Origin of the sequence: Salinicola peritrichatus (assembly GCF_003206715.1) — a bacterium.
In the GTDB taxonomy this organism is placed as follows: domain Bacteria; phylum Pseudomonadota; class Gammaproteobacteria; order Pseudomonadales; family Halomonadaceae; genus Salinicola; species Salinicola peritrichatus.
Map to the genome: position 1 here is coordinate 285601 of NZ_PZJU01000008.1, position 51532 is coordinate 337132.

General features: G+C 61.5%; 56 protein-coding genes (1 of these 56 cut by a window edge). 49 read left to right on the plus strand and 7 right to left on the minus strand.

What is annotated here, in order from left to right; genetic code table 11:
• A protein-coding gene (locus DOM57_RS04995; protein ID WP_110648116.1) for a KAP family P-loop NTPase fold protein crosses the window boundary here: on the plus strand, positions 1 to 344 show its final stretch. Its footprint begins 1801 nt before the window's first position; 344 of the gene's 2145 nt are visible here — the last part of the coding sequence; the start codon falls outside the window, past its left edge; it ends in the stop codon at positions 342 to 344.
• Positions 345 to 409: 65 nt separating this feature from the next.
• Here DOM57_RS04995 and DOM57_RS05000 read toward each other — a convergent pair whose 3' ends face one another.
• Positions 410 to 700 carry a helix-turn-helix domain-containing protein gene (locus tag DOM57_RS05000; RefSeq protein WP_110648117.1) on the minus strand — a complete coding sequence of 97 codons (291 nt, stop codon included), beginning with the start codon at positions 698 to 700 and terminating at the stop codon, positions 410 to 412.
• Between the two features lie 274 nt (positions 701 to 974).
• Between DOM57_RS05000 and DOM57_RS05005 the strand changes: the two genes are divergently transcribed.
• From DOM57_RS05005 to DOM57_RS05055, 9 genes are all read left to right on the plus strand, one after another.
• Positions 975 to 1325, plus strand: coding sequence for a DUF2958 domain-containing protein (locus DOM57_RS05005; protein ID WP_110648118.1), 351 nt, complete (start codon positions 975 to 977; stop codon positions 1323 to 1325).
• Positions 1326 to 1640: 315 nt separating this feature from the next.
• Positions 1641 to 2423 (plus strand): DUF2285 domain-containing protein, encoded by a 783-nt coding sequence (locus tag DOM57_RS05010; protein ID WP_110648119.1) that lies wholly within the window; start codon positions 1641 to 1643, stop codon positions 2421 to 2423.
• Positions 2424 to 2506: 83 nt separating this feature from the next.
• Positions 2507 to 2803: a helix-turn-helix transcriptional regulator gene (locus DOM57_RS05015; protein ID WP_110648120.1), complete on the plus strand. Its 297-nt coding sequence runs from the start codon at positions 2507 to 2509 to the stop codon at positions 2801 to 2803.
• Positions 2804 to 2829: 26 nt separating this feature from the next.
• Entirely contained in the window at positions 2830 to 3654 is an 825-nt protein-coding gene (locus DOM57_RS05020; RefSeq protein ID WP_239496118.1) for a replication initiator protein A, read from the plus strand.
• 253 nt (positions 3655 to 3907) lie between these two features.
• Positions 3908 to 4537: a ParA family partition ATPase gene (gene parA, locus DOM57_RS05030; RefSeq protein WP_110648123.1), complete on the plus strand. Its 630-nt coding sequence runs from the start codon at positions 3908 to 3910 to the stop codon at positions 4535 to 4537.
• On the plus strand, positions 4534 to 4797 hold the full coding sequence (locus tag DOM57_RS05035; protein WP_110648189.1) for a chromosome partitioning protein ParB: 264 nt from the start codon (positions 4534 to 4536) through the stop codon (positions 4795 to 4797). The genes parA and DOM57_RS05035 overlap by 4 nt, the downstream gene beginning before the upstream one ends.
• Positions 4794 to 5339, plus strand: coding sequence for a DUF2840 domain-containing protein (locus DOM57_RS05040; protein ID WP_110648124.1), 546 nt, complete (start codon positions 4794 to 4796; stop codon positions 5337 to 5339). The genes DOM57_RS05035 and DOM57_RS05040 overlap by 4 nt, the downstream gene beginning before the upstream one ends.
• 62 nt (positions 5340 to 5401) lie before the next feature.
• Complete coding sequence (locus DOM57_RS05045) at positions 5402 to 5911, plus strand: S26 family signal peptidase (RefSeq protein WP_476707492.1); 510 nt, start codon at positions 5402 to 5404, stop codon at positions 5909 to 5911.
• Positions 5912 to 6347: 436 nt separating this feature from the next.
• Positions 6348 to 8309 (plus strand): relaxase/mobilization nuclease and DUF3363 domain-containing protein, encoded by a 1962-nt coding sequence (locus DOM57_RS05055; RefSeq protein ID WP_110648127.1) that lies wholly within the window; start codon positions 6348 to 6350, stop codon positions 8307 to 8309.
• Positions 8310 to 8342: 33 nt separating this feature from the next.
• On the opposite strand, the gene DOM57_RS21990 is transcribed toward DOM57_RS05055, so the two are convergent.
• Positions 8343 to 8720 carry a hypothetical protein gene (locus DOM57_RS21990; RefSeq protein ID WP_204352858.1) on the minus strand — a complete coding sequence of 126 codons (378 nt, stop codon included), beginning with the start codon at positions 8718 to 8720 and terminating at the stop codon, positions 8343 to 8345.
• Here DOM57_RS21990 and DOM57_RS05060 point away from each other — a divergent pair.
• The 6 genes from DOM57_RS05060 (at position 8707) to DOM57_RS05075 (ending at position 12480) form a co-directional block, all read left to right on the plus strand.
• A complete protein-coding gene (locus DOM57_RS05060) occupies positions 8707 to 9531 on the plus strand; it encodes an alpha/beta hydrolase (protein WP_204352859.1) in 825 nt (274 codons plus the stop codon). The genes DOM57_RS21990 and DOM57_RS05060 overlap by 14 nt on opposite strands.
• Positions 9532 to 9595: 64 nt before the next feature.
• Complete coding sequence (locus tag DOM57_RS21995) at positions 9596 to 9805, plus strand: hypothetical protein (RefSeq protein ID WP_204352860.1); 210 nt, start codon at positions 9596 to 9598, stop codon at positions 9803 to 9805.
• 78 nt (positions 9806 to 9883) lie between these two features.
• A complete protein-coding gene (locus DOM57_RS22000) occupies positions 9884 to 10165 on the plus strand; it encodes an alpha/beta hydrolase (RefSeq protein ID WP_204352861.1) in 282 nt (93 codons plus the stop codon).
• Positions 10143 to 10697, plus strand: a complete 555-nt coding sequence (locus tag DOM57_RS22005; RefSeq protein WP_204352862.1) for an alpha/beta hydrolase — start codon at positions 10143 to 10145, stop codon at positions 10695 to 10697. The genes DOM57_RS22000 and DOM57_RS22005 overlap by 23 nt, the downstream gene beginning before the upstream one ends.
• Before the next feature lie 67 nt (positions 10698 to 10764).
• Entirely contained in the window at positions 10765 to 11553 is a 789-nt protein-coding gene (locus DOM57_RS05070; RefSeq protein WP_204352863.1) for an SDR family oxidoreductase, read from the plus strand.
• A 27-nt stretch (positions 11554 to 11580) separates the two neighbouring features.
• A complete protein-coding gene (locus tag DOM57_RS05075) occupies positions 11581 to 12480 on the plus strand; it encodes a (R)-mandelonitrile lyase (protein ID WP_110648129.1) in 900 nt (299 codons plus the stop codon).
• On the opposite strand, the gene DOM57_RS05080 is transcribed toward DOM57_RS05075, so the two are convergent.
• Positions 12468 to 13361: a LysR family transcriptional regulator gene (locus DOM57_RS05080; RefSeq protein ID WP_110648130.1), complete on the minus strand. Its 894-nt coding sequence runs from the start codon at positions 13359 to 13361 to the stop codon at positions 12468 to 12470. The genes DOM57_RS05075 and DOM57_RS05080 overlap by 13 nt on opposite strands.
• Before the next feature lie 93 nt (positions 13362 to 13454).
• Between DOM57_RS05080 and DOM57_RS05085 the strand changes: the two genes are divergently transcribed.
• The 30 genes from DOM57_RS05085 to DOM57_RS05230 all read left to right on the plus strand — a co-directional run bounded on the left by DOM57_RS05085 (position 13455) and on the right by DOM57_RS05230 (position 44858).
• Positions 13455 to 14444 carry an aldo/keto reductase gene (locus DOM57_RS05085; protein ID WP_110648131.1) on the plus strand — a complete coding sequence of 330 codons (990 nt, stop codon included), beginning with the start codon at positions 13455 to 13457 and terminating at the stop codon, positions 14442 to 14444.
• Positions 14445 to 14501: 57 nt separating this feature from the next.
• The gene (locus DOM57_RS05090) at positions 14502 to 15263 is read left to right on the plus strand and encodes an SDR family NAD(P)-dependent oxidoreductase (protein ID WP_110648132.1); all 762 of its coding nucleotides are present in this window, start codon (positions 14502 to 14504) and stop codon (positions 15261 to 15263) included.
• 46 nt (positions 15264 to 15309) lie between these two features.
• Entirely contained in the window at positions 15310 to 15867 is a 558-nt protein-coding gene (locus tag DOM57_RS05095; RefSeq protein ID WP_204352864.1) for a flavodoxin, read from the plus strand.
• A gap of 46 nt (positions 15868 to 15913) precedes the next feature.
• The gene (locus tag DOM57_RS05100) at positions 15914 to 16651 is read left to right on the plus strand and encodes an SDR family oxidoreductase (protein ID WP_110648134.1); all 738 of its coding nucleotides are present in this window, start codon (positions 15914 to 15916) and stop codon (positions 16649 to 16651) included.
• 45 nt (positions 16652 to 16696) lie between these two features.
• On the plus strand, positions 16697 to 17533 hold the full coding sequence (locus tag DOM57_RS05105; protein ID WP_110648135.1) for an oxidoreductase: 837 nt from the start codon (positions 16697 to 16699) through the stop codon (positions 17531 to 17533).
• Between the two features lie 34 nt (positions 17534 to 17567).
• Positions 17568 to 18302 carry an SDR family oxidoreductase gene (locus DOM57_RS05110; protein ID WP_110648136.1) on the plus strand — a complete coding sequence of 245 codons (735 nt, stop codon included), beginning with the start codon at positions 17568 to 17570 and terminating at the stop codon, positions 18300 to 18302.
• Positions 18303 to 18365: 63 nt separating this feature from the next.
• Entirely contained in the window at positions 18366 to 19358 is a 993-nt protein-coding gene (locus DOM57_RS05115; RefSeq protein WP_110648137.1) for an aldo/keto reductase, read from the plus strand.
• Positions 19358 to 20059 (plus strand): nitroreductase, encoded by a 702-nt coding sequence (locus DOM57_RS05120; protein ID WP_204352865.1) that lies wholly within the window; start codon positions 19358 to 19360, stop codon positions 20057 to 20059. Before DOM57_RS05115 ends, DOM57_RS05120 begins: the two co-directional genes overlap by 1 nt.
• A gap of 57 nt (positions 20060 to 20116) precedes the next feature.
• Positions 20117 to 21331, plus strand: a complete 1215-nt coding sequence (locus tag DOM57_RS05125; protein ID WP_110648138.1) for an aldo/keto reductase — start codon at positions 20117 to 20119, stop codon at positions 21329 to 21331.
• Positions 21332 to 21434: 103 nt separating this feature from the next.
• Positions 21435 to 22328, plus strand: coding sequence for a LysR family transcriptional regulator (locus DOM57_RS05130; protein WP_110648139.1), 894 nt, complete (start codon positions 21435 to 21437; stop codon positions 22326 to 22328).
• Position 22329: 1 nt separating this feature from the next.
• Positions 22330 to 22581 carry an EexN family lipoprotein gene (locus DOM57_RS05135; protein ID WP_110648140.1) on the plus strand — a complete coding sequence of 84 codons (252 nt, stop codon included), beginning with the start codon at positions 22330 to 22332 and terminating at the stop codon, positions 22579 to 22581.
• Between the two features lie 219 nt (positions 22582 to 22800).
• Positions 22801 to 24792, plus strand: a complete 1992-nt coding sequence (locus DOM57_RS05140; protein ID WP_110648141.1) for a conjugal transfer protein TraG — start codon at positions 22801 to 22803, stop codon at positions 24790 to 24792.
• The gene (locus DOM57_RS05145; protein WP_110648142.1) at positions 24789 to 25259 is read left to right on the plus strand and encodes a ribbon-helix-helix protein, CopG family; all 471 of its coding nucleotides are present in this window, start codon (positions 24789 to 24791) and stop codon (positions 25257 to 25259) included. Before DOM57_RS05140 ends, DOM57_RS05145 begins: the two co-directional genes overlap by 4 nt.
• Positions 25256 to 26275, plus strand: a complete 1020-nt coding sequence (gene trbB / locus DOM57_RS05150) for a P-type conjugative transfer ATPase TrbB (protein ID WP_110648143.1) — start codon at positions 25256 to 25258, stop codon at positions 26273 to 26275. Before DOM57_RS05145 ends, trbB begins: the two co-directional genes overlap by 4 nt.
• On the plus strand, positions 26272 to 26619 hold the full coding sequence (locus DOM57_RS05155; protein ID WP_110648144.1) for a TrbC/VirB2 family protein: 348 nt from the start codon (positions 26272 to 26274) through the stop codon (positions 26617 to 26619). The genes trbB and DOM57_RS05155 overlap by 4 nt, the downstream gene beginning before the upstream one ends.
• A complete protein-coding gene (locus tag DOM57_RS05160) occupies positions 26616 to 26888 on the plus strand; it encodes a VirB3 family type IV secretion system protein (protein ID WP_110648145.1) in 273 nt (90 codons plus the stop codon). The genes DOM57_RS05155 and DOM57_RS05160 overlap by 4 nt, the downstream gene beginning before the upstream one ends.
• A gap of 10 nt (positions 26889 to 26898) precedes the next feature.
• A complete protein-coding gene (gene trbE / locus DOM57_RS05165; protein WP_110648146.1) occupies positions 26899 to 29334 on the plus strand; it encodes a conjugal transfer protein TrbE in 2436 nt (811 codons plus the stop codon).
• Positions 29331 to 30071: a P-type conjugative transfer protein TrbJ gene (trbJ, locus tag DOM57_RS05170; RefSeq protein ID WP_110648147.1), complete on the plus strand. Its 741-nt coding sequence runs from the start codon at positions 29331 to 29333 to the stop codon at positions 30069 to 30071. Before trbE ends, trbJ begins: the two co-directional genes overlap by 4 nt.
• A gap of 115 nt (positions 30072 to 30186) precedes the next feature.
• Positions 30187 to 31422 (plus strand): P-type conjugative transfer protein TrbL, encoded by a 1236-nt coding sequence (trbL, locus tag DOM57_RS05175; protein WP_110648148.1) that lies wholly within the window; start codon positions 30187 to 30189, stop codon positions 31420 to 31422.
• A gap of 12 nt (positions 31423 to 31434) precedes the next feature.
• Positions 31435 to 32139: a conjugal transfer protein TrbF gene (gene trbF, locus DOM57_RS05180; RefSeq protein ID WP_110648149.1), complete on the plus strand. Its 705-nt coding sequence runs from the start codon at positions 31435 to 31437 to the stop codon at positions 32137 to 32139.
• Positions 32136 to 33131 (plus strand): P-type conjugative transfer protein TrbG, encoded by a 996-nt coding sequence (gene trbG / locus DOM57_RS05185; protein ID WP_110648150.1) that lies wholly within the window; start codon positions 32136 to 32138, stop codon positions 33129 to 33131. Before trbF ends, trbG begins: the two co-directional genes overlap by 4 nt.
• Positions 33128 to 34411, plus strand: a complete 1284-nt coding sequence (locus DOM57_RS05190) for a TraB/TrbI/VirB10 family type IV secretion system protein (RefSeq protein WP_110648151.1) — start codon at positions 33128 to 33130, stop codon at positions 34409 to 34411. The genes trbG and DOM57_RS05190 overlap by 4 nt, the downstream gene beginning before the upstream one ends.
• On the plus strand, positions 34408 to 34641 hold the full coding sequence (locus tag DOM57_RS05195; protein ID WP_110648152.1) for a DUF2274 domain-containing protein: 234 nt from the start codon (positions 34408 to 34410) through the stop codon (positions 34639 to 34641). The genes DOM57_RS05190 and DOM57_RS05195 overlap by 4 nt, the downstream gene beginning before the upstream one ends.
• A gap of 468 nt (positions 34642 to 35109) precedes the next feature.
• Complete coding sequence (locus tag DOM57_RS05200) at positions 35110 to 36624, plus strand: DNA cytosine methyltransferase (RefSeq protein ID WP_204352866.1); 1515 nt, start codon at positions 35110 to 35112, stop codon at positions 36622 to 36624.
• 24 nt (positions 36625 to 36648) lie between these two features.
• On the plus strand, positions 36649 to 38172 hold the full coding sequence (locus DOM57_RS05205) for an ATP-binding protein (protein ID WP_162619445.1): 1524 nt from the start codon (positions 36649 to 36651) through the stop codon (positions 38170 to 38172).
• A 17-nt stretch (positions 38173 to 38189) separates the two neighbouring features.
• Complete coding sequence (locus tag DOM57_RS05210; RefSeq protein ID WP_110648154.1) at positions 38190 to 40400, plus strand: Z1 domain-containing protein; 2211 nt, start codon at positions 38190 to 38192, stop codon at positions 40398 to 40400.
• Entirely contained in the window at positions 40397 to 41407 is a 1011-nt protein-coding gene (locus tag DOM57_RS05215) for a PD-(D/E)XK motif protein (RefSeq protein ID WP_110648155.1), read from the plus strand. The genes DOM57_RS05210 and DOM57_RS05215 overlap by 4 nt, the downstream gene beginning before the upstream one ends.
• A gap of 327 nt (positions 41408 to 41734) precedes the next feature.
• Complete coding sequence (locus DOM57_RS05220) at positions 41735 to 42553, plus strand: type IV toxin-antitoxin system AbiEi family antitoxin domain-containing protein (RefSeq protein ID WP_110648156.1); 819 nt, start codon at positions 41735 to 41737, stop codon at positions 42551 to 42553.
• A complete protein-coding gene (locus DOM57_RS05225; RefSeq protein ID WP_110648157.1) occupies positions 42550 to 43425 on the plus strand; it encodes a nucleotidyl transferase AbiEii/AbiGii toxin family protein in 876 nt (291 codons plus the stop codon). Before DOM57_RS05220 ends, DOM57_RS05225 begins: the two co-directional genes overlap by 4 nt.
• Positions 43426 to 44174: 749 nt before the next feature.
• On the plus strand, positions 44175 to 44858 hold the full coding sequence (locus tag DOM57_RS05230; protein WP_110648158.1) for a biosynthetic peptidoglycan transglycosylase: 684 nt from the start codon (positions 44175 to 44177) through the stop codon (positions 44856 to 44858).
• Here the strand turns inward: DOM57_RS05230 and DOM57_RS21720 are convergent.
• The 4 genes from DOM57_RS21720 to DOM57_RS22205 form a co-directional block, all read right to left on the minus strand.
• Positions 44838 to 45503, minus strand: a complete 666-nt coding sequence (locus DOM57_RS21720) for a hypothetical protein (protein WP_162619446.1) — start codon at positions 45501 to 45503, stop codon at positions 44838 to 44840. The two genes, DOM57_RS05230 and DOM57_RS21720, sit on opposite strands and share 21 nt — an antisense overlap.
• A 601-nt stretch (positions 45504 to 46104) precedes the next feature.
• The gene (locus tag DOM57_RS05235; protein WP_110648159.1) at positions 46105 to 47346 is read right to left on the minus strand and encodes an NAD(P)/FAD-dependent oxidoreductase; all 1242 of its coding nucleotides are present in this window, start codon (positions 47344 to 47346) and stop codon (positions 46105 to 46107) included.
• Positions 47347 to 47723: 377 nt separating this feature from the next.
• Positions 47724 to 48218 (minus strand): helix-turn-helix domain-containing protein, encoded by a 495-nt coding sequence (locus DOM57_RS22200; RefSeq protein WP_239496119.1) that lies wholly within the window; start codon positions 48216 to 48218, stop codon positions 47724 to 47726.
• Entirely contained in the window at positions 48160 to 48567 is a 408-nt protein-coding gene (locus DOM57_RS22205) for an AraC family ligand binding domain-containing protein (protein WP_239496120.1), read from the minus strand. Before DOM57_RS22205 ends, DOM57_RS22200 begins: the two co-directional genes overlap by 59 nt.
• Positions 48568 to 48617: 50 nt before the next feature.
• On the opposite strand from DOM57_RS22205, the gene DOM57_RS05245 reads away from it, so the two are divergent.
• The 3 genes from DOM57_RS05245 to DOM57_RS05255 all read left to right on the plus strand — a co-directional run bounded on the left by DOM57_RS05245 (position 48618) and on the right by DOM57_RS05255 (position 51366).
• Entirely contained in the window at positions 48618 to 49427 is an 810-nt protein-coding gene (locus DOM57_RS05245) for a sulfite exporter TauE/SafE family protein (protein WP_110648160.1), read from the plus strand.
• 329 nt (positions 49428 to 49756) lie between these two features.
• Positions 49757 to 50131, plus strand: coding sequence for a helix-turn-helix domain-containing protein (locus DOM57_RS22520; RefSeq protein WP_087721062.1), 375 nt, complete (start codon positions 49757 to 49759; stop codon positions 50129 to 50131).
• Entirely contained in the window at positions 50131 to 51366 is a 1236-nt protein-coding gene (locus DOM57_RS05255) for a type II toxin-antitoxin system HipA family toxin (protein ID WP_110648161.1), read from the plus strand. Before DOM57_RS22520 ends, DOM57_RS05255 begins: the two co-directional genes overlap by 1 nt.
• Positions 51367 to 51532: the final 166 nt, after the last annotated feature.

The window sequence follows — 51532 nt, forward strand, 5'->3', positions numbered from 1 at the left end:
ACCTTTATCGGTGGCGTGAGTTTGCCGACGACGGTGGTGTCGAGATGAAGACTTGGGTAGATGAGCAGCTACAAAACGACGAGGTACTGATCCGTTTCGCCCAAGTGCTGACTGGCGAGTCGTGGGCTACCGGTCTGGGAGGATTCGGTAGTCTTGGTGACCGAGTTTCGAGGCGCCAAATTCGAGCCCAGATCAGCGACAACTTCGATTTGTTCGATCAAACTTGGTTTCGCGGCGAACTGGAGCGGATCGTTCGGGAAAAGCGATATCCGCCTGATGACATAGAGGCTGTAAGAGTATTCCTGAGTGCTTGGACACGTCGGCGCGAAGGGCATGACGATTGACGTCCCCTCAAGTACATCACTTTCGGTAAATCTGCCCTGGGAGGTATGCCTCGTAGCGTCTTACCTTATGACTTGGCTTCCGCGAGTCGCTTTTCCGTCTCGCTCATCAGCACGGCCGTGCTGCATTCGAGTGCTCCGGCGATCTTGAAAATGATGGCCAGCGTGGGCATGTGCTCGCCACGCTCTATTTTTCCCATGTGGGAGCGCTCGATGCCGGCGCGGTGAGCCAGCGATTCTTGGGCCATGCCTTGCTCCGATCGCACGGCACGCACCGCCGCGCCGAAGGCTTGGGCCAGTTCGGCGTCGAAGGTGGTGGCACCGGCGGGACGGCCGGGTCGAACGAATCGCTTCTGCATGGACAGAAGCGTCCCGTTGGAAGACAATAAAAACCACGTTATCTTTAACTCATTTCTCGGATTCCGTGTGGGTGAGGGCCGCTTTCACGGATTTCATCAAAACAGGGGAATCGGATTTGTGTCTTTCCCACCTTTCGTCAAGCCACTTGTACGTTTTTTCAGGTCTGTGGATCGACGGGGACGTGGATCTGCGCTTTCGCACGAAGGTACTCAGCCGACTCTGTGGTTTTGCGGACGGGTGTCTAAAAATGTGCAGCGTTAAGGCTTTCCGACCATGACCTCGCCGCTCATCACGGATAGCGAACGCGCGCAAATGCTCTCGTATGGCCGTGAACGTGCCGCGGGCAAGCCATGCGATCCTCTGCCTGTCGTACGGCTGTTCACGCCGGATGCTCGCGCCACCTGGCTACTGACGGAACTCGACCCGGCGGATGGCGATACGGCGTATGGGCTGTGTGATCTCGGCTTGGGAATGCCGGCCTTGGGGCAGGTGAAGTTGTCCGAATTGGCCACCATCGTTGGCCCCCGAAAGCAGCCGGTCATGCGAGATCGCTACTTCCAGGCGATACGCTGCCTGTCCGAGTATGTCCGTCTGGCCGAGCAAAATGGCTCGATCATCGATTGAGCAATCTCAGGCGCACCATGGCTATTTTCGTCATGTTTCCGGCCGCAACGGCCTGAATCCGCATTCTTGTCTTTTCGTAGCGGCGCTATGACCGGATTGGCCGGGCTCGTCCCTACTTGCCGTGGCAGGGTGAGAAAGCCGCATGCCGTGTGGTGGCGTCGCGGCCGTCGCTGCTGGACAGGGTCGACGGCGTATTGGCACTCGAAGCGCTTGATACGTAGTCAGTGTGGTCGACCGATGTGACGATTCGACGATGGGGCGGACGCCTCACGCCATGCCCGTGGCGACGCAGCCTGTGCGACAGGAGCGTATGCCATGGCCGACCCGCCTGTGGTGGCCCGCTTTCCGGCTGCCGCCTATCTCTATGTATTGCACTTGGACAGCCCCGCGTTGGCGTGGGAATACCTGCGCCGCCACCCCGGCTATCGGGCCGACTGGCAGCGGCGTCTCCGCCGATCCACGACGGCCCAGTCCTGGGGCTTGCGTGTGTTCGAAGACCCGGCACAGGATGCGCGCGATGCCCATCCACTGTGGTTCCCCGCTGATCCGACGCTCATACAACTTCATCCTGATGTCGATCCCATGCCCGGCGGGCCGGTCTTCGACCTCTGGCGCATGCCCGGCCGTAAGCGGCTGACCTACGACGGGGTCAGGCTGCGAATGACACTGCAGTGGCCCGGTATCTGTCTGCGGATGGTTCTCGCATCGGGGCTGACGGCGGGCCAGGCCTATGTTTGCGCCGTACGGGCCGTGTCCTATCGCGCCTGTCAGACCTGGAACGAGGCGGTGGCGCAATGGAACCCCGATTCCCCCCTCGCGCAGACAAGCTCACGCCCCACGGCGGCCCAGTTGCTGGAACTGCATACCCTGCAGGCCCTCGACGTCAGCCTGGCAGGCGCTTCGTTGCGCGAGGTGGCCGGCGTAGTGTTCGGCGCCGATACGGTGGCCACGCAATGGCATGCAGACAGCGCCTTGCGCGCACGGGTCCGGCGGTTGGTACGCCGAGGGCGGGAACTGATGGATGGCGGCTACCGCCGGCTGGCACGGCTTCCACCTCTTGAACAGGGACGTTCCGCTATCCCGGCACAACGTCCCTGAGCAGCGCGCTCGCTCTTCCCGAGACTGCCTCCATCCGGCCATGCAGTGATGGCCGTTGATCCCGAACGATGGAGGACTATCCGATGCGTCCCGCACCCGTCAGATCCGCGTCCGTACACGCTGTCACGCCACAGTTGCCCGAAACCGCGCACCCACCGCGTTACCTCACCAACAACGAAGCTGCAGACTACCTGCGGTTGTCGCCACGCACGCTGGAAAAACAGCGCGTGATCGGTGGTGGGCCGCGGTTTCGCAAGTTCGGCCGGCGGGTCATGTACGCCCGGGCCGACCTCGATACCTGGGCTGACAACCGCAGTTTCGAGGCCACCTCCGATCCCGAATACGCCGAACGTCACTCGGCCGACAGCCGTGCGCGCTGACCCGTGGCGTTGTGGAGCCCCGTCCGGTGTCTCCGCACAGGGAACAGTTGGAACTGTTCCGTGCGCTGCCGGGGGATATGGCGCCACGCGACAGCCAGGACCTGATGGCGTTTCCGTTCTTCTCGCTGGCGAAGTCGCGGCGTACCCGACCGATCGACTACTGTGCCGGCGGCGTGACCGTGCGGGTCGAAGGCACGGTCGAGCATGGCATCGCCACCATCTGGGATGCGGACATCCTGATCTGGGCAGCCTCGCAGATCGTCGAAGCCCGCGATGCGGGTATCCCGCCCTCGCGCAGGATGCAGGCGACACCCTACGAGATCCTGCGCTTCATCGGACGCGGCACAGGCCTACGCGACTACCAGCGCCTCAAGGCTGCACTCGACCGGCTGCAAGCGACCACCATCGCCACCTCCATCCGCGAAACGACCGGGCGGCGCCTACACCGTTTCTCGTGGATCAACGAGTGGAAGGAGTTGGCCGACATCCGCGGCGCGCCATTGGGCATCGAACTGATCCTTCCCGACTGGTTCTATGCCGGCGTACTCGACGCAGCCTTGGTACTGACCATCGACCCAGCGTATTTCCGGCTCACCGGTGGCATCGAGCGGTGGCTGTACCGCCTGGTGCGCAAGCACGGCGGCCGGCAGCCGGACGGCTGGCGATTCGACTTCCGGCACCTTTACCGCAAGTCAGGCAGCGCGGCGCGTTTCTCCGATTTCGCCTACGACCTGCGCGCCCTGGTGACACAGCAGTCGCTGCCCGGTTATGTGCTCGGTATCGAACGGATGCCGGGCGACAGAACGGAATGGCTGATCTTCCGGCCCGTGCCGGCCACGGCACGGGGATAACGGCGGGAAAAGCTGTGAACGGCCTCGTGCTATCAGGCGTACCGGGTATCGTGCCATCAGGAGTACGACTCTCGTGCTATCAGGCGTACGAAAACGCTGCAAAGCCAGTCATAGCAAGGGTTTCCGCCACCCCTAACTTACTAACGATAAAAACACTAACCAGTAGTAAGCGCGCGCCGTTTCGGTGGATAACCGTGAAACGGCACCACACGCAACAGCAAAAGACCGGCTTTCCAGCGCGGAGGGCGACCTCATGATCGTCGCCTTGCTCAACCAGAAAGGCGGCGTGGGTAAGACCACGCTGGCCACCCATATCGCGGGGGAACTGGCGATGCGTGGGCAGTCGGTGATCCTGTTGGATGCCGACCCACAGGGTTCTTCGCTGGATTGGACCCAGCGCCGAAGTCAGCAAGGCCTGCCGAGACTGTTCAGCGCCGTGGGCCTGGCCCGGGAGACGCTGCACCAGGAAGCGCCGGAGGTGGCCCGACGCGCCGATCACGTCGTCATCGATGGGCCGCCCAGGATCGCCGCCTTGGCACGCTCCGCACTGCTGGCGGCCGAACGTGTGTTGATCCCGGTGCAACCCAGCCCCTATGACCTGTGGGCCAGCGCCGAGATGGTGGCGTTGATCCGCGAAGCACAAGTCTTTCGGCCTGCGCTGCGCGCGGCCTTCGTCATCAACCGGCGCGTCAGCACCACCGTGATCGGGCGTGAGGCACGACAGGCTCTTGCCGAGCAGCCATTGCGCACGGAAGTCCATCAACGCATCGTGTTCGCCGATAGCGTGGCCGCTGGCCGGCTCGCTCGCGAAATGGCGCCTGACAGCGCCGCCGCGCGCGAGATCGCGGCGCTCGCCGACGAACTGTTGCGGTGGTCGACATGAGCCCGCGCAACGGCAAGCGGGTCGGCATCGGCGCCCGTCCCCCGGCGAACCCGCATGCCGAAGCCTGGGTACGCCAGGGTGACGCCAACGGGCTCCAGAAAGGCGACCTCTACACCGCGCGGCTGACCCTCGACATCACGCCCGCGATGCGAGCCCGCATCAAGATCGTCGCCTTCAGCCAGGGCGTGACCGTGGCCGAGCTGCTGCGCGCTTTGCTGGAGCGGGAATTTCCCGAAAACTGCACGGAGCACCGGCCATGAACGTATCCATCGCGCCGGCCGCGAACGCGGCCGTGACTTCACCGATGCCTTCGCTTTCGGTACACGCTGACTTGGCCGGCGATGTGCCACTGACCCGCGTATCACTGGCTAACCTCGAACCGCGATTCAATTGTTATCTGCGCTTCGGAGCACCGATACGCATCGTTCGACTCGACCGCTGGCGGCGCGTCGCGATGTTCTTGCCAGGGGCGATGTTCTGCCGTATTCGTTGGCAAGCCAACGCCTATGGCACCATCCGCTGGCAGCTCATGGTGATGCAGGCGTGCACGCCGTGGGATGCGATGCAGCGTATTCCCGGCGTACGGCCCGGCGCACGTCTTTTGCTGCACGCCGAAGGCGAATCCGCCGTGCGCGCCGTGTTGGCGCAGCTCGACGCCATCGAAGCACGGGGCATCGCCGCGATCGACGTCTCGCCCGCGTATTGGCGCACGCTCGGCAACCGGCTCGCCGCACGCTTGCCGTTGCCGGTCTACACCGCGAAACGACACGCCGCCTGGCGGGCCGGAAGGGCGCTGTCATGACGGCGCTTCCCTGGTCCCGCAGCGCGCCGTGTGCTTGCTCGCGCCGGTGCATTCGCCTCGTCGTGGCGACACTGGCCGTCGTCGGTTTCGCGGCACTGGCCTGGGCATCCTTCGTGTCGCCACTGCCGCGCTTCATCTACAACCCGTCCGACAGCGTGGCGGTCGGCTGGTATCGCGTCGACCCGCACACTCGCGACAGCGCTGCACCGCCTGTCGGGAGCCTCGTGCTGGTGCCACTACCGGCGGACGCTGCGGCATTGGCCGCGCGGCGCGGCTATCTGCCGTTGGGGATTCCGCTGCTCAAACCCGTGGCCGCCGTCGCGCCGCAGCGGGTGTGCGTCGTCGGTCACAGCGTGCGCATCGATGGCGTGCCGGTGGCGACGATCCTTCCCGTCGATCACCTGGGTCGGCGGCTGCCGTCCTGGCAACACTGCCGGCGCCTGCGGCCGGGAGAGCTGTTCTTGTTGAGCACCACCAATCCAGCGTCGTTCGACAGTCGATATTTCGGGCCGGTTGCTACATCTAGCGTGGTCGGCATCGCGCATCCGGTTTGGCTGGAGACACGCCGATGAGGGCTGCCGATGCGTTGCGCTTCGTCGTGCCATCCGGCGTGTCGTTCGGCTGGCCGTCGCCGTGTCGTTGCGCATGTCGTGCGAGCGCATTCGCACTGTACATCGCGCAACTTCCGGTGACGTTTTCCCACGTGCAGGCGTCTGGCCTCGAACGCGCCCGGCCAAGGGCTCTGCCCGCGTTCGCCGGCGCGCGGGCTGCAAGCGGCACCGCGCCGCCGGGCCGCCGAGGCCCGGAGCGACAGCGCAGGGCAAAGGCGGAAGGCAAGATAAAAGGTCGCGGCACAGGACCGCTTGAAAACCTTGTCTGCACATGGGGGTGGCGCGGCACGCGCCAGGGGGTGGCCGCGTGCCGCGAAAGTGCGCAATGCCGCATCGGCGCTGGCGAAACCGCGTGCTTCATCCGCTGGACTGCGATGGCCTTGGATGGAGTCGCCCCATGAGCCAGCGCGACGATGATCGTTTCCGCCTCCGGCCCGGTGCGCCGAAACAGCGCGGCGATGCCTACATCAACAGGGTGCTGCGCCAAGCCAACAAGGCCGGTGCGAAGCTCGGCAAGGCGGCAGGCAAGGTCGGGCCGCGCCCCGGTGCCCGACTCGGGCGCGGCCATGTCGCAGCGCGCTTCGCTGGCCGGGGGCTTGGCGCCAACGCCCGACGCGTGACGATCAAGGCCCGACTGGTGAATCTGGCCAAGGCCGGGCCGCGTTCGACCGCCGCGCACCTGCGTTACATCGAACGCGAAGGCGTCGATCGCCAGGGCGGGTCGGGCCATGCCTACGGGCCGACGACCGATGATGCCGACCTCGAAGCGTTCAAGGAGCGCAGCGAAGGCGACCGCCACCAGTTCCGGTTCATCGTCTCGCCTGAAGACGCCGAATCGCTCGACGACCTGCGTACCTACACCCGGCACCTGATGTCACGCATGGAGGCCGACCTGGGTACGCGGTTGGAGTGGGTCGCGGTCGATCATTGGAACACCGACAACCCGCACACACACGTCGTCCTGCGCGGCAAGGACGACACCGGCAAAGACCTCATTATCTCCCGCGATTACATCGCCGAGGGGATGCGCCTTCGGGCATCGGAGTTGGCGATCGAATGGCTGGGGCCGCGCACCGAACTGGAAATGCAACGCGCCATGCAGCGCGAAGTCGATCAGGAACGATGGACGGGGCTGGATCGCAGCTTGCAACGTGAGGCCGGCGTCGATGGCTTGGTGCGCGTCGAACGCTTCGCTGAACCTCGATGGCAACGCCAGCGACAGGCCCTGATCAGCCGCCTGCAACACTTGCAGCGCATGGGTCTGGCGACCGAGCAGAAGCCCGGCACCTGGGCCATCCACGCCAACGCCGAACCCACGCTGCGGACCATGGGTGAGCGCGGCGACATCCTCCGCACGATGCAACGCGCCATGAACGGCAAACAACGTGAGCTGGCTGTGTTCCAGCCCGGGGATGATGGGCGCGCCATCGTCGGCCGCGTCGTTGGCAGAGGGCTGGCCGACGAGCTATATGACAAGGGCTATCTGATCGTCGATGGCACCGACGGCAAGGCGCACTACGTCGCGCTGCCGCCGCGTGCGGAACTGGCGCAGTACCCAACCGGGGCGGTGGTGGAGGTGAAAAGCTCGGGTGGCGTGCGTGCCGCCGATCGCAACATCGCTACGCTGGCCGTCGACGGCGTGTATCGCACCGATCATCACCTGGCCGTCGCCCGAGGTCAGGCGATGCCAGACCGCGATCCGCGCGAGGTGGTGGCCGCGCATGTGCGCCGGCTTGAAGCCCTGCGCCGCGCCGGCATTGTGGAGCGCGAGGCTGAAGGCGTGTGGCGCGTCCCCAACGACCTGGCCGAACGTGGCCGCCAGTACGACACTCAGCGCCTGGGCGGCGGTGTGGCCGTGGCGCTGAAATCGCACCTGCCGATCGAGCGGCAGGCCCGCGTGATCGGTGCCACCTGGCTCGATCAGCGGTTAATCGGCGGTGGCAAGGAACTGGTTGATCTGGGCTTCGGGGCCGAGGTCAAGGACGCGCTACACGAGCGTGCTGACTTCCTCGTCGAGCAGGGCTTGGCCGAGCATCGCGGGCAGCGCGTGATTCTCGCGCGCAATCTGCTGGCGACGTTGCGTGGGCGCGAGCTGGCACAGGCCACGAAAGACATTGCCGCCGAAACCGGGCTGGAGCATCGGCCCGTCGCCGATGGGCAGCGCGTGGTCGGCATTTACCGGCGCAACGTCATGCTCGCCAGCGGGCGCTACGCGATGCTCGACGATGGCATGGGCTTCTCGCTGGTGCCGTGGAAGCCGGTGATCGACCAGCGGCTAGGGCAGCAACTCGCCGTGACGGTGCGTGGCGTGGACGTGACTTGGGATCTTGGACGAATACGGAGCCTTGCGATCGGGTAGCTTCGTTGCTGTTCGCGATTCCGCGAGTCTCGTTTATGTGATTTTGATATGAGTTCTATCCAACTGGTGATATTTATTAATCAATAGCTGGACAATACATTTCTCCTCGTGACTTCGCGCCGAGGGTAATCCATGAACCAGCGCATCTTCCGCAGATGCGGAATTACGATCATGGCAGGCATCGTTTGTGTTGTGCTGAGTATGGGCGCTATCGCGACTGCGGCCGATCGCGGTCCCTTGGTGATCCAAGAGCAAGGCAGTTTCGTTGTCGGCGGAACGGTCGTCAGTACGGCCGGCACCTACAACAACAATGCGCCGACCGCTGCGGGGCAGACCTTCCACGGCGACCATCTCTACGCCTTCTACCAGATCCCCCTGAATTCCAAGCCGCTGCCCCTTGTTATGTTGCACGGCGTCTACGAGTCGGGTCGCAGTTGGGAAACTACCCCTGACGGCCGAGAAGGATTTCAGACCCTTTTCCTGCGCCGGCATTTTTTCGGTCTACATCGGCGATCAGCCGCGTCGTGGCCGAGCCGGCAACAGCACAGTCGCTGCAACGATCGAGCCGACGCCCAACGACCAGCTTTTCTTCGATCAATTCCGTCTCGGCAAGTGGCCGAACTACTTTGACAACGTCCAGTTCGACCGCAAGCCGGAGACGCTGGATCAGTTCTTTCGCGCCATCACGCCAAATACCGGCTCCTACGACGCTGGCGTCATTTCAGATGCGATGGCGGCACTGTTTGACAAAATCGGCCCTGCCATTCTCATCAGCCACTCCCAGGGTGGCGAACCTGGCTGGTTGACGGCGATCAAGAGCAGGAACGTCAAGGGCATCGTCACTCTTGAACCTGGCAGCGGCTTCATCTTTCCAGAAGGCGAGTTGCCCCCAGCGATGCCGAGCACGGCCGGCACACTGTCGCTCCAGCCTGTGCCACTCGCCGATTTCGAGAAGCTAACCCGTATCCCGATCATCATTTACTACGGCGACAACTTCCCAATCGAGCCAACCAAGGAGCGCGGGCAAGACAACTGGCGGGTTCGTCTCGCAATGGCAAAGCTGTGGGTCGAGACGATCGACAAGCATGGTGGCAACGCACAACTCGTGCATCTGCCGGACATTGGCATTCGCGGCAACACACACTTCCTGATGTGGGACCTGAACAACGTCCAGATCGCTGATCTCATATCGAAGTTTCTGGCCGAGAAGAAACTGGATTGATCCGGTGGTGCGCAATGCCGCGCAGGCGTTGCGTTCGCAGATCAAAGAAAAGAAAGGAGCTTGAATGAGCCACGAAATCATCGACGAAACAAGGCGCGAGTTCCTCAGAAGCTCCGCGATCGTCCTCTCAGTTGCAACCATAGGAGTTTCTGCAATGACCACCACCGCAGCCGCAGCCGCCTTCGACTACAAGAAGCATCCGTTCACGCTGGTCTATGAGGGCGCGATCACGAAGAACGAGCCGGGAAAAGTCAATATCCACCCGGTCAACTAAGACATCAACGGCCTGAACATCGTCGCCAACGTCTATACGCCGGCCAACTATGATCCGAAAAAGAAGTACGCCGCGATTGTGGTCGCCCATCCCAACGGCGGCGTGAAGGAACAAACGGCCGGCCTGCATGCCCATCGTCTGGCCGAACTGGGCTATATCACCGTCGCGATGGATGCGGCCTATCAAGGCGGGAGCGGCGGCAAGCCTGCCAGCGTGGACAAGCCGCAGTTCCGCACCGAGGATGTCCACGGCGCTGCGGACTTCATCACCCGCTATCCGGGCGTCGATCCCGAGCAGCCTGGGGCTGCTTGGCATCTGCGGTGGCGGCGGATATTCCTTGAATGCCGTCAAATCCGATAAGCGCTTCAAGGCGGTGGCGACACTGAGCATGTTCAACTCCGGTCACGTTCGCCGCAACGGCTTCGCGGAGTCGCAGTTGAGCACGATCCAGCAGCGCCTCAAGCAAGCCTCGGATGCTCGTGCACAGGAAAAGGCCGGCGGAACGATCCTCTACGCCGGCGACGCCGACATGACCGACGAGCAGATTGCCGCGCTGCCGTTTGAGATGTACCGCCAAGGCTACGAATATTACTGGAGGACGCACGCGCATCCGGGCTCGACCTTCAAGTACACCACGAGCAGTCTGCTCGACCTGATGCGCTGGGACGCCACCGACCAGATCGAACTGATCGAGCAGCCTCTGCTGATGATTGCCGGTAGCAAGGCCGACAGTCTCTACATGACGCAGGACGCCTTTTCCAAGGCCACTGGCACGAACGACAAGGAATTGTTCCTCATCGACGGCGCCACGCACATCGAGACCTACTGGGTTCCAAAGTACATGGACGCCACCGTCAACAAGCTGACGGCGTTTTACGCGAGAACCTTATGACCCTGCATACCGCGCGTCGATCCGCTCCAACGCTTCTGACTGGAGGACGTGGATGACGAAGCCACCCATGAATCGCGAATTGAAGGTGGTCGCTCCTCCTGCCACCGTGCTGGTCGTCGGCGCGACCGGCAGCATCGGCAGGCTTGCTGTCGCCGAAGCGTTCAGGCGCGGATATGAAACACGTGCCTTGGTGCGCGATCCGGCGCAAGGAAGGTTGTTCCCTGCCGGGGTACAGGTCGTCGTCGGCGACCTGACTCGTGCCGAGACCCTGCCTGAGGACGTCGCATGCGCCACCGGCATCGTCTTCACCCACGGCATCAGCGGCAATGACTCCAAGGGGGCCGAACAGGTGAACTATGGCGCGGTGCGCAACGTGCTGAGCGTCCTTGAAGCACCGGCACGGATCGCGCTGATGACCGCCGTCGGTGTCACCAAGCCCAGCGTCGGCCATGACTGGAAGCGTCGTGGCGAGCGGTTGGTGCGTGCCAGCGGGCTGGCCTATACCATCGTGCGGCCAGGCTGGTTCGACTACAACGCTCCCGACCAGCACCGTCTGGTGCTGCGTCAGGGTGATACCCACTGGGCAGGTTCGCCGGCCGACGGTGTAGTGTCTCGTGCGCAGATCGCCCAGGTGTTGGTTGCCTCGCTGGCCTCGTCCGCAGCCAATCGCAAGACCTTTGAACTGGTGGCCGAGCATGGGCCAGCGACTGAGGATTTCGATGCGCTGTTCGCACAACTGGCCGCCGACCCGCCTGGATCCATAGACGCGGTGCGGGACGTTGACAACATGCCGCTGGAAAAAGAGCCCGCACGGGTTCGCAACCAACTGGCCGCGCTGCGTACCGGCGATGAATGAAATCTTGCGCGCAATCGGAGGAACACCATGAAGTTCCTCGGGTGGTATCTGATGCTGTCGGGAGCGGTTTTGGCTCAAGGCGTAAGCATTCCACTTCACGCTCAAGAAAAGGCATCCACCGTGTCCGAACAATCCACGCCAGCCGCCGGTCAGCCGCCTACCCGTGCTCAGCAGTTGATGGGCGACATCGACCCCAGGCTCGCCGAACTCACCGACAAGGTGCTCTTTGGAGATGTCTGGGAGCGTAAGCAGCTTTCCAAGCGCGACCGCAGCCTCATTACCGTTGCCGCGCTCATCGCGCTCAATCGCCCCGATCAGCTTCGTTCGCACATGGCACTGGCCCTGCAGAACGGCGTGACCAAAGACGAACTGGTCGAGACCATCACGCAGCTCGCCTTTTATACAGGCTGGCCCAATGCCGTTTCAGCCGTGCCGGTCGCGCGTGAGGTATTCGGGGCAGCAGATGCTTCGGCGAGTCAGCCCGGCCAGGGAGTGCAAGCTCAGGAGGATCGAACGATCACTGTGATGCACGCGGGCTCTCAGGCTGCCACACACGGATCTGCCGACCACTTCACTGGCTCGGTACAGGTGGACTCTCGGTTCCAGGCGAAGACGCCCGCACGCATAGGCGGGGCGACCGTGACGTTCGAGCCGGGGGCCCGAACAGCTTGGCACACGCACCCGCTGGGACAGACGTTGATTGTCACGGCCGGCACGGGTCTTGTTCAGCAGTGGGGTGGCCCGGTTCAGGTCATCCAGCCCGGCGATGTCATCTGGATTCCGCCAAGGGTAAAACACTGGCATGGCGCCACTCGCACGACGGGCATGACGCATATTGCGATCGCGGAAGCGCTGGATGGGAAGTCAGTCGATTGGATGGAGCCGGTGACGGATGCCCAGTATCCAGCGAGTCATCAGCCAAGGTAATGCAAAGCTTCGCGCAGCACCGTGAAGGCGGGCGAGCTTTGGCGCCTGCTTGGGTAGTAGAGGTGATAGCCCGAATATGGTGGGCACCAATCCGAAAGCACACGTATCAATCGACCCGCCTTGACGTATGCCTGGACAAGATCTTCGGGCATATAGGCCAGCCCTAGCCCCTTGAGCGCGGCGTCCAGACGCATGGCGATGTTGTTGAAGACGAGTTGGCCTTCGACACGCACTTTCAGCTCCTCTCCTTTCTTTTCGAACTCCCAGGGGAAGATACCGCCGTAGGTCGGCAGACGGATCGTGATGCAGTTGTGCCGGACGAGATCGCGCGGGGTCTTGGGCCGCCGATGCCGCGCGAAGTAGTGCGGAGAGCCGACTACAGCCATCCGCACGTCCGGCCCGATGCGCACCGCGATCATATCCTTGGCGACCTGTTCGCCCAGCCTGACGCCGGCGTCGTAGCCCTCGGCCACGATGTCCGTGAGGCCATAGTCCACGGTGACTTCGATGTGGATGTCCGGGTGTTGGAGCAGGATTTTCGCAAGCGCGGGTTGCAGGATCGTGATCGCCGGGTGTTCGCCGGCTGTGATGCGCAACCTACCCGCAGGCTTGTCCCGAAATTCGCTGAGCATCGCCAGCTCGGTGTCGATTTCCTCAAACCGGGGAGCGATCACTCGCAGCAGGTGCTCACCCGCCTCCGTCGCGGAAACGCTGCGGGTCGTGCGCGCTAGGAGGCGGACGCCCAGCCGTTCTTCGAGCTGGCGCATGGTCCGGCTCAAAGCGGGCTGTGACATACCGAGCTTGGCCGCCGCTCGGGTAAAGCTGCGCTCCCTCGCCACGACCGAAAAGATCGCAAGTTGGTCATAGCTCTCGGTGGACATTTATCCGCTCCAGTTATGAACCCTTTCCGATTATGCCGTCTAGTGTCACGAATCGTTGAGGTTTAAATTTGCTTCGATCCATGGGAGAACATCATGAAGACACGCAAACTCGGCAACACGCAACTTGAAGTGTCCGCAATCGGCTTGGGGTGTATGGGGCTGAGCCACGGCTATGGCCCGGCCACTGACCGCTCAGAGGCGATTGCCCTCATTCGCGCAGCGGTCGAGCGTGGCGTGACCTTCTTCGATACCGCCGAGGTGTATGGCCCCTACCTCAACGAAGAAGTGGTCGGTGATGCGCTTGCCCCGTTCCGCGACCAGGTGGTGATCGCCACCAAATTCGGCTTCACCTTCGGCGACGACAATAAGCAGCAGATCCTCAATAGCCGGCCCGACCACATCCGCTGGGCGGTCGAAGGCTCTCTCAAGCGCCTGCGCATCGATTGCATTGACTTGCTGTACCAGCACCGCGTCGATCCCGATGTCCCCATCGAGGACGTGGCTGGCACCATCAAGGACCTGATCGCCGATGGCAAGGTCAAGCACTTCGGCCTGTCGGAGGCCGGCGTCACGACCATCCGCCGTGCTCATGCGGTGCAGGCCGTCACCGCCCTGCAAAGCGAATACTCGCTGTGGTGGCGCGAGCCGGAGCAAGAAGTCCTGCCGACGTTGGAAGAGCTCGGAATCGGCTTCGTACCGTTCAGCCCTCTGGGCAAGGGGTTCCTGACCGGGGCCATCAAGCAAGGTACCACCTTCGGCAGCGACGACTTCCGCAGCATCGTGCCGCGTTTCTCGCCGGAGGCGTTGCAGGCCAACCAGGCCCTGGTGGACCTGCTCGGCAAGATCGCCCAGGACAAAGGCGTGGCGCCCGCGCAGATAGCGCTTGCTTGGCTGCTGGCACAGAAGCCCTGGATCGTGCCGATTCCCGGTACCACCAAGTTGCACCGCCTGGAAGAAAACCTCAGCGCGGCGACCCTCGAACTGACGGCAACCGACTTGGCCAGTATCAACACCGCGCTGTCTCACATCGTCGTGCGAGGCGACCGCTATCCCGCACACCTGAAGGCGCGCGCTGGCCGTTGAGCGTTTAGAGCGCACCACTCGGTGCCATCCGAAATCCATTACATCGAGAAGTATGAGATGACCGCAGTTCTTGCAGGAAAGTCCATCATCATCACCGGCGCGGACAGCGGGATCGGTGCGGCGGCCGCCCGACTGTTCGCCAAGGCGGGAGCCCAGTTGATTCTGGCGAGCCGGAATGCCGAGCGCGGCACGGTGTTCGCCAAGGAACTCGCCGATCAAGGAGCGACAGTGCGCTTCGTTCGCACCGATGTCTCCGACGAGGATGATGTTCGCGCGATGGTGGCCGCGGCACTGGAGAGCCACAACCGCCTCGACGGTGCTTTCAACAATGCCGGCATCGGTTACGCCGCCAAGCGGGTCCACGAGTTGGACCGCGCAGACTGGCAACGCACGATCGATGTCAACCTGACCGGCGTGTTCCTGTGCATGAAGCATGAGATTGCCGCGATGCTGAAAACCGGCGGCGGCTCTATCGTCAACACGGGTTCGGTGGGAAGCGTTAGCGCCTTCCCTGTGGCACCCGAATACAACGCGTCGAAATACGGTCTTCTCGGGCTCACACGCAACGTGGCACTCGACTACGGCAAGGATCAAATCCGGGTAAACGCGCTGTTGCCCGGCGCGACCGATACACCACTGGTTCCCCAGCAGGCCAAGCTCAAGGGGCCGGAACATGCGATGCCGCATCCCATGTCTGTTCTCGGGCGGATGGCCACGGCCGACGAGGTCGCGCAAGGCGCGCTCTGGCTGCTCTCGGATGCAGCGTCCTATGTCACTGGCACGGCTCTGACCGTGGATGGCGGCTTCACCCTTACCTGAAGCAACCGCAATGACAACGCCTTCCGACCCATTTCGACGAACGATCATGACCGCACTTGCGACCCTGCCCCTGAGTGGCTTCGCGGCAACACCTGGCGCGGGCGGTGAGTTGCGGCGTGTCGGGTCTCGGACGCTGGTGGCCTACTTTTCCCGCTCCGGGAACACGCGGGTGATTGCGGGCCTGATCCATCGCTCGCTTCACACCGATCTGTTCGAGATCCGGCCCGCCACGCCGTATCCCGAGGATTACCTGGAAACGGTCGAGCAAGCGCGGCAGGAGCGTGATAGCGGTCGTGAGCGTGCCTTGGAGGCCATGGTCTCCAGCATCGAGGACTACGACACCGTGTTCGTGGGCTTCCCCATCTGGGGAGAGACCACGCCACCGATCATCCGCGCCTTTCTTTCCGCGCACGACCTGTCCGGCAAGACCCTGATCCCCTTCGTCACCCATGGCGGCTACGGCCTCGGAAACAGCCGATCCGTGCTTGCCAGTCATGCGCCGAAGGCCCGTCTGCTCAAGGGCTTCGTCATGGAGGCCGACCAGGAACGGCGCACGATGAACCGAGTGAACGACTGGCTCAAGGACGTCGAAGTCAAGATGTAGCCGTCCTTCCAAACCTGTCGACACCGAACTCAAGAGGACATCATCCATGGAAAACGTCACGAACAAGATCGTCGTCATCACCGGCGCCAGTTCGGGCCTTGGTGCCGAGACTGCCCGCAACCTGGTCAAGGCCGGCGCCAAGGTCGCGCTCGGCGCACGCCGTTTAGACCGGCTCGAAGCGCTCGCCCAGGAGTTGGGCAGCGAGAACGCCACCGTCTTCAAGGTGGATGTGACCGACCGCGAGCAGGTCAAGGCCTTCGTCGATCATGCGGTCGCGACCTTCGGCCGAATCGACGTGATGATCAACAACGCCGGGATCATGCCGCTGGCGCCGCTGGAATTGATGCGCTTCGACGAATGGGACCAGTGCATCGACGTGAATATCAAGGGCGTGCTCTGGGGTATCGCCGCTGCGCTGCCTTATTTCAAGGAGCAGAAGAGCGGCCAATTCATCAACGTCTCCTCGGTCGCGGGCCATACGATCAGCGCCGGCGGCGCCATTTACTCGGCGACGAAGTATTCGGTGCGCGTTATCTCCGAGGCACTGCGCAAAGAGGTCAAGCCCTACAACATCCGCACCACCGTCCTCTCACCGGGCGCCGTGGACACCGAGCTTCCGGCATCCGTGGGTGCGCCCGGAGTCAATGAGGCCATCGCGGGCTTCTATCAGCAGTACGCCATCCCCGCCGACAGTTTTGCCCACTGCGTCCTGTTCGCCATGAGCCAACCTGAGAACGTCGACATCTCGGAAATCCTGTTCCGCCCGACGAGCCAGGAACTTTGAGAAGGACATCGGCATGCAGGCACATCTGAACAAGGAGAGAAAATCATGAAAACCTGGCTCATCACGGGCTGTTCGAGCGGATTGGGGCGCAACCTCGCGCACGCCGTTCTCGATGCGGGCTTCAATGCCGTGATCACGGCACGCAATCCTGCGACGGTGCAGGACATCGTCGACGTTTACCCGCAGACCGCTCTGGCGGCAGCGCTCGATGTTTCCGACAAGGATGCGGTCGAGCGCGTGGTCAAGCTGGCCGAGGAAAGATTCGGCGGTATCGACGTGCTCGTCAACAATGCGGGATACGGCTACCGCGCTGCGGTCGAAGAGGGTGAAGATGATCAGGTCGCCGAACTCTTCGCGACCAACTTCTTCGGTGCCGTCTCGATGATCAAGGCGGTGCTTCCGGGCATGCGCGCGCGCCGCAGCGGCGCCATCGTCAACATCACCTCGATCGCGGCACGGCTGGCGATGCCGGGATCGGCCTATTACTCGGCGACCAAGTTCGCCTTGGAAGGCGTGTCTGACGCACTGCGCCGCGAGGTCGAGCCGCTCGGGATCAAGGTATTGATCGTCGAGCCTGGCGCGTTCCGAACCGATTTTGCAGGTCGTTCGCTGCACGGCGCGGCAACGACGATTGCCGACTATGACGAAAGCGTCGGTCCTCGCCGCAAGGAGAACGACAAGACCCACGGCACCCAGCCCGGCGATCCGGCTCGGGCGGCGAAACTGCTCATCGAGGTGATCGGCGGCAAGACGCTGCCCGTGCGGCTGCTGCTCGGCAGCGATGCGGTCCAGATCGTCGGTGATGAGATCGCGGCCCAGCTCAAGGAAATTGCCGACTGGAAGGAAATCAGCGCGAGCACCGACTTCCCGAAGGGCAGTTGAGGCCAGCGTAGCAGGGAAACCGCAGAATGAACGTATGAAGATGCAGGGTCTGAGCGACAAGGTCGCCGTCATCACTGGCGCATCGAGCGGCATCGGCGAGGCCACTGCTCGCTTGCTGATCGCCGAAGGCGCCCATGTCGTCCTGGTGGCGCGTCGGCGCGCACGAATCGAAGCACTCGCCGAGGAACTGGGTGGTCGAGCCTGTGCTGTGATGGCCGACGTCTCCGATGCAAGCCAGGTTGGCCCATTGTTCTCGCTGGTTCGCGAAGCCTTCGGTGGCCTGGACCTGCTCTTGAACAATGCCGGACTGGGATTCAGCGCCGCTTTCGTCGATAGCACACCGGAAGAGTGGCGCCGCATGTTCGACACCAATGTCATCGGTTTGCTGAGCTGCACCCAGGCGGCCATTCCGTTGATGAAGGGGCGTCCGGGCGCGATGATCGCGTCGATCTCCAGCACGGGCGGCCGTTACGGCGTCGAGGGCTGGTCGGTGTATTGCGCCACCAAGTACGCCGTGGTCGGTTTCCACGAGACCCTGCGCAAGGAACTGGGTGCCGACGGCATCCGCGTATCGGTCATCGAACCCGGTGCCGTCTGGACCGAGTTCGGCCACAACGTGCCTGAGCAGGCCCTGCGCCAGCGTCGTCAGGCGCTGGATGCCCTGCATGCGGAGGACGTCGCGCAAGCGGTTGTCTATGCCTTCGCACAGCCTCCGCGCGTATTGGTGCAGGAAATCCTCGTCCGCCCCGTCAAGCAAATCGCCCCCTGAAACCAGAGCGTCCGCTGTTCAAGTGAACGCGACCTCTATCCAAACAACGTGAGAACCCAACCCATGAAACTTCGCAAACTCGGAAACAACCTAGAAGTCTCGGCCCTCGGCCTGGGCTGCATGGGCATGACCGCCGTGTATGGCCCGGCATCCGACAAGCAGGAGATGATCAAGCTCATCCGCGACGCGCACGATCGCGGCATCACCCTGTTCGACACCGCCGAAGCCTATGGTCCCTTCGCCAATGAGGAACTGGTCGGCGAAGCCCTGCAACCGATCCGCGAACGGGTGGTCATCGCCACCAAGTTCGGCTTCGACATTGACCAGCAGACCGGCGCACGCGGCGCTGGCACTAACAGCCGGCCAGAACATATCAAGCTCGTGGTCGAGAACATGCTGCGCCGCCTGCGCACCGACCGCATCGACCTGCTGTACCAGCACCGCGTCGATCCGGCCGTGCCGATCGAGGACGTGGCCGGCGCGGTGAAAGACCTCATCGCCGAAGGCAAGGTCAAGCACTTCGGCCTGTCCGAAGCCGGTGTGCAGACCATCCGCCGCGCCCATGCCGTGCAGCCGGTGACGGCCGTGCAGAGTGAGTATTCGTTGTTCTGGCGCGGGCCGGAGGCGGAACTGCTACCGGTGCTGGAGGAACTGGGCATCGGCTTCGTGCCGTTCAGCCCACTGGGTGCCGGCTTCCTGACCGGCAAGATCGACGAGAACACCCAGTTCGACGCGACCGATTTCCGCAACTACGTGCCGCGCTTCTCGCCGGAGGCACGCAAGGCCAACCTGGCCCTGGTCGAGGTCGTCAAGGCCGTAGCTGCACGTAAGAGCGCCACGCCGGCCCAGGTCGCGTTGGCCTGGCTGCTGGCGCAGAAGCCGTGGATCGTGCCGATTCCGGGTACGACCAAGCTGCATCGCCTGGAAGAGAACCTGGGTGCGGTCACGCTCGACCTGACCGCCATGGATCTCGCCGAAATCGCCGCCGAGGTCTCCAAGGTCAAGGTACAGGGCGAGCGCCTTCCGGAAGCCGTGCTCAAGATGACCGGCCTGTGATGATGGCAGAGCTTGCTGCGATGAATCGGTCCGTCCCCTCGTTCCAGGACGTGGTGCGCTCCCGACACTCCACCCGCGGGTTCCTGCCGACGCCCATTCCCCGGGGCATCCTGGAGGAAATGCTTCGGGAGGCCCAGTACGCTCCCTCGAACTGCAACACGCAGCCGTGGAATGTGCATGTCGTCAGCGGCAAGAAACTCCAGGAACTGAGCGCGATCCTTGTCGACGCGCTCAGAGCGGAGCATTACACGCTGGATTTCAGCTTCGACAAGAACGACTACCCGGAGCCGTACAAGACGCGCGTCGCGGAACAGGGTGGGCGCTACTACCGGGCATTGGGCGTGGCGCGTGGCGATGCTTTGAGCCGGGCGGAAGTGGTTGAGCGCAATCTCCGGTTCTTCGGAGCGCCACATGCGGCCTTTCTGTTTCTGCCGGCCGTGGGAGACAACGTCCGCGTTGCATCCGATGTCGGCATGTACGCGCAGACCTTCCTGCTTTCGCTCGCGGCACGCGGCTATGCGGGCGTGCCGCAGGCAGTCCTGGGCTATTTCGCCGACACCGTGCGCCAGGCTCTCGGCGTACCGGACGAGTTGAAGCTGCTGTTCGGCATTTCCTTTGGGATGCCGGATAGCACTCACGCCGCCTTCAATTATCGAGAAGACCGCATTCCGCTGGAGGAAAGCATCGTATGGCACGAGTGAACGCAGCTACGCCCATCCGTTGATCGAGTTTCTCCTACGCATCCCAGGAGCGCCTCCATGTCGCAGAACGATCTACACGACGCTCACGGCCATGCACCGACCAACCCACAGCGTCGCCAGTTACTGGCGACTGCGGCTGTCCTCGCCGTCGCGCCGTGGCTGCTGTCGGTCTGCACGGTGCCATCGGCTTCTACGGCCAGTAACGCCACAAACAGCGGAATCCTGCCGCCCAGCCAGCGTCGCAAGCTGGGAACGTTGGAGGTTTCCTCCATGGGCCTGGGCTGCCAGTGGGTGTCCGCCGCAGTCGAGGGCTCGGTGTCCGACTTCTACAGCAGCACCATCGACCGGAAAACCGCGATCAATCTGATCAGAACAGCCGTCGATTCCGGAGTCACCTTGTTCGATACTGCCGAAGCCTATGGGCCGTTCCTTTCCGAGGAAATCGTCGGCGAAGCCTTGCAGGGCGTGCGCGACCAAGTTGTCATCGAAACCAAGTACGGCTTTAGTTTCGATCCGCAGGTAGTTCAAGCGCGCGGTGGCCGTGACAGCCGGCCTGAACACATCAAGCAGGTGGTGGAGGGCATGCTCAAGCGCCTGCGCACTGATCGTATCGACCTGCTGTACCAGCACCGCGCCGATCCGCAGGTGCCGATCGAGGACGTGGCCGGCACGCTGAAGGATCTGATCGCCGAAGGCAAGGTGCTGAACTACGGTCTCTCCGAGCCGGGCATCCAGACCATCCGCCGTGCGCATGCGGTGCATCCGCTTGCGGCGATCCAGAACGAATACTCCATGCTCTGGCGCGGGCCGGAAGCGGACGTCCTGCCGGTGTGCGAGGAACTGGGCATCGGATTCGTGCCGTGGAGCCCGCTGGGTATGGGATTTCTCACTGGCACGATCACGGCCCAGACGCGCTTCATTCTCAACGGCTCGCGCGAGTTCCGCGCAGATGTGCCACGCTTCGCTCCGGAAAGCCTGCGCGCGAAAATGGCGCTGGTGGACGTGGTCAAGACCTGGGCACAACGTAAGAACGCCACACCGGCCCAGCTCGCACTGGCCTGGCTGCTGGCGCAGAAGCCTTGGATTGTACCGATTCCCGGCACCACCAAGATCGCGCACCTGAAGGAGAACCTCGGCGCCGCCGCGATCATCTTTACCGGCGAGGAGTTGCGAGACCTCAATGCCACCGTGGCCGCCGTCCATATTCAGGGCGATCGGCTGCCTGCGGGCGTGTTGCAGATGTCGGGCGTGGAAGCGCCTCCGAAGCGCTGACAACGGAAATTGCACATGGACAGCACGCGACTGAAGAACAAAATCACTGTCAGCACCGGCGCCAGTTCGGGATCGGTTTGCCCGTCGTTTAGATGATCTTCCGATGGATATTCGCCATTTGCGTTGTTTTCTGGCTGTTGCAGAGGAACTCCATTTCGCCCGCGCTGCCGAACGCTTGCACGTCGACCAGTCGCCGCTATCACGCACGATCAAGGAACTGGAAGAGGAACTTGGCACGCTGTTGTTCGCCCGCACCACGCGCAGCACGCGCCTGACGCGGGCAGGGCGGTTGTTTTTGGAGCGCGTCCCGTACGTGTTCACCGCACTGGACCAGGCACGGGCCAGTGTGCAAGACGCCGCGGCTGGCTACTACAGCCAACTACGGATCGCGCTGTCGGATGGCCTATCGCCGGAACGCTTGTCCCACCTGATGGCGTTGTGTCGTCAGGAAGAACCAGATGTCGCCATTCGCTTCTTCGAGGTACCACTAACGCAGCAACTCAAGGGACTGCACGAGGATTTGTACGACCTTGGCTTTGCGCAATCGGCCGATGTGGACGACGGCATTCTGGCGGTGAAGGCCTGGAGCGAACCCTTGCATGTCGCCGTACCGGCACGACATCCATTGCTGGTGCACAGAACCATTCCGTTGGAAGAGGTGCTGCGCTACCCGCTGGTGATGGGCGATCCGGAGTATTACGAAGGCTATTGCCGACAGATCGACCGCATCCTGCGAAGCGTCGACCAAACGCCATTGGTCACCGAGCAGGTCAAGTCGCTGGATTTAATGATGGCGCTGGTGGCGGCCGGCTACGCCCTGGGCCTGGCCGGTGCCTCGCAGATTCTGGCCAGCCGGGAATCGGGCGTCGTGGCCCGACCGCTGGATCGTAAGGCGGTGCTGACGACCTGGCTGCTGCGTCCCGATGTTGAGGCCCCGGAAAGCCTTGATCGTTTTGTCGAACGCGTGGCGTCGATCGATGCGGCATCGGAGCGATGACATGAAAATACTGCTGCTGGCTTTGTTGGTGGTTCTGGCCGGCTGTAGTCCGGATTCGTCGTTATCCGACACTTCTGTGGCATTCCTTGCAGCCCATCCCAAGCGATTGCAGGAACTACGGGAGCAGTGCCATGAGAACCGCAACCAAGTCGGCGATGCGGTCTGTGTTCGTGTCGCCAAGGCCACGAATCAGCGTTTCTTCGGAAAGGGCAAAACGCCCTACACGCCGCCCAAGTCATCGCCGAAATTCTGATCGGCATCAAATCTCACGATTTTTGCGTATCCGGGCCTTACCGATGAGAAACGCTGAGGTACGCCGTATTTTTCCTTTCTTCGCCCTATATTGAATTACGGCTGTTCCAGCCATTTTTACGGCCATAACGGCCTTTGACCGTCTTCATTTCGGAACCGAATCTCCCCCATACGGCACGTCCTTGTGCCGCATAGCGTGGAGGAAAAATCGGTGGCGGCAATGCAGAGCCAGGGCGTGCTGTTCGGGCAGGTGGGTGTCGTCTTCGGCATCGTGCTGGCCGGCGTATGGATCGCGACGCAGTGGACGGCAGCCGCCCTGGGCTACCAACTGCGCCTGGGAGTGCCCTGGTTCGAGGCTTTCGGCACACCGGTCTATCAACCCTGGCGGTTGTTCGAATGGTGGTTTGCCTTCGATGCCTACGCGCCGCGCATCTTCGCCACCGGTGGGGCGATCGCCGGCGGCAGTGGCCTGCTGGCAAGTGCCGTCGCCGTTGGTATGTCGGTCTGGCGCTCACGGCAGTCGAAGTGGGTTACGACCTACGGATCGGCGCGTTGGGCGGAATCGGCCGATATTCGCCGAGCCGGGCTGGTTGCGCCCCGTGGTGTCTTCCTCGGCCTGCACGATGGGCAGTACTTGCGTCATGACGGGCCTGAGCATGTCCTGACCTTCGCGCCGACCCGCTCCGGCAAGGGCGTGGGCTTGGTGGTGCCGACATTGCTGAGCTGGACAGCCTCGGCCGTGATCCACGACATCAAGGGCGAGAACTGGCAGATCACGGCGGGTTGGCGTTCGCGCTTCTCGCACTGTCTGCTGTTCAACCCGACCGATCCGACCTCGGCCGCGTACAACCCGCTGCTGGAAGTCCGGCGCGGCGCGTATGAAGTGCGCGATGTGCAGAACATCGCCGACATCCTGGTCGATCCGGAAGGGGCGCTGGAACGCCGCAACCACTGGGAGAAGACCAGTCACGCTCTGCTGGTCGGTGCCATTTTGCACGTGCTCTATGCCGGCGAGGACAAGACGCTGCGCGGTGTCGCCAACTTCCTCTCCGACCCGGCCTGTCCGTTCGAGTTGGCGCTGCACCGGATGATGACCACGCGGCATCTGGGTGAGCGCCCCCATCCGGTGGTGGCCTCGGCCGCACGCGAGGTGCTGAACAAGGCCGACAACGAACGCTCGGGCGTGCTCTCCACCGCGATGAGTTTCCTCGGGCTGTACCGTGACCCCACGGTGGCGGAGGTGACCTCGCGCTGCGACTGGCGCATCGCTGACCTGATCGCCGCCGAGCATCCGGTGTCGCTGTACCTGGTGGTGCCGCCGTCAGACATCAGTCGGACGAAACCGCTGATCCGGCTGATCCTGAACCAGATCGGTCGACGCCTGACCGAGTCGCTGGACGGCTCGGACGGCATCCAGCGTCGTCACCGCCTGCTGCTGATGCTGGATGAGTTCCCGGCGCTCGGGCGTCTGGACTTCTTCGAATCGGCGCTGGCCTTCATGGCGGGTTACGGCCTGCGTGCCTTCCTGATCGCGCAGTCGCTCAACCAGATCGACAAGGCCTACGGCCAGAATCATTCGATCCTCGACAACTGCCATGTGCGGGTGACCTTCGCCACCAACGACGAGCGCACCGCCAAACGCATCTCGGAGACCTTGGGCACGGCGACCGAGCTGCGTATCCAGCGCAACTATGCCGGTCACCGGCTGGCGCCCTGGCTGGGGCATCTCATGATCTCGCGCCAGGAAACGGCGCGACCCTTGCTCACGCCAGGCGAGGTGATGCAACTGCCGCCGGACGAGGCGGTGGTGATGGTGGGCAGCGTGGCGCCGATCCGGGCGCGCAAGCTGCGCTACTACGAGGATGCCAATTTCCAGTGCCGTGTGCTGCCGCCGCCCGTGCTGGGCGAGGACGGCTATGCCGACGCGCCACCGCTGCGGCCGCATGATTGGCGTGATCGGGTGTTGCCGCCGGTGTCGGATAGCTCGAACGAGCCGGCAGGGGACGCTTGTGCGTCTGGCGACGACGGCGGTCCGCGCCGCCGACCCGAGCTGTCCGAATCCATTCCTGACACCGATACGCCGCAACCAGTGGTCGGCGATCTGGCCGTGCTCGATGACGACGCGTGGTCGGCACCGGCGCAGCTCGATTCCGGCCTGCAGCGCAATGCCCGGATGGCCGAGCTGGATCCTGACGACGGGATACCGCTATGAGCCGCTATCGCCTGAACCTGTTCATTCAGCCTGAACACGCCCGGCGTCTCGACGAACTGGCGGCGAAGAAGGGCGTCTCGAAGTCGTCCATCGTCGCCGCGGCGCTGGCCTCCTGGCTGTCGCCGGATGCCGGCGACCGGCGTGAGGCGGCGATGGCCAAACGTCTGGATCGGCTGTCGCGCCAGTTCGAACGGCTGGAGCGCGACCAGTCCATCCAGATCGAGACGCTGGCGCTGTTCATCCGCTACTACCTGACCGTCAGCACGGCGGTCCCCGAGGCGCACCAGGACGCGGCCCGGGCCCAGGGCCGGGCACGCTTCGAGCAGTTCATCGAGCAACTCGGCCGCCGGCTGCTACGCGGGCGCAGTCTGGTGCGTGACGTCATTGAGGAAATGCAGCCACCGGACCACGCGGTCGGCGAGCGATTGGACGAGGTCGCGGCCCAGGCCGAGGAGCGTGACGTATGAGCGCCGTGTCGGCATCGTCGGCCGCCACCTCGCTGGACCGGCGCACCCGCATGCTGCGTACGGCGCTGGGGCCATTGATCGCTGCCGCCTTGGAAGACCCGGATGTGGTGGAGGTGATGCTCAATCCGGACGGCGCGTTGTGGATTGATCGGCTCTCCAGCGGCCGGGCCCCGATGCGTGCGTCTCTGACGCCGGAGGAGGGCGAACGCATCATTCGCCTGGTGGCCGCGCACGTGGGTGCCGAGGTGCATCGGGGCCAGCCGCTATTGACGGCTGAACTGCCGGAAACCGGTGAGCGTTTCGAGGGCGTGCTGCCACCGGCCGCCCCGGCACCGGCGTTCGCGCTGCGCAAGCGCGCGGTCGGTGTGATCGCCCTGGAGCGCTATGTCGCCGACGGCATCATGACGGCGGTGCAGGCCGGTTTCCTGCGCGATGCCGTGCAGGCCCGTCGGAATGTTCTGATCGCCGGCGGCACCAGCACCGGCAAGACCACATTGGCCAACGCGCTATTAGCCGAAATTGCCAGCAGCGGCGACCGCGTGCTGGTGCTCGAAGACACCGTCGAACTGCAATGCGCGGCACACGATCACGTGCCGCTGCGTACCCGCGCCGGCGTGGTGTCCATGCGCGAGCTGGTGCGGGCCTCCATGCGGCTGCGGCCCGATCGCGTGGTGGTCGGCGAGGTGCGCGGCGGCGAGGCGCTGGATCTGATCAAGGTCTGGGGCACCGGCCATCCCGGTGGCATCGCCACCATTCATGCCGGCTCCGCGCTCGGCGCCCTGTTGCGATTGGAACAACTCATTCTCGAAGTGGCGGTGAACCCGCCGCGCGCCCTGATCGCCGAAGCGGTCGACGTGGTCGTGTTCATTGCCGGCCGCGGTCGCTCGCGCCGTATCGACGGGATCGCCCGTGTGATCGGTTTCGACGAGGCCGGCTACCGGCTCAGCGATCCGTTGGGCCTGCCGTTGCCATCGCCTTCTGTTGCGTCTTCCCATTCCCCCGGAGCATCGTCATGACATCTGCGCCCTTATTCCGGTTGCCGCCTGCATGGCGGTCGGCCTTGCCCGTGATCCTGCTGCTGGCTTTCCTGCTGCTGTGGTCGGCGGTCGCCCATGCGGCAGGGTCGAACATGCCCTGGGAGTCGCCGCTGGAATCGATCCTCGAATCCATCCAGGGGCCAGTGGCGCGCATCATCGCGGTGATCATCATCATCTCCACCGGTTTGGCGCTGGCCTTCGGTGATACCTCGGGCGGGTTTCGCAAGCTGATCCAGATCGTCTTCGGCCTGTCGATCGCCTTTGCGGCGTCGAGTTTCTTTCTGTCGTTCTTCAGCTTCTCCGGCGGGGCGGTGGTGGCATGAGTACGGTGCCCAACGACGTAGCCGGCTTCGAAGTGCCGCTGCACCGATCCCTGACCGAGCCGATTCTGCTCGGTGGCGCGCCACGTACTGTAGCGATTGCCAACGGCACGCTGGCCGCGGCCGTGGGGCTGGGCCTGCAATTGTGGATTCCGGGGCTGGTGCTGGGCGTGGTCGGCCATGCGCTGGCGGTGTGGGGTGCACGCTTGGACCCGCAGTTCATGGCGGTGTTTGCCCGGCATCTCAAGCACAAGCCGCTGCTGGACGTGTGAGGGCGATGCCATGCTGAACCTCGCCGAATACCGTCCGCATCCGGATCGCTTGGCCGACTGGCTGCCCTGGGTAGGCCTGGTCGCGCCGGGCGTGGTGCTCAACAAGGACGGCTCCTTCCAGCGCAGCGTGCGCTTTCGGGGCCCCGACCTGGACAGCGCGACCCGCGGCGAACTGGTCGCCACGACCGCCCGGCTCAACAACGCGTTGCGTCGCTTCGGCTCGGGCTGGGCGCTGTTCGTCGAGGCCGAGCGCCGGTCGACCTCCGATTATCCGAGGTCGACCTTTCCGGAGCCACTATCGTGGCTGGTCGACGAGGAACGTCGGGCAGCGTTCGAGGACGCCGGCAGCCACTTCGAGAGCATCTATCACCTGACCCTGGTGTATTTGCCGTCCGAGGAATCGCGGGCGCGGGCAGGGCGGCTGCTCTACGAAAACGCGCCCGCCGGCGCCGTCGACTGGCGCGAACGGCTCAATGCTTTCATAGCGGAGACCGATCGGGTGTTCGATTTGCTCGACGGCGTGATGCCGGAGCTCGCCTGGCTCGATGACGCCGAGACGTTGAGCTATCTGCACGGCACCATCTCGACGCGACGTTATCGCATCGTGGTACCGGAAGTGCCGTGCTATCTGGATGCCTTACTGGCCGATACGCCGCTGGTCGGTGGTCTGGCGCCGGTGCTCGGCGATCGGCATCTGCGGGTGGTGACGGTCCGCGGTTTTCCGACGACGACTTGGCCGGGGATTCTCGATGACCTCAACCGACTGGGCTTCGCCTATCGCTGGTCCACGCGCTTTTTGTGCATGGACAAGGCGGAGGCCGAGCGGGCGCTGGGACGGCTGCGCCGGCAGTGGTTCGCCAAGCGCAAGAACATCGTGGCGCTGCTGCGTGAGACGATCTTCCAGCAGGAAGCGCCGCTACTTGATACCGACGCCGGCAACAAGGCGGCCGACGCCGACGCGGCGATGCAGGAACTGGGCAGCGACCACGTAGCCTATGGTTACGTGACGGCCACGGTGACCGTCCTGGACGCGGACGCCACGGTGGCCGACGAGAAGCAGCGACTGGTCGAGCGGGCCATCCAGGGCCGTGGGTTCGTGACCATGCCCGAGCGACTCAATGCCGTGGAGGCGTGGCTGTCCTCGATCCCCGGCAACGCCTACGCCAACGTCCGCCAGCCCATCGTCTCGACGCTGAACCTCGCCCACCTGATGCCGGTGTCGGCGGTGTGGGCCGGGCAGGAGAGGAACGCGCATCTCGACGGGCCGCCCCTGATGGTGACCCGTACCGATGGCGCCACGCCGTTCCGGCTGGTGACGCACATCGGCGATGTCGGCCACACCCTGGTGGTGGGCCCGACCGGCATGGGCAAGTCGGTGTTGCTGGCCACGTTGGCCATGCAGTTTCGTCGCTACCCGGGTTCGCGCCTCTTCGCCTTCGACATGGGGCGTTCGATGCGCGCCACCATCCTGGGGCTCGGCGGCGAGCACTATGACCTGGGCGCCGACGAGACGATCGCGTTTCAGCCGTTGGCGCACATCGACCGTGAGCGCTATCGCACCTGGGCGAGCGAATGGGTCGAAGGGCGGCTAGCGCAGGAAGGCGTTGCCGTCGGGCCGGACGAGAAGGCGGCGATCTGGTCGGCGCTGGGCAGTCTGGCCGGTGCGCCGGTGGAGCAGCGCACCCTGACCGGGTTGTCGGTGCTGCTGCAGTCCAATGCCCTGCGCCAGGCGCTCGCACCCTATGTGTTGGGTGGCGCGCATGGCGCGTTGCTGGATGCCGATCACGACCGGCTGGGTACGGCCGATGTGCAGGGCTTCGAGATGGAAGCCCTGATGGCCAGTCGGGCCGCCACGATGGCGGTGCTGCACTACCTGTTCGCCCGCTTCGAGGAACGCTTCGATGGTTCGCCGACGCTGCTGATCCTCGACGAGTCCTGGCTGTTCCTGGACGACCCAGTGTTCGCCGCGCGCATCCGTCAGTGGCTCAAGACGCTGCGCAAGAAGAACGTCAGCGTGATCTTCGCGACCCAGTCGCTGGCCGATGTGAAGGACTCGAGCATCGCGCCGGCGATCGTCGAGAGCTGCGCCAGCCGCATCTTCCTGCCCAATCCGCAGGCGACCGAACCGCAGATCCGCACGATTTACGAGGGTTTCGGGCTGAATGCCCGGCAGATCGAGATCGTCGCCACCGCCGAGCCCAAGCGCGACTACTACTACCAGTCGCGGCTCGGGAACCGGCTGTTCGATCTGGACCTGGGACCGGTGACGCTGGCCTTTGCCGGCGCGTCCTCGCCGCAGGATCAGCGCGACATTGATCAGGTGCTGGCAGAGGTCGGTACTTCGGACTTTGCCGGTGCGTGGCTACAGCGGCGCGGTCTCGACTGGGCGAGCGAACTGCTGGCTTCGGCCGATGCCGGGCAGGTCCCGCAGGAGGCCGTGTCATGAGTTTCCGGCTGTCGTCCATCGCGCTGGTTACCGTTCTGGCCGTCGGGCTGTTCGTCAGCCCGAGCGCCTGGGCCATCTTTCCGGTTTTCGACGCCTCCAACTTCGTGCAGAACACGCTGACGGCGGCGCGCGCCCTGCAACAGATCGACAACCAGATCACTCAGCTACAGAACCAGGCGCAGATGCTGATCAACCAGTCGCGCAATCTGGCGCGCCTGCCATCTAATGTCGTCGACCAGTTGCGCGCCAACCTGGCGACCACCGTCCAGTTGATCAGCCAGGCCCAGGGTCTGGCCTACAGCGTCCAGCGCATGGACAGCGAGTTCGCGCGGCTGTATCCGGACCGGTACGCCGCGACGGTCAGCGGTGACCAGATGGCCGAGGACGCGCGGCAGCGCTGGCAGAACACGCTCGATGGCCTGCACACCGCGATGCAGGTCCAGGCCCAGGTCTCGCAGAACCTCACCAGTGACGAAGGCGTGCTGACCGATCTGGTGGGAAAGAGTCAGTCCGCGACCGGGGCGCTGCAGGCCATGCAGGCCACCAATCAACTGCTCGCCCTACGGGCCAAGCAGGCGATCCAGGCGCAGCAGTTGCAGTTGACCCAAGGACGGGCCGTCTCGCTAGAACTGGCCCGGCAAGCTGCGGCGGCCGAGCGCGGTCGCACGATCACGCAGCGTTTCATGGGCAGCGGTACGCCGTACACGCCGCAGACCGTCGACTTCTACGGGCAGTGAGGGAGTCGGTCATGGTGCTCGCCCGTTTCCTTCATATCCGCGCGTTGGTCATCGCGTTGGCGACGTGCCTCATGCGGGTTTGTGGCATGGCCGGCCTGGCGAGCGGAGGCCGGCTATGAACGACGTCTCGGTCATCGACCACTTCCTCGATGTCTTCTCGACCTACATCGACTCCGGCTTCGGCCTGCTGCACGGCGAGGTGGCGTTCCTGACCGCCACGCTGGTCGCCATCGACATGACCCTGGCCGGTCTTTACTGGGCAATGGCCCATGCCACCGGGCAGGGCGAGGACGTGCTGGCCAAGCTGATCCGCAAGGTGCTCTACGTTGGCGCCTTCGCCTACATCCTCAACCACTTCAACTGGCTGGCCGGGATCGTGTTCCGCTCGTTCGCCGGACTGGGGCTCGAGGCCAGTGGCTCGACGCTGAGCCTGCACACCTTCCTGCAGCCGGGACACTTGGCCAAGACCGGGATCGATGCGGCCACGCCCCTGTTGCAGCAGATCAACCAGATGTCTGGCTTCCCGGAGGTGTTCTCCAACCTGACGCCAATCGTGGTGCTGTTCGTGGCCTGGTTGGTGGTCATCGTCAGTTTCTTCGTACTGGCGGTGCAACTATTCATCACCCTGATCGAGTTCAAGCTGACCACGCTGGCGGGCTTCGTGCTGGTGCCGTTCGCGCTGTGGAACAAGACCAGCTTTCTGGCCGAGAAAGTGCTCGGCAACGTGGTGTCCGCGGGTGTGAAGGTACTGGTGCTGGCGGTGATCGTCGGTATCGGCACCGGTCTGTTCGGGCAGTTCCAGACCACCCCGGCCGAGCCGTCCCTCAACCATGCCCTGGTGGTGATGCTGGCCTCGCTCGCATTGCTGGCTCTGGGTATCTTCGGACCGGGCATCGCCACCGGGTTGGTGTCCGGTGCGCCGCAACTCGGAGCCGGGGCCATGGCCGGTGCCACCTTGGGTGCCGCCGGAACCGCCGTTGCCGTAGGCGCCGCCGCCACCGGTGTCGGTAGTGCCATCGCGGCCGGCGCACGGATGGCGCCGACGGCGATGAGGACCGGTATGAGTGGTGTACGGTCGGCCGCCTCCATGGTATCGGGTCGGCGATCTCCGGGACCTACCGTTGGTCCAGGGTCGGCGTCCAACAATGGCAAGCCCGGTGGCGGACAAGCGGCGGCAGGCCGAGGTAGTGATACCGGCCAACACCACGCCTCATCTCAGCCGGCCTGGGCCAAACGTCTGCATCGTCGCCAGCAGATCACTCATGCCGCTTCCACGGCCGCACATACCTTGCGTAGCGGCGATGGCGGTAGCGCCGGTTCCGGTCCGAGCCTGCGCGACGAGGAATCCTGAGGAGGAAAGGTCATGCGATTTCGACGCGCCCGTGTGCGCTACGCCGATACCCCGCAGCCGGCCACGCCGTACCAGGCGGCCGCACAGGTCTGGGACGAGCGCATCGGCTCGGCCCGGGTGCAGGCCCGGAACTGGCGGCTGATGGCCTTCGGCTGCCTGGCGCTGGCCGTCGTGATGGCCGGTGGACTGGTCTGGCGTTCGATGCAATCCACGGTCACCCCCTACGTGGTGGAAGTGGACAAGCTGGGGCAGGTCCGCGCCGTCGGCAAGGCGGTCACACCCTACCGGCCCACCGATGCCGAGATCGCCTATTACCTCGGGCGCTTCATCAGCCAAGTGCGCTCGCTGTCCATCGATCCGGTGGTGGTCCGCCAGAACTGGCTGACGGCCTACCACTACACCACCGATCAGGGCGCGGCGGTACTCAATGCCTATGCCCGACATCATGATCCGTTCGCCCAGGTCGGCAAGGCCTCGGTGACGGTCCAGGTCACCAGCATCGTTCGCGCCAGTCCGTCCTCGTTCGACGTGCGCTGGGTCGAGCACCACTTCGCCCATGGCGCGGCCACCGGTACGCAGCGGTGGACGGCGGTGGTGTCGATCGTGCTGCAGCCACCGCATACCGAGCGGCGGCTGCGTGAGAACCCGCTCGGGATCTACGTCAACGGCCTGTCCTGGAGCCGGGATCTCGATGTGTCCAAGGGAGCCAAACCATGAATCGTCTTCTGCGTCGTTCTCTCGGTATCTGGATAAGCGTTGCCCTTACCGGCTGCGCCACGACGGGCAAGACGCCGCCGGCGATTTCGCTCGATACACCGATCAAGGCCACGCCGCTGCCTGCGCCGCCGAAGCCGATCAAGGTCGTGCAGATGCCAAAAGTGTTGCCGATGCCTGGGCAGTTGAAACCCTTGCCCAAGGTGCTGTTGTCCAGGCCTCCTTCCGTGAAGGATATAAAGGCCGAGGTGGCGAAGGCCAACCGGCAGGCGAGAGTGCCGCCGTCTCGCGAGGGCTATATCAACGCCATCCAGGTCTGGCCGTTCAGCGACGGCGCGCTGTATCAGGTCTATACCACGCCGGGCCGGGTCACCGTCATTTCGCTGCAGCCCGGCGAGACGCTGGTCAAGGTCGCCGCCGGTGATACCGCACGATGGATCGTGGGCAACACCTCCAGTGGCAGCGGGGCGGACAAGCGCGTCGAGGTCATGGTCAAGCCCGTGCGTTCCGGGCTCAGCAACAACCTGGTCATCACCACCGATCGTCGTACCTATCTGCTGGAACTGACCTCGACCCCAAAAACTTGGATGGCGTCGGTGTCCTGGAGTTATCCCAAAGACCAGTTGTTCGCGCTGCAACATCAGGCGCAGGCGGCGCGGGCGACTGCGCCGGTGGCGACCGGGTTGTCGCTGACGGACCTGCATTTCCGCTATGCGATCCGTGGTGATCATCCGCCATGGCGGCCGCTGCGCGCCTTCGACGACGGCAAGAAGGTCTATATCCAGTTCCCGGCGGGCATCGCCCAGGGGAATCTGCCGCCGCTGTTCGTCATTGGTCCCAAGGGTGACGGTCAGCTGGTGAATTACCGCTTCCATGCGCCCTACGACATCGTGGACCGGCTGTTCGGCGCCGCGGAGTTGCGGCTGGGTGGGGCCAAAGGGCAGGTGGTGCGCATCGAGCGCACGGACAGCGCGGCGAAGAGGCCCGGATCATGAGCCACGACACCACACCCGGGTCGCCGGCCCCGGAGCCGGCCCCCAAAGTCGCGCCGGAGCGGGTGGCGCTGCGCGCCAAGCCGCAACCGGTCACGCGCCTCAACCGGCGGACCCTGATGATCCTGGCCGGCGGTCTAGCCGTGGCCGTTGTCGGTGCGACGATGTGGTCGCTGCGAACGCCTTCCGATTTCAAGGCGGGGAAGGGCAAGGAGCTCTATCACGTCGATCATGTGCACACGACCGAGGGCCTCGACCAGCTGCCCGCGTCCTATGCGGACTTGCACCCCGAATCGTCCAAGCCGGTGCCCAAGCTCGGTCCGCCGCTGCCTGGCGATCTGGGACCGGCGATCGTCAAATCGAAGCCGCCGGTGGTGGCGCGATACGCGGCGAGTGGCGGGGTAGGGCCGGATAATGGACGCACACCGGCCGAGACCGCGGCCTCTTCGCCGTTGTTCTTTCGCTCCAGCAGTCAGAACAGCGTGGAGGACACATCAGCGACGCCTCCTGTCCCAGCGACTCCCACGATGCCCGCTGGCTACAACCCACTGGCGGCAGGCACAGCGGCGGCAACGCCCAAACTGACCGATCCGACGGTAGTACAAAACCAGCAAGCCCAGAAAGCGGCGTTCCAGAAAGGCGGATCGGCACAAACCCGTAATTCCGGCACGCTGCAACCGCCGGTTTCGCCGTACGAGGTGATGGCCGGAACCGTGATCTCCGCAGCCCTGGTCACCGGCATCAAATCCGACCTGCCGGGCGATGTGATCGCCACGATCACCGAGCCGGTCTACGACACGGCCACCGGCAAGTACCTGCTGATCCCGCAAGGCTCGCGCATCCTTGGCAAGTACAACAGCCAGGTCAGCTACGGGCAGAGCCGGGTGCAGGTCGTCTGGAACCGCATCATCCTGCCGGATACCTCCTCGTTGACGCTCGACAATCTGGCCGGTACCGACCCGGCTGGCTACGCGGGCCTCGAGGATGGTATCGATTGGCACTGGAAGCGCCTGGTCGCCGGTGCGGCGATGACCACGCTGCTGGGCGTGGGTGCCGAATTGGCCGCCCCGGAAAACCGGGACGGCAACCACGTCATCATCGCCGGGCGCGACAGCCTGCAGGACAGTGTGAATCAGGCCGGGCAGGAGATGACCCGGCGAAATCTCAACATCCAGCCCACGCTGACCGAGCGCCCGGGCCTGCCGGTACGCATCATCGTCGACCGGGACCTGGTGCTGCGCCCCTATCAGCCGCTGTTCGTCAACGGAGGAAGCCCACCATGACCACCACCCGCAAGCTGCGGCTGGGGCCGCTGCCCCGAACCGAAACGGTCAAGCTGACCTTCACCTGCCCGGCCAACCTGAAGGCCGACCTTGAGCGCTACGCCGCCCTGCATGCCGAGACCTACGGCGAGCCGGTGGATGCGGTGACGCTGATCCCCCACATGCTGGCGGCGTTCATGGCGCGGGATCGGGGTTTCATCCATGGTAGAAAAGATAATCGCCGAGGATGAACATTTCCTATGAATACTGGGCTTGACCGGCTACGGTAGACACTTCAGTTTCGTGGTTGGACTTGCGACAACGTCTATGGCTGACAGACTCTCTAGCATAATTGCCGCCTCGGCTCCAAGCAGCCTTCTACCAACTCAGAGCATTGGCTACCGAAGCTCGCCCGGTCGAACGAGACAAGCGCGCGAGAGCGCTTGGTGACGGGGGAGCGTCATGGTGATCTGGGAGCGTGAGACGAAGGTTCCGGGCTGCTCGGATCGCTGGTTAAAGAATTTCTTGTAGACGGACAAGAGGTACTTAAGCGCTTGTTATAGCAGCATTTCTCCTGCTTCGATACATTGCACACCAATGAGGTGATTTTTGGTGCATTTAGGTGTATCTTCTTGATCGGAAGGGGTTTTTTGAATGGGGCATGATGTTGAAAAAAGCACAGATGCATCGGTTCAGCGTATCGCTTGAGCCGGCAGAATATGCTGAGTTGCGTCGCATCGCGCAATCAAATCGGCCCCCGCTCTCACTTCAATTTGTCGCTCGCTATGCTTTGCAAAGATTTTTGGACGAGCACAAGGGCAAGCAACTTCAATTGCCACTCAACAGAAAATAAAGGTCAAAGGGGCGTAGTGTTGGGAGGATATCGATTCATTGATTTGTTTGCTGGACTAGGTGGCTTTCATCAGGCACTGAAGGCTCTAGGTCATGAATGCGTGTTTGCCTGCGAACTCGACGAGGACCTGGCCGATCTCTATGAGAAGAATTTTGGATTGCGTCCGCACGGTGATATCAGGTCGATCGACCTATTGTCTGTGCCGGACCATGACATTTTATGCGCCGGTTTTCCTTGCCAGCCTTTCTCTAAAGCGGGCGGGCAACGAGGGTTTGAATGTCCCCAATGGGGAGATCTTATCGACTATGTAATCCAAATTCTGCGTACGCATAAGCCCCGCTATTTCATCATCGAGAATGTACCCAATCTAGTGCGCCACCGTCAGGGCAAGACCTGGCGGACAATCAAGCATCGCTTACGGTTGGCAGGCTATAGCGTCAAGGATAAGCTGGTTTCGCCTCATCATTTCGGCATTCCGCAGATTCGAGAGAGGGCCTTTATTGTCGGTAGGCGCGATGGTCTTGAGGGGCTTGCTTGGCCGGATGAGTTGGATAGCAGCGAGCTTTCCATCCGCTCTATTCTCGACAAGAATCCAAATGATGCGCGTGTGCTGTCCGAAAGTTTCATCAAGTATCTGGAGGCTTGGCAGAGATTCCTTGACCTGTTTCCAGAGGATGAGCAACTCCCGTCCTTTCCGATCTGGGCCATGGAGTTCGGCGCAACCTATCCGTATGCCGACCAGTCGCCGTCTGGCGTCGGCCTAAACGCCATCGGCGAGTTCAAAGGTCGCTTCGGTCAACCCTTGCGCAGCCTATCGAAGCAGGACGTTCTTGCTGCGCTGCCGCCTTACGCGCGGGATCCTGCCAAGAAATTTCCGGGATGGAAGATCGATTTCATTCGCCAAAATCGCGATTTCTACAAACGACATAAGAAGTGGATCGACGGATGGCTGCCTTCCATCCTCGAGTTTACTCCCAGCTTTCAGAAGTTGGAGTGGAATTGCAAAGGGGGGGAGCGTGATATCTGGAAATACATCATCCAGTTCCGCGCTTCAGGCATCCGCGTCAAGCGTCCGACTACGGCGCCGTCGTTGGTGGCAATGACCACGAGCCAGGTTCCTGTCGTGGCGTGGGAACGTCGCTACATGACGGTCCGCGAGGCTAGCCGGCTTCAGAGCATGGGAGACTTGGAGCATCTTCCGTCGGCACAGACCACAGCGTTCAAGGCTTTGGGCAATGCCGTCAATGTGGATGTCGTGAAGGAGATTGCCCGACATCTTCTCATGCTCGACCCGATGCCTTTGCAATCCAAGGCTTCAGCATGCAGTGAGCGACCACGAACTGTTTCGAAGCCATCGCATAAGGTTGTGAAGATCGCGTAGACAAAGGGACGGGGGATGTTGGGGGTGAAGAAGGTAGACATACGACCGGGCGTCAGTGTTTTAGCTGTCCTGCGGCATCTGAATTACCGTCCCTGGTACGCCTTGGGAGAGTTTGTCGATAACGCCGTGCAAAGCTTTACGGAGCACCGTACGACGCTTCTGAAGCTGCACGGGGAAGATTTCAGGCTCCGCGTTGACATCGATATCGATACCGCCACGCCGCCGCGCCTCTCTATTCGCGATAACGCCGCTGGCATATTCGAGTCGGAATACGGCCGGGCCTTCCGTCCTGCGGCCGTTCCACCGAACCGCAGCGGCCTGGCGGAGTTCGGGATGGGAATGAAGAGCGCCGCTTGCTGGTTCGCTCCAAGGTGGACAGTGCGGACCTCCGCCCTGGGCGAGCCGGTGACGCGTACCGTGCAGTTCGACATCGAAAATATTGTCAATGATGATATTCAAGAGCTTACGATTCACGAGGCGAAGGAATCTCCGGACCGGCACTACACGGAAATTGTCCTAGAGGACGTGTTCCATGTGCCTGTCGGACGGACTGTCGCCAAGCTCAAAGAGCATTTGACCGATATCTACCGCGCGTTCATGCGCGACGGTATTCTGGAGTTGCGGTTCAACGGCGAACCTCTCGTCTACCGGGAGCCGAAGGTTCTCAAGGCCGCATACTTCAAGGACAGGGATGGAACGATCAGGGAGTGGCGCAAGCCGATCGCGTTCGACTTTGGCAACGGGCTTTCTGTGCATGGCTTCGCGGCGCTTCGCGAAACGGCCAATACAGCAAAGGCCGGTTTCGCCCTGTTTCGGCGAGGTCGCGTCATCCAAGGAAGTGGCGACGAGGGTTACCGCCCGTCCTACATTTTTGGCAGTTCGAACAGCTACCGCTATCAGCGTCTGTTTGGGGAGCTTCATCTGGACGGCTTTGAGGTCAGTCATACCAAGGACGGCTTTCGCTGGGATGAGAATGAGCAGCCGTTTCTTGAATTGCTGCGCGAGCATCTGGACAGCGAGGAATTGCCGCTGCTCAAGCAGGCGGAAGGATACCGTGTGCGCGTAGCTCGCGCTCGACTGACAGCGTCCGCGCGAGAGGCCGTGGAGAATACCGTTCAGGCGCTCGAAGCTCGTCTGCCGGAAGTGATCCCCGCTATTGCCGACTCTGAGCCTGTGGATACGCCTGGACAGGAAGAGCCCCACACATCAACGTTGGCAAGCCGGCGCTTTGATATTCGATTTCGGGATAGGGAGTGGACGGTCTGCGTCGAGCTCACCGACGATCCTGCGGAAAGTCAGTGGCTCGCTGTGACAGACGTGGCCCAATCGCGGGAGCAACCACGATGCCTGGATATCCGGGTATCAATGGTGCACCCGTTCATGGTGCGCTTTGCGCAGACGGATTCGGAGGATGTGGAGGCTCTCCTGCGCGTGGCCGCAGCCATTGCGGTCGCTGAGGTCCTTGCCAGAGACTCTGGCGTCAGAAAGGCCGGGACCGTGAGGCGTAATGTTAATGATGTCCTCCGGGATGCTCTTTCAGAGCCATAGGGGGAAGGAGGATACGCATGACAGACGACACCCCCATCATTGTTGAGCCTGTAGCCGCGCCGGCGGCTGGACGATGGGCGCCGGTCGCAGGGCCGGAGACGCTCGACTTCCTCTCCACCGTGGTTCCCGAGGCGAGCCGAGACGACGTGCGCGACGCGGCCGTATCGATTCTTTCCAAGAGCGTCCCGCCAACGGGCGAAGCAGGTCAGGAAACGGGCCTTATCGTCGGCTACGTTCAAAGCGGCAAGACAATGTCCTTCGAGACAGTGGCCGCACTTGCACGCGACAATGCATTTCAGATCGTGATCGTTGTCGCAGGCACTGCCAATCCTCTACTCGATCAATCGACGGGCCGATTGCGCCGCGACCTGCGGCTCGATGAGCCCGATCGCGCGCGCCGCTGGATTCAGTTTCAGAACCCGTCGGCAGACGACGCTACCGTCCAGACCATCCGTGATGTGCTGGACGATTGGCGCGACCCCGGCACGCCCGAGGAATACAAGAAGACCGTCCTTATCACCGTCCTCAAGAATTATCGTCGGCTGCAAAATCTGGCCGACCTCGTCCAGGCTGTCGGCGCGCAGGCCGTGCCCGTCCTGATAATCGACGACGAGGCCGACCAGGCCAGCTTGAACACTGAAGTAGCCCAAGGGCAGGAAAGCACGACCTACCGCTGCCTTATGGCGCTCAGGCAAGCTTTGCCGTCTCACACGTACCTGCAGTACACGGCAACGCCGCAAGCGCCCTTGCTGGTCAGCATCATCGATTCCTTGTCGCCTAATTTTGTTCAGGTCCTTGAGCCAGGGGAACCGTACGTCGGCGGTCGCGAGTTTTTTGCCGACAACCTCACCTATGTCCGCGTAATTCCGCCGCAGGAAGTCCCCACGAACTCCAATCCTCTCACTGAACCACCGGAGTCGCTTCTGGATGCGCTGCGCGTCTTCATGGTTGGCGTTACGGCCGGAATCAGAGAAGGCCGCAACACCGGCAACCGCTCGATGCTGGTGCATCCCTCGCACCGCACGGCCCAGCACCAGGAATTCTACAACTGGGTCCGTGACATATTCGACGACTGGAAGCGTATTCTGAACCTGCCGGATAACGATCCTGACAAGCAGGAGCTAATCGAGGATTTTCGCGGTGCCTATGATGGCCTCGCTCAAACCGTTGGCGATGCCCTGCCGGACTTTGACGCGCTCGTGCCCTCTTTGCGCTTTGCCTTTCGCAACACGCGCGTTCTTGAGGTGAATGCCCGCGGCGGGCGCACGCCTCCTGTCGATTGGCGTAGCGCCTACGGCTGGATTCTTGTCGGCGGTCAGGCCATGGACCGCGGTTTCACGGTCGAGGGTCTCACCGTCACATACATGCCGCGCGGCATTGGAGTCGGCAATGCAGACACCGTGCAGCAGCGCGCCCGGTTCTTCGGCTATAAGCGATCATATCTCGGCTATTGCCGCGTCTATCTTGAGCAAGGCACACTTCGCGCTTTTCAGACCTATGTCGAGCATGAAGAGGATATTCGCGGTCAGCTTGAAGAGTTTCAGGTAAACGGTCACCCGTTGAACGATTGGAAGCGCGCATTTGTTCTCGACACGGCCTTGCGGCCTTGCCGGAACCACGTCCTTGAATTTGATTACATGCGCGGGCGTTTTTCGAATGACTGGGTCGCCCCGCGTGTGGTTCTCGCTTCAGATGCTGTCGTGCAGGCCAACAGGCGGGCGGTAGCCGGCTTCGTTCAAGGGCTGGTATTTGGAGAGGATGACGGTCACCTGGAACGCACTGACGTTCAGCGCCACCACGTCTGTCACGACATTTCTCTGCGCACAGTGATCGAGCAACTCCTTATAAACATGCGGATAACCGGCACGACGGATTCGCAGCGCAACACCGGGTTGCTGCTCCAACTCAGCAAAGCTCTGGAAGATGATGCCGACGAACTTTGCACAATCTACAGGATAAGCCCCGCCACAAGGCGGCGCCGTGGTATCGACGAAAACGGCGAGGTCACTAACCTCTTCCAAGGTGAGGCTCCGGTCCATCCGCGAGAGCGTCGCGGCGAGATCTATCCGGGCGATCGCGCGATTCGGGATGCCGACAACGTCACGATTCAGATTCATACGCTTAACCTGACGCGCGACGATGAGGTAGTCGCCGAGAACGTTCCCGTACTCGCGGTTTGGGTGCCGTCGCGGCTGGCTCGCGCCTGGATCACTCAGGACGGGCAATGATGTTTGCCGGCCTTGCCGACATCTTCGAAGGAATCCAAGCGCCTTTTTCGGAGTCGTCGGACAGCCCCCTCTATGCCATCATGCCGGTACCTGGTCGTGTCAGCTACTTTGTTGGCAAGGATCGGGAATCGTTTGCCTGCCTTCTCGTTTCGACAAGCGATCGAACCGGGAGGCCGCATCCGCCGATCCGTCTGGAAAGCCTTGATGCACAGTTTGAGTTGCACTGCCGTTTGAAGAAATCTGGCGAGCCAGAGCAGGAGGGCCGTTTCACAGTCATCCGGTGTCGGGAAAGTGACGGCGAGACGACACGTTATTTTTTGTCTGTCTGCGAGACGATCCTGTGCATGCTTGGCGACAATCCGACGAGGGCGCACATCGCCACGGCAGTTAACCGGCTGGCCGCCATTTTCCAAAAGATCCGGCAGCCGCCCGCACGATCGCTCAACGGACTTTTCGGCGAGCTTTATTTTCTCTTGCGCAGCGGCAACGCTGTCCGGGCGCTGACAGCGTGGCGAGTTGATGAGAATGCCAGGTTCGACTTCGCCGACGGCGATGCAAGGCTGGATGTGAAGGCAGCTGGGGGAAGGAGCCGCGTCCACACATTCTCATACGAGCAATGCAACCCGCCTTCGGGAACCGTCGCCGTGGTTGCATCGATGCATGTCGAGCAAATTTCAGGCGGGTCGTCGCTTCGCTCTGTCATAGGTCAGATCGAGTCCCGCATATCCGGACATGCCGACTTGGTGCTCAAGCTGCACGAGACCGTGGCAGCGACGCTCGGCGCGAGCCTGAATGATGGCCTATCACGGCGCTTTGATATGAGGTTGGCAGAAGCGTCGCTGCAATTCTTTGACCTTGAAGTCGTACCAGCAATACGCGGGTCATTGCCTGCCGGTGTCAGCGACGTTCATTTTCGTTCTGATCTTTCGGCATTAGCATCGCTCTCGGTCGAAGCCCTCATAGACAGAGATCCGGTGTTCTGGGATCTTTTGCCGCGTGTCCAATAAGCAAACGAAGTAGCCTGCTACTCCTATAGCGAGTGGAGGTAAAATCGTACAAAGGCTGCTAAACAAAAAAACTCTGGATGAAATCAGCGAATATCGTCGTCTAATTGCCATTCTCCGGGGTTGCTGCCATGAACAACAACTTGCATGCTCGGGATCAGAGTTACGGTCGCCCCGGTTATCAGTAAGTCTCCATAGCACTGCTAACCGGTCGATATCGGCTCTGGGTGAGCCTCGGCGCCAGACCCTTGGTAAACGAGGATCAGGGCGAGAATCCCAGATCATATACAAATATCTACACAAATCGTTATTTTTGTGTATGATCTGGGAATGGCCACACTCGACCAATACATGGAGGATTGCCTCGCGCGAGGGCGCGCTTACTTTCTGAGGGAAGAAGCGCTGGCCGCGCTTGGGTCATCGTCCGAGGCGCTGAGCATGGCTCTCATGCGGCAAGCGAAGAAGCACCGCCTGGCGAGCCCCCGGCGTGGCTTTTACTTGATCCTCCGCCCGGAAGACCGGGCTATCGGCGCGCCCGATCCGGCACGTTGGATCGATCATCTGATGAAGTACCTCAAGCTTGACTACCGTGTCGCACTGTTGCGTGCGGCGGCTTTCCATGGGGCTACGCATCAGGCGTCCATGGTGTTCCAGGTGATCGTGCCCAGGCAGATGCGCAGCTTCGAGATGGGCCGGCACCGTCTGGAATTCGTCTATCAGACCCCTTCCGTGTTCGCCAAGGTCAACCGGCCGGACTGGCTGAGCTCGCTGAAAAGCGAGGCAGGCTTCGCGCAGGTCGCCGGCATCGAATTGACGCTACTCGATTGCGCGCGTTATTTCCACAAGACGGGGGGCATCAACGGCGTGGCCCAGATCGTGAAGGATCTGGGCGGCAAGGCGAGGGCGAACACGCTGGCCAAGCTGGGCTGGCATTACGAAAACTCGTCCGTGCGCCGCCTCGGCTACTTGCTGGAGTGCATGCGTCATGCGCGGCAGGCCGACGCCCTGCGACCCTTTGCCAGAAAAGCCAAGACGACGGTGTTGCTGGACCCTTCCGCCAAGCCTTTGATCGAGGAACTGTCCGGTCTCCACGAGAAAGAGCCCCGGTGGAAGCTGATCCTCAATGAGCCCGTGGAGATCGACTTTTGATTCCCCGAGCCTATCTTCAGGCCTGGAGCGCGGAGGCGCCATGGCCGGATCTGCGTCAGGTCGAGCAGGACCTGATCATCTGCCGTGCACTGTGCGATGTGTTCAGCGCGCCAGCATTGCGCGGCAAAATTGCCTTTCGCGGTGGCACCGCGATCAACAAGCTGTTGTTCCGGCAACCGTTGCGCTATTCCGAAGACATCGATTTGGTGCAGACACAAGCCGAGCCGATCGGCGCAACGATCAACGCGATCCGCGACGCCCTGTCGTGGTTGGGCAAGTGCAAGCGGCAACAGGCCGGGCACTCGATGCATCTGGTATTCCGGTTCGCACCAGAAGTCGATGCGGAATCGACGTTGAAGTTGAAGATTGAAATCAACACTCGCGAACACGAAAGCCTGTTCGGTATTCGCCACTATCCCTTTACGGTAGAGAGCGACTGGTATCAGGGCAAGGCCGAGATTGCTTCCTTCGAGCCCGAGGAACTGTTTGGCACCAAGCTGCGCGCACTTCTGCAGCGGCGCAAGAACCGCGACTTATTCGACCTTGGGGAAGGACTGAAAGCGCTGGCACTGGATGCCAACCAACTGGTGGCCTGCTTCGATCATTACCTCGCGCTCGAAGGCAAGCCAATTACACGTGCGGTGGCCGAGCAGCGCATGCTGGAGAAGCTGACGCGCAGCCTTACGGAAGACGTCGCGCCCTTGCTGCCGGCCGGTGTTCGGTTCGACGATGCCGATGCACTGCGTGCCTTCGAGCGTGTTTGGGTCGAACTGGTATCCCGGCTCAGTGGCGATCCGTGGAAGTCGACCGACAAGGTGGTCGCCGATTTGCGTGACCGAGGCTACCCAACGCTGCTACAGGAACTTGGGTGACGACGAGGCAGCAAGGCAGAGGAGGGCAATCGGATGTTTTTTCTGCTCGTGGTTTTTGGATGAGTTGCTGTTGTCGTAGTCTGGCTACGACTGGTGAAACAATTTTAAATTACTGAAGGCTTGGGACAAGGCGACCAGAGCAACAGCCGTTATTTGCTGAACAGTAAAAATGGCTATCTGACCGAACATCCCGCGACACTGCCCACCGTGGAGCATGTCGGAACGCATAGACTTGAGGGAGCTGAAGTGCGGTCGCCGGTTCGGTATGATTGAAGCTGATTGATGATAGGCCGATGCCGCGCAAACCCGCGCCAGCAAAGGGTGTGTTTTTCTGACGGTAAACGCGACGGTAGAGGCTCATTTCGATCACAGCCAAATCCTTTAACCATGCGGACTTGCGTGACCTGTTGATGATCGAGTGGGAGTGAACCAGCACTTAGCCTGTCTTCGGACAGGCTTCTTTGACTGAGTATGGCTTATTATGATTATGCCAGGCAGAGAGTTAAGATATAAGATGGAGTCTTGTGGGGTAATTGGTTGTTTCGAAGGGAGGTCTCTAAAACTCATCTTGCAGTATGTCAGGTTTTTTTTGAGTTACATTGTATGAAGAGATATTGTTTCCTGACGGCGACAGGGTTTGTATCTTTTTAAGATGGATGAGGTTAAAAAATGACTTTATTTTTTTGGTATTTTAATTTATCGTTGGAGTGTGGCGGGTTTTTTAGACTTTTGGTGAAAAGGTTTTGAGCATGAAAATGGCGGCGCTGGATGAGCCAAAGTCTCTTTTTGATTTGAAAGGATGGTTGATTTATTTTAACCTTTTAGTGGATATGGTAGTAGGTTTTTCGCGCTCAGGGAAAGTATGTAGCAGCTTGCTTTCCAGAACTAATGAATCTTTATTAGAGAAAGCGGTGCTTGCATTAGAGGATAGATATTTTTATTCGCACAAAGGTGTGGACTTTAGGTGCTTTTACAGGGTTCTTAAGCAAGTTTTAAAGAGGAAAAAGGTAGGTGGAGTTAGTACTATAGAACAGCAGTTTGTTAGGACTGTTCTCAACAGGAAAGAGCGTACTTTAGGCAGAAAGATCAATGAGGTCGTGGTTGCTAGGCTACTTTGGTTTCATTTGAGTAAGCGTAAAATCCTGATTTCTTATTTGGGTTGTGCGTATTATGGATATAGGTTGAATGGCAGCGATGCTGCTTCTCAGACTATCTTCGGTCTTGCGTCTGATCAATTAAGTTTAGAGCAATCTGTATTTATAGCTAGCCTGCTTGTCTATCCGCTTCCAAAAACAATTAAAGCTGATTTGACTGGCAGTGAAAATAACATCCAGCGGATTCTTGAGCATGCTCGAAATAAAGCGCCTTTTTGGGCGTGCAATGTAGAGCGCAGGATGAATTATGGGATAAACCTACTTTCTAATGTTAAGTAGACGAAGCGCTAAATAGGTAGCGGATAACTTTTCCCTGTTTGCGTAATCTATTCGAGGGCTTTTCTCTGTGAATTTAGAAAATTCATTACTCCTTATTCTATTAAGTAGATGGTTGCAGAATTGATGCAAATCCCAGTTTATGGTTTTTAGTTCATTTATTGCGTTGTCTAAATTTTTTGGTGAAAAATGAGAGGCGGAACTTGAAATGGAAGAGTTGTTTTTTGCCAACCTGTTTTGAAAAAGTGCCTCATAACTAAGAGCAGATTCCGAGCCGAAAGAGTATTTGAGGCCTAAGCATATGCTATGATATTTCTCATTCATTTCTTTGACGCTTGATTTATATGCTTCTCTGTCATGAGGCGCGTCTTTAGTTCTGAGTGCTTGAGCCAATGAAGTTTGATGGTATATTCTTGCCCCGACAGTTCTAGAAATTTCGTCAATTAGTTCATAAGCTTTTTTCTTTTCATTATCCAGTGCCTTTGTTTCTTCTTGGTTTTTCCATCCGCGGTGTTGAATCCAGGCTGTTCCAGCAGCTACCATCAGTCCTAATAGCACGCTTTTCATAAAGCCCAAGAGATTTAAAAAGACAATGGTGCCTAATATGTAAATGGCAATTTTGCTTGCAAGGTAAATGTTGTTTTTCATTAAGGATCGTCTGGGATTGGTTGGTGATGGTTTGATCTTTGGAAGAGACGCACATTTTTGATTCGGAGGATTTTGGTGCATGACCTCTGGTGTGTGCCAAAAATTAAAGGTGTCTTGGAGCGTCGGTTAAATCTTCATGGAGTAATTGAGATGGCCATTTTAATGGAAGCTTGCTTGTTGGAAGCCTAAGCTTTAGGCTCTTACCTTGACTGGCCAAGAGTCAATTTATAAATCCTCCCGTGTTTCGGTGCAACCTACGTAGCTAAAGCTGGGTATATTTTGTGGCCCATAAGCTAGCACTACATGGGGGCTAGCCGATATCTCTTCTCCAGTTGGCCCTCCTCCAATATCAGTCGCACGAGACGATCGCGACCTAATTGGCGTTCTTGCCCGTCGGGGCGGTGTCGGTCCACTCAAGTGTGCCGTCATCGGGGCTGATGCGTAAAGGCTCACTTCATCCTTGCGCTTCGCGGTCAATTGCTTGATGGGATTGTCGTCGCTCATCCTGTCCACCTGATGGCTGCACTATAACCTGTGCAGCTATGGAGGGGGCACTTCAGCGGGCGCCCCAAGGGCGCCCGCTTTCGTACTGACTTCACTTTCAGAAACGATCGACGCGAAACGGGGCCATATCCACCGCTGGCGCTTCGCCATCCATCATCTGGGCGAGCAGTTCGCCGGTGGCCGGGCCCAGGGTAAAGCCCTGATGGCCGTGGCCGAAGGCGAGCCATAGTCCTGCCTTGTCGGGGGCCTGGCCGATCACCGGTTTCATGTCGGGCAGGCAGGGGCGGGCGCCTTTCCAGGGCTGGCTGTCGCGACGCTTGCCCAGCGGGAACAGCTTGCGTGCCACCTTCTCGGCGGCGGCCAGCTGCTTGTACTGGGGCGGCGAGTTGAGGTCGGCCAGCTCGGCGCCGGTGGTCAGGCGAATCCCGGCTCGCATGGGCTCGAGCAGGAATCCCTTCTCGGCGTCCATCACCCAGTGGTTGAGCTTGGCCTCGTTTTCGGCTGAGTAGTGCATGTGGTAGCCGCGTTTCACGAACAGCGGCACCTTCATGCCCAGCCTCGCCAGCAGTTCGCCAGTCCAGGGGCCCATGGCCACGACAATTTCCTCCGCCTCCAGATCCCCCTCGCTGGTCTTGACCTGCCAGCCGCCCTCGACCTGGAGTACGTCCTCGACGCTGGCCTGCTTCACCTGGCCGCCCTGTTCGGCAAAGCTGCGGGCATAGGCCTGCACCAGGCCGCCGGGGTCCGAGACCATCCAGGGCTGCGTCCAATGGATCGCCCCGATCAGCCCCTTGCCCAGATGCGGCTCCTTGGCGTAGAGCGCCTCGGCGTCCAGCACGTCGTACTCGACCCCGAAGCGCTCGTGATTCTCCTGGGCCACTTGCTGGCGTTCCTCGAACTCCTTGCGGGTGCGGTAAAGCTCCAGCCAGCCGCCCTTGCGCACCAGCGCCTCGGCACCGGCGGCTTCGATCATCGGCGCGTGAGCCTCCTGGCAGCGCATGATCAGCGACGCCCACTCGCGCACGATGCGCGCGTAGCGCTCACCACTCGAGTTCAGCCAGTAGTCCAATAGCGGGCCCGCCGCGCTCATCATGCCGGTGGGGCGGTAGCGGATGTCCACCTGGCGGTTGGGCAGCACCCGCAGCAGGGTGCCGATATCCTTGGGGAAGGCGTAGGGGCGCACGGCCTCGCGCTGGATGATGCCGGCATTGCCGAAGGAGGTCTCGAGCCCCGGCTCGCGGCGGTCCACCAGTGTGACGTCATGGCCGCGACGCACCAGATGCCAGGCCACGGATACGCCGACCATGCCGGCACCCAGAACGATGATATTGCGGGCCATGAAAGTCTCCCTGCCGATAGTTATGGATAGCTTCGCCGCGTTGCGGGGCCTGTCAAACCAGCGAGTTTATCAATACTTCCCAGAAAATCGGCTGCGTGCTGATAATTTAGATCTTAATTCTGTATTTGGAGATTTATGCCGAGTATTTCCCCAATGACATGGCGATGAAAAGGTTTTGTTTCCGTGGTCGGCGCCTGGGTCTGCACGCACCATCCTCGAAGCGATGAGTCAGTGCACTGAGGGCCGCCATGGCATGGTCACGAGTGCGACGTTTGCTCGACGCGACTACGCGGATCTATTCGAACATCCAACTGAGCCGGATGAGAAGATTCAGGGTCGCCCTTGGCGCGTTGTGAGCTTGGTGGCGCGGTTACGCTTCAGTCAGCAAACCATGGTTTGGCCGTTTTCCCCTGACGAGTCGTTGCGCGGACAAAGGCAGTCGGGGATTGACCGAGCACCTTGCGAAACATGCTGGAGAAGGCGCCGGGGCTGTCGTAGCCGAGTTCCAGCGCGGTTCGGGTAACGGAGCTACCGGATAGCAGCCTGGGGAGGGCGGCCATCAGGCAGGCCTGCTGACGCCACACGGCGAACGACATGCCGGTCTGCTGACGGAACAAGCGATTAAAGGTTCGCTGGCTGCGATGCAGTTGCCGTGCCCAGTTCTCGGGCAGGCTACGGATATGCGGCTGGGCGAGGAAGTCTCTGCAAAGGCCCGCCAGTTCGGGATCCCGGGGCAAAGGCGCAAACAGTGGCAACGATGGTGCCAGTTGCAGTTCGCACAGCAGGAGTTGGGCGAGGGCGCCATCGCTCTGGTCATAGAGCGCGGGCATGTTGGCCGAAGCCAGCAGCAGGTGATGAAGCAGCGGCGACACGACCAGTACAGGGGCGTGGCGCCGCAACCGGTTCGATATACAGGCTGCGGGTACTGACGCCGTTCATCCGCACCCGGTGCCGCTTGCCCGCCGGCAACCAGACAGCGCTATAAGGTGGCACCACCCAGGTGCCTTCATCGGTGTCCACTTCCATCAATCCTGTCATGCCGTAGAGAAACTGGGCTCGGCGATGGGTATGAAAGTCGAGCAGGGTGCCGGGGCTGTAGTCGGTGCCGATGGCCACGACGGGCCGAGCCACATGATCCACGTCCGCCAGAGGGATATTGAGCATTGTCGTCAGCATGGCCGAAATACGACGATTATTGGCCAGACGACGAATGTCGGCCACCCCTCATCGGAATATCGTTCCTGTCGTTGAGTTCAATCAGGAGCGTTCCGATGTATGGCCTATTGCTTCTCTGCGGCGGATTGGCCGGCGTGACGACCGTGCTGTTCGGTTTCGGTGGCGGCTTCGTCGTGGTTCCCTTGATGGTTACCTTGCTGATCGCCGTGCATGGGCCGGATAGCGCGGCCGGGCAGGCGGCCATGCATATCGCGGTCGCCACTTCGACCGCGCTGATGATCTTCGCTGCCTCTCTATCGACGTGGCGTCACCATCGGCAGCGAACCGTGCAATGGCGTCTGGTGCGTCCGTTGGTCGGTTATATCGCCATCGGGGCCGTGCTCGGTGCGGCAGCGGCGGTATCGTTGAGCGGGGAGTGGGTGCGCTGGATATTCATCGGCTATCTGGCGATCACGATCGTGGATGCCATTCTGCGGCCCGGCTTTCTGCATCAGGCGAGTGGGGAGGTTCGCCCCATGGGCCGTCTGGTGACATCGGTGACAGGCATCTTCATCGGCATGGTCGCCGCCCTTCTGGGCGTGGGCGGGAGCGTGATGACCGTGCCGCTGATGCGTCGCAGAGGGGCCAGCATGACGGCGGCCACGGCGATGGCCAATCCGTTGTCGTTGCCCATGGCGATCAGTGGCACCGCCACCTATGTGCTGTTGTCGGCCGGCGATACCCCGCTGGGCGCCTGGTATGCGGGATATGTGGATCTGTGTGCCTTGCTGGCGCTGGCGGTGGGGTCATGGCTCGGCATTCGCCTGGCGTCGCGATGGATCGGGCGCATTCCCGATCGCATTCATGCCGGGGTGTACCTGTTACTGCTGACGGTCGTGCTGGTGGTGATGGTTGTCATGCACTGAGACGATTCGGATTTTCACGACGGCGGCTGAGCGAATACGTTCCATAATCAGGGGGTCCCTTGACGTAGGCGGCAAGTGGCCAGCCGGCAGGCTGCCAAAACTTTCAATGTCGTCGCGCCAGCTGCAATGCTTGGGATTATTCGTAATCATCTATATTTGAGGTAAAAAATCCAATAAATGTTCAAATATGGCATATTGGTATAGCGTTGCGCTTGATTTGCTTCTGTTGAGGTGGTCAAATTTGAATCTTAAAAAGAATTTATAGTTCATATTTGGATGGTTTGGGTATGGTGTCTTCAGGTTCCAATCGCTCTGGCAGCCAGGTTGCAATGCCGCCTCCCGTGGCGCGTGCCCTGAGTAATCTCGGCCATGATCTATCAACGGCTCGCCGCATGCGTCGATTGACGCAGGAAGACCTGGCGCAGCGTATGGGGACATCACTCAGTACGGTCCGACGCATGGAAGATGGTTACCCTGGAACCGCATTGCACACGTTCCTACGCGCCCTGCATGTGCTTGGTCGCCTCGAGGATGTGGTCAGGGTCATGGCGCTGGAACAAGACACATTAGGCCTGGAACTGGCGCAGGAACAGTTGCCCCAACGGGTACGGGCAGCCGGTGGAAAAAAACAGAAGGCAAGGCCATCGGAGGAGTCGGGGAGAGAAGGCGGTGCCACTGGTGGCGATGAGCTCGAGGGCTTTTGATGGCGACCAGGAAAGCACAACGCCAGGATCTCGACATCCATCTCGGTACGGATGGCAAACTTATCGGACGCCTGTACCTGGGCAGCGGAAAGCGCAGCGCCTTCCGCTACGACGAACGCTGGTTGCAGGACCCGCGGTTCTTTACGGTATCACCAGACCTGCAGCCGGTTCCCGGAGTCCAATATCCACAGGGCGTGTTTTTCCGGGCGTTGGAAGACACGGCGCCGGATTCCTGGGGGGAGCGGGTTATCCGCCGCGCGCACGCCAAGTCGCGTCAGCAGGGGCGTGACGTCCCGCCGTTGGCGCCGGTCGATTTTCTCACCTGGGTCGACGATGAAGCACGTGTCGGGGCCTTGCGCCTTTTCGATCCTCAGCGCGGTATCTATCTGCACACTGAGGGCGCTCATCGTCATGTTCCGCCGCTGGTGGAGCTGGACAAGGTTCTTCATGCCGCTCGGGCACTGGAAGAGGGTGTGGAGAGTACTCAAGATCTGCAATATCTACTCGGGCAGGGAACATCGTTGGGCGGCGCGCGTCCGAAGTCGACGGTCCTTGATACCGATGGCTGGTTGGCTCTAGGCAAGTTCCCGAGTCAGGCGGACCAACGTGACGTGATTCGGGGGGAGGTGCTGGCCATGAACCTGGCGACTCGGGCAAACATTCGTGCCGCGCCGGCGCGTGTGGAGCTCATCCAGGACACGGCTGTGGCGGTGATTCGCCGATTCGACCGTACCGGGGGTGGAGGGCGCATCCCGTACGTGTCGGTCGCTACCATGCTGCAGACGAGCGGACGCGACGAGGATCACGCCTACACCGAGCTCGTGGACATATTATTGCAGTCCGGCTCCGATCCTATCGCCGACATTCACGAGCTGTGGCGACGTCTGGTTTTTAATTTCCTCATTTGCAACACGGACGACCATCTGCGTAATACAGGGCTGCTTTATGACGCTCGGCGTCGTGGTTGGCGTCTCGCTCCGGCATTCGATCTCAATCCCATGCCGGGCGATCATCGCGAAAGCAAGACATGGTTGACCGAAGACTCTGGCCCGATCGATAGTCGGCAAATACTCATGGAGGGGGCGCCGTACTTTAGGTTGAACAAGCAGGAGGCGGTGGCAGTCTGGAATGAAGTGGTAGAGGCCGTAGAAACATGGCGCTCCTTGGGGAAGAACATAGGTATGAGGAGTCGGGATTTGACCGATTTTTCGCCCGCTTTTGAGTCTGGTTTGTGAACTGTGCTGTGGATTATGAAGTGATTTTTATAAAACTATGCCTGATCTTGATGACCTGTGGCTCTATTTTCTAGGCCTCGTCTGAAAAGTCGGCGAGCGATGATTAGACAAGGCGCAACGACCGTAGGGAGTAACAGCCGAAGGGTGAGCGTAGTGTAGTGGCACA

Excerpts from the sequence above, each read along its gene's own strand:
- DOM57_RS05000 (WP_110648117.1), bottom strand. The coding sequence starts at position 700 with ATGCAGAAGCGATTCGTTCGACCCGGCCGTCCCGCCGGTGCCACCACC.
- DOM57_RS05005 (WP_110648118.1), top strand. The coding sequence starts at position 975 with ATGACCTCGCCGCTCATCACGGATAGCGAACGCGCGCAAATGCTCTCG.
- DOM57_RS05010 (WP_110648119.1), top strand. The coding sequence starts at position 1,641 with ATGGCCGACCCGCCTGTGGTGGCCCGCTTTCCGGCTGCCGCCTATCTC.
- DOM57_RS05015 (WP_110648120.1), top strand. The coding sequence starts at position 2,507 with ATGCGTCCCGCACCCGTCAGATCCGCGTCCGTACACGCTGTCACGCCA.
- parA (WP_110648123.1), top strand. The coding sequence starts at position 3,908 with ATGATCGTCGCCTTGCTCAACCAGAAAGGCGGCGTGGGTAAGACCACG.
- DOM57_RS05035 (WP_110648189.1), top strand. The coding sequence starts at position 4,534 with ATGAGCCCGCGCAACGGCAAGCGGGTCGGCATCGGCGCCCGTCCCCCG.
- DOM57_RS05040 (WP_110648124.1), top strand. The coding sequence starts at position 4,794 with ATGAACGTATCCATCGCGCCGGCCGCGAACGCGGCCGTGACTTCACCG.
- DOM57_RS05055 (WP_110648127.1), top strand. The coding sequence starts at position 6,348 with ATGAGCCAGCGCGACGATGATCGTTTCCGCCTCCGGCCCGGTGCGCCG.
- DOM57_RS21995 (WP_204352860.1), top strand. The coding sequence starts at position 9,596 with ATGAGCCACGAAATCATCGACGAAACAAGGCGCGAGTTCCTCAGAAGC.
- DOM57_RS05070 (WP_204352863.1), top strand. The coding sequence starts at position 10,765 with ATGAATCGCGAATTGAAGGTGGTCGCTCCTCCTGCCACCGTGCTGGTC.
- DOM57_RS05075 (WP_110648129.1), top strand. The coding sequence starts at position 11,581 with ATGAAGTTCCTCGGGTGGTATCTGATGCTGTCGGGAGCGGTTTTGGCT.
- DOM57_RS05080 (WP_110648130.1), bottom strand. The coding sequence starts at position 13,361 with ATGTCCACCGAGAGCTATGACCAACTTGCGATCTTTTCGGTCGTGGCG.
- DOM57_RS05085 (WP_110648131.1), top strand. The coding sequence starts at position 13,455 with ATGAAGACACGCAAACTCGGCAACACGCAACTTGAAGTGTCCGCAATC.
- DOM57_RS05090 (WP_110648132.1), top strand. The coding sequence starts at position 14,502 with ATGACCGCAGTTCTTGCAGGAAAGTCCATCATCATCACCGGCGCGGAC.
- DOM57_RS05095 (WP_204352864.1), top strand. The coding sequence starts at position 15,310 with ATGACCGCACTTGCGACCCTGCCCCTGAGTGGCTTCGCGGCAACACCT.
- DOM57_RS05100 (WP_110648134.1), top strand. The coding sequence starts at position 15,914 with ATGGAAAACGTCACGAACAAGATCGTCGTCATCACCGGCGCCAGTTCG.
- DOM57_RS05105 (WP_110648135.1), top strand. The coding sequence starts at position 16,697 with ATGAAAACCTGGCTCATCACGGGCTGTTCGAGCGGATTGGGGCGCAAC.
- DOM57_RS05110 (WP_110648136.1), top strand. The coding sequence starts at position 17,568 with ATGAAGATGCAGGGTCTGAGCGACAAGGTCGCCGTCATCACTGGCGCA.
- DOM57_RS05115 (WP_110648137.1), top strand. The coding sequence starts at position 18,366 with ATGAAACTTCGCAAACTCGGAAACAACCTAGAAGTCTCGGCCCTCGGC.
- DOM57_RS05120 (WP_204352865.1), top strand. The coding sequence starts at position 19,358 with ATGATGGCAGAGCTTGCTGCGATGAATCGGTCCGTCCCCTCGTTCCAG.
- DOM57_RS05125 (WP_110648138.1), top strand. The coding sequence starts at position 20,117 with ATGTCGCAGAACGATCTACACGACGCTCACGGCCATGCACCGACCAAC.
- DOM57_RS05130 (WP_110648139.1), top strand. The coding sequence starts at position 21,435 with ATGGATATTCGCCATTTGCGTTGTTTTCTGGCTGTTGCAGAGGAACTC.
- DOM57_RS05135 (WP_110648140.1), top strand. The coding sequence starts at position 22,330 with ATGAAAATACTGCTGCTGGCTTTGTTGGTGGTTCTGGCCGGCTGTAGT.
- DOM57_RS05140 (WP_110648141.1), top strand. The coding sequence starts at position 22,801 with ATGCAGAGCCAGGGCGTGCTGTTCGGGCAGGTGGGTGTCGTCTTCGGC.
- DOM57_RS05145 (WP_110648142.1), top strand. The coding sequence starts at position 24,789 with ATGAGCCGCTATCGCCTGAACCTGTTCATTCAGCCTGAACACGCCCGG.
- trbB (WP_110648143.1), top strand. The coding sequence starts at position 25,256 with ATGAGCGCCGTGTCGGCATCGTCGGCCGCCACCTCGCTGGACCGGCGC.
- DOM57_RS05155 (WP_110648144.1), top strand. The coding sequence starts at position 26,272 with ATGACATCTGCGCCCTTATTCCGGTTGCCGCCTGCATGGCGGTCGGCC.
- DOM57_RS05160 (WP_110648145.1), top strand. The coding sequence starts at position 26,616 with ATGAGTACGGTGCCCAACGACGTAGCCGGCTTCGAAGTGCCGCTGCAC.
- trbE (WP_110648146.1), top strand. The coding sequence starts at position 26,899 with ATGCTGAACCTCGCCGAATACCGTCCGCATCCGGATCGCTTGGCCGAC.
- trbJ (WP_110648147.1), top strand. The coding sequence starts at position 29,331 with ATGAGTTTCCGGCTGTCGTCCATCGCGCTGGTTACCGTTCTGGCCGTC.
- trbL (WP_110648148.1), top strand. The coding sequence starts at position 30,187 with ATGAACGACGTCTCGGTCATCGACCACTTCCTCGATGTCTTCTCGACC.
- trbF (WP_110648149.1), top strand. The coding sequence starts at position 31,435 with ATGCGATTTCGACGCGCCCGTGTGCGCTACGCCGATACCCCGCAGCCG.
- trbG (WP_110648150.1), top strand. The coding sequence starts at position 32,136 with ATGAATCGTCTTCTGCGTCGTTCTCTCGGTATCTGGATAAGCGTTGCC.
- DOM57_RS05190 (WP_110648151.1), top strand. The coding sequence starts at position 33,128 with ATGAGCCACGACACCACACCCGGGTCGCCGGCCCCGGAGCCGGCCCCC.
- DOM57_RS05195 (WP_110648152.1), top strand. The coding sequence starts at position 34,408 with ATGACCACCACCCGCAAGCTGCGGCTGGGGCCGCTGCCCCGAACCGAA.
- DOM57_RS05200 (WP_204352866.1), top strand. The coding sequence starts at position 35,110 with ATGCTGAGTTGCGTCGCATCGCGCAATCAAATCGGCCCCCGCTCTCAC.
- DOM57_RS05210 (WP_110648154.1), top strand. The coding sequence starts at position 38,190 with ATGACAGACGACACCCCCATCATTGTTGAGCCTGTAGCCGCGCCGGCG.
- DOM57_RS05215 (WP_110648155.1), top strand. The coding sequence starts at position 40,397 with ATGATGTTTGCCGGCCTTGCCGACATCTTCGAAGGAATCCAAGCGCCT.
- DOM57_RS05220 (WP_110648156.1), top strand. The coding sequence starts at position 41,735 with ATGGCCACACTCGACCAATACATGGAGGATTGCCTCGCGCGAGGGCGC.
- DOM57_RS05230 (WP_110648158.1), top strand. The coding sequence starts at position 44,175 with ATGAAAATGGCGGCGCTGGATGAGCCAAAGTCTCTTTTTGATTTGAAA.
- DOM57_RS21720 (WP_162619446.1), bottom strand. The coding sequence starts at position 45,503 with ATGAAAAACAACATTTACCTTGCAAGCAAAATTGCCATTTACATATTA.
- DOM57_RS05235 (WP_110648159.1), bottom strand. The coding sequence starts at position 47,346 with ATGGCCCGCAATATCATCGTTCTGGGTGCCGGCATGGTCGGCGTATCC.
- DOM57_RS05245 (WP_110648160.1), top strand. The coding sequence starts at position 48,618 with ATGTATGGCCTATTGCTTCTCTGCGGCGGATTGGCCGGCGTGACGACC.
- DOM57_RS22520 (WP_087721062.1), top strand. The coding sequence starts at position 49,757 with ATGCCGCCTCCCGTGGCGCGTGCCCTGAGTAATCTCGGCCATGATCTA.
- DOM57_RS05255 (WP_110648161.1), top strand. The coding sequence starts at position 50,131 with ATGGCGACCAGGAAAGCACAACGCCAGGATCTCGACATCCATCTCGGT.